The sequence below is a fragment of the Blastococcus sp. TF02A-30 genome (genome assembly GCF_003319185.1).
Classification (GTDB): Bacteria; Actinomycetota; Actinomycetes; order Mycobacteriales; family Geodermatophilaceae; genus Blastococcus.
Window position 1 is genome coordinate 109505 of record NZ_QOHJ01000003.1, and the last position, 55799, is coordinate 165303.

The window sequence follows — 55799 nt, forward strand, 5'->3', positions numbered from 1 at the left end:
GCGACCTTCGCCATCGACGACGTCGAGACCGACCCGCGGACCGCCGACATCACCGTCCAGCTCGACCCGGCCGACTTCCCCGACGACCCCGCGTGGGTGCAGATCACCGCGTGGCAGGGGCAGGGCCTCGTCGTCGAGCCGCTGGAGCGGATCGGCGAGGGCGAGTACCGGACCACCGAGCCGGTGCCGCTGCACGGGGACTGGAAGACGCTGCTGCGCGTCCACGACGGGCGGGTGCTCACCGCGTTCCCCATCTACCTGCCCGAGGACGCGGCGATCCCCGCCGACGAAATCGTGGCCGAGGACGGGATGACCCGCGAGGCGATCCCCGAGATCGACATCCTGCAGCGGGAGCTCAAGGACTCCGGTGGCGGCCTGTGGGCGCTGGCCAACCTGGTGGTGCTGTTCTGCACGCTGGCGCTGATCGCCGCGATGTCGTGGGGCGTCGGGCGGTACTCCCGCCGGGCGTCGGCCGCCGAGCCCTACCCGGACACCCCCGCCGACGCGCCCGACGGCGCCCCCGCGCCCACCGGGTCCGGCTCGTCGCGCTGACCCGCCCCACCCGAACCGGAGAACCCTGCCGTGACCGCTCGTCCTGCCCGGCTGCCCCGCGCCCTCGGGGCGCTCACCCTGGCGCTGGCCCTCCCCCTCGCCGCGTGCGCGGGGACCGACGCCGACGCCGGCTCCGCTGCTCCCCCGTCGCCGTCCAGCTCCGCTCCCGCGGAGGACTCCTCGGCGGCCGCGCCGTCGTCGCAGGCTCCGGCGGGGCAGCTTCTCGAGGTGCAGGTCGCCGGGGGCCAGGTCACCGGCGACACCGGCCGGGTGCCGGTGGCCGCCGGCGAGCACGTGGTCCTCACGGTGACCAGCGACGTCCCCGACGAGCTGCACCTGCACGGCTACGACCTGACCGCCGACCTGCAGCCGGGGACGCCCGCCACCGTCGAGTTCGACGCCACCATCCCCGGCGTCTTCGAGGTGGAGCTGCACGAGGCCGGGACGGTGCTGCTCTCGCTGCAGGTCGGGTGAGCCTCCTCGCGCACGGGGTCGGCTCGCGCACGGACCTGCCGATCCCGATCGGGTTCGCGCTCTACGGCGCCGGCGCCGCGATCCTGATCAGCTTCGCCGTCCTGCTGCTGTTCTGGCGCACCCCGCGGCTGGGCGGCTCCGGCTCGGGCCGCCCGCTGCCGGAGGGGCTGCAGCGGGTGCTCGACGGCGCCCCGCTGCGCCGCGGGCTGCAGGCGCTGGCGCTGCTGGTGACGGTGTTCGTCGTGGTCGCGGCGCTGGCCGGACCGGACGAGACCGCGCGCAACCTCGCCCCGTGGGTGCTCTACGTGACCTTCTGGGTGGGGCTGGTCCCGGCCAGCCTGCTGCTCGGTCCGGTCTGGCGGGTGGCGAACCCGCTGCGGCTGCTGCACCGGGTGCTGCGGCCGCTCGTGCCCCGCGCTCCCGGCGCGCACCTGCTCCCCGCGCTGGGGCTGTGGCCCGCCGCCGCGTCGCTGCTGGTCTTCGTCTGGCTCGAGCTGGTCTACCCCGGCCGCGCCGAGCCGGTGACGGTCGCGGTCTTCCTCGTCGGCCACGCGGTCGTGCACGTGGGCCTGTCGCTGTGGTTCGGCGAGCGCTGGTTCGCCTCCGGCGAGGCCTTCGAGGCCTACTCCACGCTGATCGCCCGGCTCTCGCCGTGGGCACGGCGGGACGACGGCCGGCTCGTGCTGCGCAGCCCGCTGGCCAACGCCATGGCCACACCGGCGCAGCCCGGGCTGACCGCCCTGGTGGTGGTGCTGCTCGGGTCGACGGCGTTCGACGGGCTGTCGCGGACGGCGTGGTGGCAGACCGGGCCCGGCTCGGCGAACGACTCGCTGTCGGGCACGCTCGGCCTGCTCGCCTGCATCGCGCTGGTGGCCGGCCTGTACGTGCTGGGCACCCGGCTCTCCGGCCGGCTGGCCGGGCAGGACCCGGCGGTGCAGCCGGGGCGGTACGCGGCCACGGTCATCCCCATCGCGCTGGGCTACACCGTCGCGCACTACTTCAGCCTGCTGGTGCTGGACGGGCAGAACACCTGGATCCTGATCAGCAACCCGTTCGGCGCGGCCGGCGTGGACCTGTTCGGCACCTACGGCAACCGGGTCGACCTCACCGCGGTCAGCTCCGACGTGATCGCGCTGGTGCAGGTCGGGGCGATCATCCTCGGGCACGTGGTCGGCGTGACGCTGGCGCACGAGCGGGCGCTGCTCTCCGCCCGGCGGGCACGGGCCTCCGACCAGCTGCCGCTGGTGCTCACCATGGTGGTGTTCACCCTCGGCGGGCTCGGCCTCCTCTTCGGGTTCTGAGCCCCCCACCTGCGCGGATCCGCCCCCCGACGGGTGATCCGGCTCCAGTTCCGGCCGCCTCCTGCCGATGGAGTCAGTGCCCGCACCGGCGCAACCGGGGACCGCTTCCCCGACGAGCGGAAGGACCGCTCCCGTGATCGCAGTGACCTGCCGCAATGGCGAGCACTTCAAGGTCGACCCCGCGACGATCGAGCGCATCGACCAGGACCCGGACACGATCCTGCACCTGGTCGACGGCCGGCACTTCGTGGTCGACGTCGGGTTCGACGAGTTCCTGCGGCTGATCCGCGACCACCGCGCCGCGTTCGTGATGTCCTCCAGGCAGCTGACCCGGACGGCGCCGCGGGTCTCGCCGGCGCACCCGTCGCTGTTCGGCCGCGACCTCGTGCCGGTGCCGCGGCCGGTCACGGACTGACCTCGGCGGCCGTCCGGGTCACCGCTCCGGCTGCAGCTCCCCGCGTTCGGCCTCGAGCACGGCGAGCAGTTCGTCCAGCACCTGGTCGGGTGCACCGGCCCCGGAGACGGCCGCCCCGGGCTCGTCCGGCTGCAGGGGTTCCAGCGTCGCCAGCTGGCTGTCCAGCAGCGACGCCGGCATGTAGTGCCCGGCGCGGCGCCGGAGACGCTCGCGCAGGAGATCGGGGTCCACGGTCACGTGCGCGAACCAGACCGACGGGTTCCCCTCCCGCAGCAGGTCGCGGTAGGAGCGCTTGAGCGCCGAGCAGGTGACGACGACGGAGCGCCCGGCCTGCTCGTGCTCCCCGATCCAGCCGGCGAGCTTCCGCAGCCACGGCCAGCGGTCCTCGTCGTCGAGCGGGTGACCGGCGGCCATCTTCTCGACGTTCGCCTTCGGGTGGAACTCGTCGCCCTCGGCGAACTCCCAGCCCAGCCGCTCGACGAGCCCGGACGCGACGGTGGACTTCCCGGATCCCGAGACGCCCATGACGACGATGGTGGTGGTCGGTGGCGCTGCTGCCTCCATGGGCCGACCGTAGGGCCGTCCGGGCCGGCCCACACCCCGAGCGCCCTGGTCAGCGGGCGTCGAGCGCCTCCAGCAGGGTCGGCCAGGCGGAGCTGCGCGGGTCGATCACGGCGAAGTGGCCGCCGTCGACCGGCCGCACCCGCACCTGCGGGTGGCGCCGCGCGTAGGACTCGGCGAGGGCGAGCGGCACGATCTCGTCCGCCGTGCCGTGCACCACGGTCACCGGTACCCGGGGCTCGGGCAGCCGCACGGGGTCGAGGTCGGGCCGGCCGGCGGCCGGCCCCCCGAGGAACGCCCGGACGGCGCCGTCGCCCAGCCCCAGCTCCTCCCCCAGCGCCAGGTCCACGACCGGGGCGAGCGGGACGACGCCGACGACCTGCGGCAGCGGGTCGACGGCGGCGTGCGCGACGAGGTGCCCGCCGGCGGAGTGCCCGACCAGGACCAGCCGGCCGTTCGACCGGCCGGCCAGCTCCTCGGCCACCGAGACGGTGCGGATCGCCGAGGCGACGTCGTCCACCGTGGCGTCCGGGTCGCCGGGCACGCGGCGGTACTCGATCGCGGCGCTCGACCAGCCTTGCCGCGCCAGGGCGTCGGCCAGCGGGCGCAGGTGCAGCCGGTCGTACTCCGGTCGCCAGAAGCCGCCGTGCACGAGGACGACGAGCGGCCGGTCGGCCGAACCGAAGCGGACGTCGACGACGTGCTCGGGCAGGTCCCCGTAGCTCAGGACCAGGTCGGGCCCGGGTGCGGGCAGGTCGAGCACGGAACGGTCCTCGGCGTGGGGCGCTGCTGGCACCGCGTCACCCCACCACACCGCGGGCGATCGCAGCGAGCCGGCGGTTCACCGGCGTGCTCCGGAAGCAGGTGCGGAGGGCGTCGTCCCGGACCCGCCCGGCCGCGGCCGCCAGGTGTCGGGCGGCCTGCTCGGCGACGTCGTCGGCGCGGGGATCCTGGAGGGCGCGGAGGACGCGGTGCGCGTCCACGAGGACGCGGCCGGGTTCCACGACGCCGGGCGCGACACCGTCCGCCAGCCCGAGCAGCACCTCCTCGACCGCTGACCGCGCGGCGGCGTCGTCCCCGGCGTCCAGGTGGGCGCACGCCGCCGCGGCCAGCGCCTCCAGCCGCTCGACCTGCACTCCCAGCCCGGCGTACCGGTCCGCGGCCGCCTGCAGGACGCCGGCCGCGGCCGGGTCGCCGGCCACGTGCAGCGCGAGACCGGCGACCAGGTCCGCCCGAGCGGCGGCGTGCGGCACGTCGACGCCCGCCGCGGCCGCCTGCGCCTCGGCCGCGCGGTCCCGGGCGCGCTGGACCCGCCCCTCGGCCAGGTCGGTGACCGCCAGCGACGCGAGCAGGTGGGCGGTCAGGTAGGGCAGCTCGTGCTCCCCGCTCACCCGGAGCCCGCGCTCCAGGTGCTCGCGCGCGGCGGGCAGGTCCCCCGCGAGCCGCAGCGCCTCGCCGGTGCTCTGCAACGCGGCGACCACGCCCTCGGCGTCGTCGATCTCCTCGGTCAGCGCCAGCGCCCGCCGGGCACCGTCGAGGGCGTCGTCGAGCCGGCCCTGCTCCTGGGCGATCCGCGCGAGGTTGGTCAGCATGATCCCCTCGCGGTAGCGGTGCCCGGTGGCCACGAACACCGCGAGCGCCTCCTCCGAGGGGCGGCGCGCCTCCTCCAGCCGGCCGAGCTCGAGCAGCAGCGCACCCACCTGCCCGCTGACCATCGCCTCGCCCTCGCGGTCGTCGACGAGCCGGTGCTCGGCCCGCGCCTCCTCGAGCCGCGCCAGCGCCTCCTCGCTGGCGCCCCGGTTGGTGGCCACGACGCCGAGCAGGCGCAGCGTCTCCCCGGCCCTGCGGTGGTCCTCGACCCGCCGGGCCGCAGCCAGGGCCCGCTCGAGCAGGTCCGCGGCACCGGCGTGCTCATTGAGGAAGGCCAGGCCGCGTCCGCCCTGCATGAGCGCCTCGGCCTCCAGGTCGGTCCGGCCGGCCAGCCGGGCGAGCTCCGCGGCCTCGCGCGCGACCGGCGCGACCTCCGCGTAGTCCCCCCGGTAGAAGTGCCAGCGCCCCTCGGCGAGCAGGACGAGGGCGCGGTGCGCCGCGTCGAGGTCGTCCGCCGCCAGCAGCTCGTCGAGCCGCGCGCGCTGCTCCTCGCGCCGTCCCAGCCGGTCGAGCACCGACTCCTCGGCCAGCAGCACCTCGCACCACAGCGACCGGTCGGCGGCGGGGACCAGCGAGCGCGCCCGGCCGAGCAGGGCCAGGGCGTCGTCGCTGGCGAAGGTGCCGGCCGCGTGCCGGCCGGCGCGTAGGTACCAGCGCGCCGCCGCGGCCGCCTGCCCCGCCCGCTCGTGGTGCCGGGCGACCACGGCCGCGTGCTCGTCGGGCCGCCCGGTCCGCTCGACGACGTCCTCCAGCCACGCCGCGGCCAGGGCGTGCAGGGTGCGCCGGGTCGACCGGAGGACGTTCTCGTAGGCGACGTCGCGCAGCAGCGCGTGCCGGAAGGAGAACTCCCGGCTCTCGGCGAACGCCGACCGCGGCCGCTCCACCACCACGTCGCGCGCCGCCAGGCCGCCCAGGGCCGCCGCCCGCGCCGGCGGCGCCACCGAGGCGGCCAGCCGGTCGACGGCCTGGTCCCAGAACACCCGGCCGACGACGGCGCCGCAGCCGAGGACGGTGCGCTCGGCGGGGGCCAGCGCGTCCAGCCGCGCCTGGAGGAGCCCGCGCAGGGTCGTCGGGACGCGCACCCGGTCGACCGCGTCCCCGGCCACGGTCCACCGCTCCCCGGCGGTGTCGACCACGCCCTCCTCGAGCAGCCAGCCGACCAGCTCCTCGACGTAGAAGGGGTTGCCCTCCGCCGTCTCGACGACCAGGTCCACCAGCACCGCCGGGAGGGCGTCCACCCGCTGGAGCAGCTCGTGCACGAGCAGGCCCACCGCCGCGTCGGGCAGGGGCGCCAGCGGCAGCCGGGAGTGCCCCGGCTCCTGACCCCAGGTCGGCCGCTGCTCCAGCAGGCGAGGCCGGGTGGTCGCGACCACGAGCAGCGGCCCGAGGTCCGGGACCCGCGCCAGGCCGGCGACGGCGTCCAGGCTCGCGGCGTCGGCCCAGTGCAGGTCCTCCAGCAGGACGACGACCGGCGCCCGGCGGCCCATGTCGCGCAGCAGCTCCTGCACCAGCGCCGTCCCGCGGCGGCTCAACGCCTCGGGCTCGGTCGGCGGGCCGGTGCCGCCCAGCGCGAACCCCAGCCAGGTCGCGACCGTGCCGGGCTCGTCGGCGTCCCCCCGCTCCGCCCGGAGCCGCTGCCAGCCCTCCTCCCAGCGGGCCCGCACCCGCTCCGGTGGATCGGTGGCGCGGATGCCGAACCGCTCGGCGAACGCCGTGCGCACCAGCCCGTAGGGGACGTCGCGGGTGGCAGGTGAGGCGCGGCCGCGCAGGACCCACACCTCGGTGGGCAGCCGGGCCAGCCAGTCCTCGACGTCGTGCACCAGCCGCGTCTTGCCCACGCCGGCGTCCCCGACGACCGTGACGACGTGCGGCGCGCCCCCGGCGACGACGCGGTCGAACGTCTCCTGCACCTGGCGCAGCTCGGCCTCCCGGCCGACGGTGCGGGTGACCACGCCGGCCACCCCGCGCGTCTCGGGCCAGAAGTCCTGGTCCGCGCCCTCCACGACGTAGCCGTCGACCGTGCCCTCGATGCCCTTCAGGCGCAGGCCGGTCAGCTTCCGCAGCCCGTAGCGGCCCCGGACCTGCCGGCCGGTCTCCGCCGAGAGGAGCACGGACCCGGGGGCGGCCGCGGCCTGCAGCCGGGCGGCGCGGCCGGCGGTGTCGCCCACAACGAGGAACTGGCCGTCGTCTCGCTCCGCCCGGCCGGTCACCACCACCTCGCCGGTGTCGACACCCACCCGCAGGGCCAGGCCCGCGGCAGCCGGAACCTCCGCGCACACGCTGCCGAGGGCCGCCTGCATCGCCAGGGCGGCGCGCACCGCGCGGACCGGGTCGTCCTCCTGCGCGCGGTAGAGACCGAACACCGCCACGACGGCGTCGCCGATGAACTTCTCCACCACCCCGCCCTCGGCCTCGACGGCGGTGCGCAGGGCGGCGAAGTAGCGGCTCATGACCTGCTGCAGGTCCTCGGGGTCCAGCCGCGCGGCCAGCCCGGTCGAGTCGACGAGGTCGGCGAAGACCACGGTGACGAGCTTGCGCTGGTCGCCCACCGAGGCGGCCAGGAGCCGGTCGCGCTTCTCGACCAGCGGCAGCAGCGCGGTGTCGACGACGGCGTCCCCGAGCAGCGCGCGCTGGCCCTCCAGCGCGGCGATCGCCTGCTCGAGGCGGTCGAGCTCGTCGGGGTCGGGTGGCACGTCCTCACCCCCGGGGTGCGGCGTCCGGCGGGCGAACCGTACCGCCGGGCCGGCCCCGGGAACGAGAAAGGACGCCCCTCCGCTGGAGGGACGCCCTGTCTCGTACGGGTGGAGCTGAGGGGACTCGAACCCCTGACCCCCACACTGCCAGTGTGGTGCGCTACCAGCTGCGCCACAGCCCCGTACCGACCCGGTCTGGTGCGTCCGAGCCGGGAGCAACTGTACAGGGCCGCGCACAGCACCCGGTGCAGGGGGTCGGCGTCGCGTCAGCCCTCCCTCAGCTGGGCGATGCGGACGTTGTTGCCGAAGGGGTCCCGCAGGCCGAAGTCGATGCCGTAACCGCGGTCCTCGGGCTCCTCGGTGAGCTCGACACCCTTGGCCTTGAGCTCGGCGTGGGTCTTGTAGGCGTCGTCGCAGGCGAAGAACAGGGTCCCGCCGGCGGCGCCCTTGGTCAGCATGGCGCGGACCTCGGCGGCGGTCTCCTCGCTCATGGCCGGCTGGCCGGGGCGCTCCAGCAGGACCTTCTGGTCGGTGCCGGGCACGCGGACGGTCAGCCACCGCATGAAGCCGAGGTCGGCGTCGGTGTCGACCTCCAGCCCCAGCTTGCCGACGTAGAAGTCGAGGGCCTGGTCCTGGTCGAGGACGTAGATACCGGAGATGTTCAGTCGGGTGATCATGGGCAGAACCGTAGGAGCGCTCAACCCCGGCGTGCTTCTCCGAAACTGCTCGGTCGCAGCCACGCCATCGCGAAGCAGGTGGGCACCGGCGGCAGCGGCCCGCGCCGCCGGTACACCGACGGTGGCTCCCCGACGATGTCGCGGAACACCCGGCTGAACGTGCCGAGCGACGAGAACCCGACGTCCATGCAGATGTCGGTGACGCTGCGATCCGTCGTCCGCAGCAGGAACATCGCGCGCTCCACCCGGCGGCGCTGCAGGTAGCGGTTGGGCGTCTCGCCGAACGCGGCACGGAAGGTCCGGATGAAGTGGGCCTCGGACACGTGCGCTATCCGCGCCAGCGTGGGGACGTCGAGCGGCTCGGCGTAGTCGCGGTCCATCGCGTCGCGGGCGCGCAGCAGCCGCCGGTTGCTCTCCTCGACCGCGCGGCTCACGGTCGGGATCGAATCAGATCGAGACGCCGCGCTCCCGCAGCCAGGGCAGCGGGTCGACCCGCTTGCCGTCGATGCCGCCCTTGTGCACCTCGAAGTGCAGGTGCGGGCCGGTGGACTGGCCGCGGTTGCCGAGCAGCGCGATGGTCTCGCCGGCCTCCACGTACTGCCCCGGCTCCACCAGGATCTTGTCCATGTGGCCGTAGACGGTGACGTCGCCGTTGTCGTGGAGGACGTAGACGGCGAGGCCGAAGCCGGATGCCGCGCCCGCGCGCAGCACGACGCCGTCCATCGCCGCGTACTCGGGCGTGCGCATCGGCGCGGCCAGGTCGATGCCGTAGTGGAAGGTGCCCCAGCGGGCGGCGAAGGTGCTGGTCAGCCGGGCCCCGTCGACCGGGAGCACCGCCTTGGGACGGGCGGCCTCGATGGCGGCGGCCTCGGCCGCGGCGCGCTCGGCACGGGAGGCGGCCACCTCCTGCAGCCGCGCCTGCGCCTCGGCCACGCTGATCGAGGCCTGCGGGAGCATCTCCACGTTCTCCTCGGCGGCCAGCATCTGCTGCTGCGCCGAGAGCACCGGGGTGGCTCCGGTGGCACCGGCCGTGCCGGTGAAGCCGAGCCCGGCGGCGGCGATGCCGCCGGTGAGCAGCGCGGCGAGCAGGACGCCCGGACGACGGGTGGCGTGCGGCCGCGGCGCCCGCCGGGCCCGGCGGGACGGGCGGACGGCGGCGTGCCGACCGGTGCTGGGCCCCGTCGCGACCAGGAGGTCGGTGGGGGTGTCGGCGCCCGTCCGTGCGTCCATGCAGCTGTGCCCGTCCCGCGATGCGTGAAGGAATGGTCCGGCCGGATTCGGCTCCCGCCCATCGAAACATCGCGTGACCGGTTCGTGACCCGACGCCCGGCGCGTCATCCACGACACGCCGCGTGAGGCGTCTCACCCGCCCCACCAGTCACAGCCGGAACTGACATCGGTGTGATTCGCCGGTGCGGGACACGTGCCGACCGTCACGCCCGACCGGGTGAACCGGACCGGTTTGGAACCCCGGGTTGCGGGCATCTCACTTCCTCCGGCGTGCAACAGCCCGCGCCGACCGATTGCCCGTCTCCGGTTGCATCCCGGACACATCGGCGCCGGAACCATTGCGCGGCCGTGGGCCGCACCCGTGTACTGCTGTTCGGAACCGGTCCGGAACTCTCCCGGCCTCTGGGCGGTGGTGCACGAGCGACGAAGGAGGGATGCGTTGACCCAGGCCGAGATCCTCCCGCTCCCCGCGGCTCCGTTCCCCGCTGCCGCTCTCCCGGAGATCCGGCCCCTCACGCAGGCGACGCTCCGCTCCCACGGCGAGCAGCTCACCGTGCCCACGTACGACCGCGACGCCCTCATCCCGGCGGTCGTGCACTTCAGCGTCGGCGGCTTCCACCGCGCGCACCAGCTCCTCTACTTCGACGAGGTCGCCGAGCGGCGCATCAGCGCCGGCTGGGGCGTCGTCGGCGTCGGCCTGCACAGCCGCACCATGAAGGACGCACTGGCCCCGCAGGACCACCTCTACACCGTGGTCGAGCGCAGCCCCGACGGCGAGCGCGCCCGCGTCGTCGGCGTGATGGTCGACTACCACTTCGCGCCCGACGCCCCGGGCCGCGTCCTCGACCTGCTGACCCACCCCGACACCCGCATGGTCTCGCTGACCATCACCGGCAGCGGCTACCGGATCGCCCCGGCCACCGGCACCTTCGACGGCGACGACGAGGACATCGCCTGGGACCTCGCGCACCCCGACCGGCCGCGCACCGTCTTCGGGTTCATCGTGGAGGCGCTCGACCGGCGCCGTCGCGCCGGGCTGCCGCCGTTCACCGTCGTGTCCTGCGACAACATGCACCGCAACGGCGACGCCGCCCGCACCGCCGTGGTCGGCTTCGCCCGCCTCCGCAACGAGGTGCTGGCTCGCTGGATCACCGACCGGGTGAGCTTCCCCAGCAGCATGGTCGACCGGATCACGCCGCACACCACGCCGGGCGAGCGCGAGGCCGTCGCCCGGCGCTACGGCGTCGACGACCGCTGGCCGGTCATCACCGAGCCGTTCTCCCAGTGGGTCATCGAGGACGACTTCTGCAACGGCCGGCCGCCGCTGGACCAGGTCGGCGTCCGCTTCGTCGCCGACGTCGGCCGCTACGAGCTGATGAAGACCCGGCTGCTCAACGCCAGCCACTGCGCCCTGGGCTACCTCGGCTCGCTGGCCGGGCTGCCCAGCCTCGACCTGGTCATGGCCGACCCCGTCTTCGCCGGCTACGCCACCCGGCTCATGGACGCCGAGGTGACCCCGCTGCTCCCGCCGCCGCCCGGCATCGACCTCGGCGACTACAAGCGGACCCTGCTGCGGCGCTTCGCCAACCCGGCGATCGCCGACGGGCTGCCGCGGCTGTGCCGGCGCGGATCGACGAAGATCCCGCACCACCTGCTGCCCTCGCTGCGCGAGGCGCTCGACCAGGACCGCCCGCACCGGCTGCTCACCCTGGCCGTGGCCGGCTGGCTCCGCTACCTGCGCGGCACCGACGAGGCCGGCCGGCCCGTGCCGGTCGACGACCCGCACGCCGAGCTGCTGCAGGGGCTGGCTCGCCAGGGCGGCACCGACCCGCGGCCGGTGCTCGGCGTCGGCTCGATCTTCGGCGACCTCGGCGAGCGGCCGGGCTTCGTCGCCGGGCTCCGCGACGCGCTCGAGCGGCTCGACCGCGATGGCGTCCGCGCCACCGTCACCGCGGCGACCGGGGCCTCGCTCCGGTGACCGCCGTCCCCACCCCCCGACCGAAGGGAGCACCCCTGGTGCCGACCGTTCCGCCGACGCTCGTGGCGCAGGTGCAGCACCTGCTCTGCGACGCCGACGGCAACCTCTTCCCCTCCGAGGAGCCGGCGTTCGACGCCTCCGCGGAGGTCACGAACGCCTTCCTGGCATCGCTCGGCATCGACCGCCGGTACACGGCCTCCGAGCTGCGGCTGGCCGCCACCGGCATGAACTTCCGCTCGACCGCGCGGGCGCTGGCGGCCCAGGAGGGCGTCACCGACGTCGACCTCGAGCCCTGGGTGGCCGAGGAGCGCCGGGCGGTGACCGAGCACCTCGGGCGCACGCTCCAGCCGCACGAGCCGACGCTGGCCGCGCTGCGCCGGTTCGCCGCCGTGCTGCCGCTGTCCGCCGTGAGCTCGAGCGCGCTGGCCCGGCTGGCCGCCTGCTTCACCGCCACCGGCCTGGACGAGCTGATCCCCCCGGCGCGCCGGTTCAGCGCCGAGGACTCGCTGCCGGTGCCCACGAGCAAGCCGGACCCGGCGGTCTACGCGCACGCCTGCGCGGCGCTGGGCATCGCCCCCGAGCAGGGCCTGGCCGTGGAGGACGCCGTCGCCGGCGTGCAGTCCGCCGTCGCCGCCGGGTGCCCCGTCGTCGGCAACCTGCTGTTCGTCCTCCCCGAGGAGCGCGAGGCCCGGGCGGCCGCGCTGCTCGACGCGGGCGCGGTCACCGTCGTCGGCTCCTGGGGCGAGCTGGCCGACCTCGTCCTCCCGGCGCTCGGCGAGCTGCAGCCGGCGGGCGGTGCGCGGTGAACATCGTCTACTCGGCCTTCCGGGGCCACTTCTCCGACAGCCCCCGGGCCATCTACGAGGCGCTGCTCGAGCGCGGCACCGACGCCACGCACACCTGGGTGGCTGCGCCGCACCTGCGGAGCACCTTCCCCGCCGACGTCACCACCGTGGAGTTCGGCGCGCCGGAGTGCATCGCCGCGCTGGAGGGCGCCGACCTCGTCGTCTCCAACGACCACATCCCGCTGGACTGGGAGAAGCGGCCGGGGACGACGTACCTGCAGACCTGGCACGGCACGATGCTCAAGCGCATCCACAACGACGTGCTGTGGGCGCCCGAGGGCCGGCTGGCCTACCTCGAGCACGACATCGCCCGCTGGGACCTGCTGCTCTCCCCCAACTCGGTCACCACCGAGCGGCTGCGCAAGGCCTTCGGCTACGGCGGCCCGATCCACGAGACCGGCCTGCCGCGCAACGACCTGCTCAGCAGCCCGCGCCGCGAGGAGATCCGGGCGCAGGTGCGGGCGGACCTCGGCATCGAGCCCGGCCAGACGGCGGTGCTCTACACCCCGACGTGGCGCGACGACCTGGTCTTCAACAAGACCGGCCCGCAGGACTTCGAGTTCGCCATCGACCTCGAGGAGTTCGCGGCCCGGCTCGGCGGGGACCACGTGCTGCTGCTCCGGTTGCACAACATGGTCATGGACCGGCTGGAGGTCGTCGACGGCTCGCCGGTGCGCGACGTCTGCGGCTACCCCGACATCCGCGACCTGTACCTGGCGGCCGACCTCATGGTCACCGACTACTCGTCGACGATGTTCGACTTCGCCATCACCGGCAAGCCGATGATCTTCTACACGTACGACCTGGAGTACTTCCAGAACGAGCTGCGCGGCTTCTACTTCGACCTGGCCGAGGTCGCCCCGGGCCCGCTGGTGCGCACCAGCGAGGAGCTCATCCGGGCGATCGCCGACGTCGACGCCGGGGCCGCCGAGCACGCCGAGCGCTACGCCCGGTTCCGGGAGACGTTCACCCACCTCGAGGACGGCGCTGCGACCCAGCGCGTCCTCGACCTGATCCTGCCGGCCGCGACCGCGGCCGGTCAGCCCACCAGCACGACCCCCGAGGGAGATGATGACCGTGCGGAGCGGTGACCGACTGATCAACCCCGTCCGGCGAGGAACCACCTCCCTGTCCTCCCGCGCCGCGGCCCTGCGCTCGGCGCAACCGCAGGTGCAGGTCGTCATCCTGGCCGCCGGCATGGGCACGCGGCTGGGCCGGCGCGACCCCAAGTGCCTCACCCCGCTGCGCGACGGGCGGACCATCCTGCAGCGGCAGGTGGACAACCTGCGGCTGGTGCTCGGCGAGGACGTCAGCATCACCGCGGTCGTCGGCTACCGCAGCAAGCGGATCATGAAGGCCGCCTCGGACCTGCTGTTCGCCTACAACCCGGACTTCGCCGAGACCAACACCTCGAAGAGCCTGCTGCGCGGCCTGCGCTCCACCCGCGAGGGCGGGGTGCTCTGGCTCAACGGCGACGTCGTCTTCGACCCGGCCGTCATCGAGCTGGCGCTGCCCTCGCTCGCGGCCGACGAGAGCTTCGTCTGCGTGGACACGAGCACCGTGGCCGACGAGGAGGTCAAGTACACCCTCGACGGCGACGGCTACGTGCGGGAGCTGTCCAAGACCGTCGTCGGCGGGCTCGGGGAGGCCGTGGGCATCAACTACGTCTCCGCCGACGACAAGGCCACGCTCATCGAGCACCTGGCCGGCTGCGACGCCCAGGACTACTTCGAGCGCGGCATCGAGACCGCGATCGAGACCGAGGGGCTGCGGGTCCGCCCGCTCGACATCTCGGAGTTCAACGCGGTCGAGGTCGACTTCGAGACCGACCTGGCCCGGGCGAACTCGCTGTTCCCGGCGCCGCTGAACACCGTCGCGGACCTGACCGCCGAGGTCGGCTGACCCCCGCCGCGGCCGGCCGGGGAGCTCCCGGCCGGCCGCGGATCAGGCCCCGGCGACCTTGCGCAGGTCGCTGGCGATGTCGCTCGCGGTGTTGCCCGTGTCGAAGGCGACGTCGGCCTCGTCGTCCGCTCCGTACAGCAGCAGCAACGTCGAGTGCAGCCGCCCGTCGTCCTCCGCCTGCGGGACCCCGGCCGCCAGCTGCGCCTGCACGACCTCGTCCTCGGTCCCGGTGAGCCCGACGAACCCGACCGGCAGGTCGGCGTCGAACCGGCCCAGGTACTCCCCCAGCACCTCCGGGGTGTCGGTGCCCGGATCGGTCGTCACGAAGACGAGCTGCACCTGCTCGGCGATCGCCGGGTCGACGGTGCGCAGCGCGACGGCGACGTCGGCCATCGTCGTCGGGCAGACGTCGGGGCACTCGGTGTAGCCGAAGAACAGCAGCGTCGGCCGCCCGGCGGTGGCCGCCCGGAAGTCGTACGGCGCGCCCGTGGTGTCGGTGAGGGTGAACGACGGCCGCCGGTAGGGCTCGGCGAGGTCGAGGCCGGCGTAGTCGTCCTGCGGCCCCTCCACGTCGGCGACGCCGCCGGAGTGGTCGTGCCCCCCGTCGGCGTCGGCGCCGGAGGAGCCGCCGCAGCCGGAGAGCACCAGCCCCGCCGCGAGGGCGAGTGCGGGCAGGGCCGGGCGCAGGCGGGTGCGGTGGACTCGGCTCACGGAGCCACGGTACGACGGCGCGCGCTCCAGCCCAGGCCGAGACCGGCCAGGCCGGCGACCAGGCCGGCGATCGCCACGACCAGCGCCGCGGTGGCGGTGCGCGACCCGCCGTCGTCCTCGGCGGCGGCCGGCTCGGCCTGCGCCGCTGGCGCGTCGGCCGCGGGCGCGTCGGCTGCGGCCGCGGTCAGCGACAGCACCGGCGCCGGGCGCTCTGGCTCGGCCTGCCCGTCGACGGTCGGCTCGATCCAGGCCGACTCGCTACCGTCGCTGTAGGTCTGGACGGCGGGGAAGGTCAGCTGCTCGACGTCCTCCGGGAAGGCGCCCCCGGACAGCGCGAACTCCTGGAACTCCCCCGGCGCGATGCCACCGCCCTCGTCGGCCCGGAACTCGACGACCGACACGTACTCGGTGATCTCGCTGCCGTGCGCCTCCAGCGGCTCGTCCAGCTGCGCGGTGGTGAGGGTGACCGTCCACCCCGGCACCGGCTGCGCCCGCAGCGACGCCAGCGCCGACTCCTCGGGCACCTGGATCCGCAGCGCGACCGTGCTGGCCGTGTCGCTCTCGTTGGGCACCCGGAACGTCAGCTTCCCGTAGCCGCCGGGCGCCGCGTCGGTGCTCGACACGGTGACGTGCGCCGAGGCGATCGCCGGGGTGGCGACGACCGCCAGCACGGCCGAGGTCAGGACGACGGCGACCCGGGAGCGGGCGCGGGACGGGGACATGGATCTCCTCTTCGGGGGTGGACGCGCGCGGTCAGCGCACGGGGAACGTGGTGGACGCCGTGGTGGCGGTGAAGTCGTCGAGCCGGACGGTGACGGTGAGGGTCCAGGTGCCGGCACCGGGCACGGTCATCGGCTCGGCCGTGTAGTGGCCCGGGCCGGCGGGCGCGAGCCGCACGTCGAGCGGGCCGATCTCCTGCTGCTCCTCCGTGAGCGCGACGCGGATCTGCTCGGGCTGGGTGGCCCGCCCGTCCTCGTCGAACAGGTAGACGTGCAGCGTGTTGTCGCCGGCCCGGGCGGGGTCGACCGAGATCTGCACGGTCCCCGCCTCCCCGCCGCTGCCCTGCAGCGCGAGGACGGCGTCGACCGGCTCCGCCTGGGTGGCGCGCGCCGGTGGGGTACCGACCAGGACGGCGGAGACGACGACGATCGCCGCGCCGAGCACCGCCTCGACGACGACGGAGCGGCGCAGCGACGGCAGGTGCTCCGCGGCGTTCTCCGCCTGCACCCGGTCGCGGGTGGCCACCGGCTCCTCCACCCGCTCCTCCACCGGCCCGCCGCCGCCGGCCGCGGCGAAGGCGTGCGCGGTCACCCGACTGCGGTTGCCCGCGCGCGGCCGGCGCACGCCGAGCCGCTGCTGCACCCACACCCGCGAGATCCCGGCGGCGCCCAGCACCACGAGGAAGAAGGTCAGCTTGGCCATGAGCAGCCGGCCGTAGACGGTGTCCACCAGCCCGGTCGGCGAGCCGACCTCGCGCACCGACTGGACGATCCCGCTCACCACCAGCGCGGAGACCGCGGCGAAGCCGACGCGGGAGAAGCGCGGCAGCACCTCGGCGAGCCGCTCCGGCGGGGCGTCCCAGCGCAGGACGGTGGTGAGCAGGCCCGCCAGGCCGCCCAGCCAGACCGCCATGGCCGCGACGTGCACGGTGGTGACCGCGACGGCGAGGACCGGCCACGAACCGGCGACCGGGTGGCCGGTGGCGGCGGTGGCCACGACCAGCCCCAGCGCGAACACGCCGGCGGCGGCGAGCTCCGGGGTCTCCGGCGGACCGCCGCGCCGCCAGACCGGCCGCAGCGCCGCGGCCAGCGCCAGCGCGAGGACCGCCCGGGCCAGCAGCGCCCACCCGGCCGACGACGACGCCGTGGCCCGCAGCAGGTCCGGGTCGAGCAGCGTGCCGAACCCGGTACCGGCGGCGTAGGGCCCCTGGAGCAGGAACGACAGCACCGCGGCCGCGGCCACGGCGACGGCGCCCCACGAGGCCATCCGGCGCAGCCGCGGCGAGGACCAGCCGCTGCGCAGGCACAGCACCACCAGCGCCGGCACCCCCACGGCGAGGGCGATGCCGCCGAACCCGACCGCGCGGGAGAGCTGCTGGGCGCCGTCGACCAGCCGGTCGCTGCCCCCGTCGAGCGCCTCGGCGGAGGCGGCCACCAGCTCGGCGTCGCCGACCGCGAAGGAGAAGGCCCCCTGGATCGGGTGCGAGTCGGCCGAGACGACGCGGTAGGTGACCAGGTAGCCGCCCTCGGGCAGGTCCGCCTCGAGCGGCACGGTGAGCACGTGCCCGTCCACGGCGGCCTCGCCGGTGTCGACCCGGCCGCCGTCGGCGTCCAGCACCCGCGCGTAGCCGGCGCCCAGCGAGACCCCCTCGCTGAACTCGAGCGCGACCTCCTCGGGTGCGCTGTCGAGCCGGGCGCCCTCCCCCGGCTCGGTGGAGACGAGCGTCGCGTGCGCCGCCGCCGGCCCGGCCGTCACGACGCCGGCGCCCAGCCAGGCGGCCAGCAGGAGGAGCAGCAGCAGCACCGCGGGCCGGCGCCGGGTGGACGCGCTCACGCGGCGACCCGCCGTCGCACCGCGGCCGGCCGGAACCGGCGCCGGTGCGCCCGCCACCACACCCCGCCGACCAGCACGACGCCGAGGACGAGCAGCCCGTGGGCCACCGCGCGGTCGGCGTGCACGTGCCCGGCCCCCAGGTCGGCGAGGGTCACGGGCACCAGCAGCGCCGTGAAGGAGACGAGGAAGGGCAGCGCGCCGGCCGCCAGCCGGGGCGCGGCCGCGACGGCGAGGAAGGCGGCCGCGACGCCGATGTTCCAGGCGCCGGTCTCGTGCGCCATGTGCACCGGCGCGCTCATCGACCCGGGGCCGGTGACGAGGACCGGCCAGGCCAGCCCGGCCTGCGCGGCGCCGACGGCGAGCAGGGCCAGCCGCAGCGCCGTCGTCACCAGCCTCCGGCGGGCGGCGGCCGCGACACCGGGCAGCTCGCGGGGCAGCGCGGCCAGCACCGCCCCGGTGAGGTCGGGCACGGGGCCGGCCGGCGCCAGCCGCACCCGCCGGGTGGCGACCGCGGCCTGCTCCGCCCAGCGGGCGCACGCGGCGCAGCTGCCGAGGTGCTCGTCGAGCGCGCGGTCGGGCATCCCGAGGGGCTCGCCGTCGAGACGCGCGGACACCGCCTCGCGGAAGGAGTGGCACGGCATGCCCTCTAGGTCGTCGGCGAGGGCCCGGGAGTTCCCGAGGCGTGCGTCACACGACCCGGGGCGCCTCGACCGGCCTCGGCCCGGAACAGGGAGGATGGTGTCCGTGGACGATCTCGCGGACCTGGCCGCCGACGCGGCGGGCGGCGATCCGCTGGCGGCGGCGGCGCTGGTGCGCGCGACCCAGTCCGACGTCTGGAGGCTGTGCGCCGCCCTCGGTGATCCCGGCACGGCCGAGGACCTGGTCCAGGAGACCTACCTGCGCGCCTTCGCCGCGCTGCACCGGTTCGAGGGCCGCTCCTCGCTGCGCACCTGGCTGCTGGCGGTCGCCCGCCGGGTGTGCGCCGACGCGGTCCGCAGCCGTCGCCGGCGGCGGCTCACGCTCGTCCGCGAGGACGCCGACCTCGAGGCGCTGGCGACGGTCGGGAACGACCCCGTCGCCGAGGGGACGGCGGTGGCCGACCTGCTCGCCCGGCTGGCACCGGACCGCCGGGAGGCCTTCGCCCTGACCCAGCTGCTCGGCCTCTCCTACGCCGAGGCCGCCGAGGTGGCCGGCTGCCCGGTCGGCACCATCCGCTCGCGCGTCGCGCGGGCCCGGGCCGACCTCGTGGCCTCCCTCGGCGGGGTGAACGAGCCCGCCGCGGAGGGCGACGCCGCTCACAGGTGACGCCCCGGTGAACCAGGGGTGACCGGCAGGGGATCTAAGCTGCCCGACGGTCGTGCGTCCGCCCCGGAGCGGCGACGGCCGCACCGACCCCCGAGACGGAGCCCCCGCGTGCCCTTCAGCCTGTCGCCCAAGGACTCGAGCTTCTACCCCATGTTCACCGCCTCCGCGGAGAACCTGGTGGCCGCGACCGAGGTCCTGGGCGAGTTCGTCCACGACCACGCGCGGCGGGCGGAGCTGGCCGTCCAGCTCCGCGACCTGGAGCACGCCGGCGACCAGTCGACGCACGCGATCTTCCGCGCGCTCAACACCAGCTTCGTCACGCCGTTCGACCGGGACGACATCTACAACCTGGCGAGCTACCTCGACGACGTGATGGACGCGATCGAGGCGGCCGCCGACCTCGTCGTCCTCACCGGTCTCGGCACGCTGCCGGCGGAGATGAGCCAGCAGGTCTCGCTGCTCCAGCGCTGCGCGCAGACCACCGCCGAGGCGATGCCGCGGCTGCGCACGATGAAGGACCTCTCCGACTACTGGATCGAGGTCAACCGCCTGGAGAACGAGGCGGACAAGCTCTACCGCCGGCTGCTCTCCCGGCTCTACAGCGGCGAGTTCGACGCCCTGGAGATCCTCAAGCTGAAGGAGGTCGCCGACCAGCTGGAGGAGGCGGCCGACCACTTCGAGCACGTCGCCAACGTGGTCGAGACGATCGCCGTCAAGGAGTCCTGACTCCGCATGGAAGCGGCCTTCCTGGCGCTGCTGGTCATCATCCTGGTGGCGCTGGCGTTCGACTACACCAACGGCTTCCACGACGCGGCCAACGCCATCGCCGTCGCCGTCTCCACCAAGGCGCTCACCCCCCGGGTCGCGCTGGCCCTGGCCGCGATCATGAACCTGATCGGCGCCCTCCTCTCGACGGAGGTGGCCAAGACCGTGGGGGCGGGGATCATCGACCCGCCCGAGGGCACCGAGGGGCTGGAGATCGTCTTCGCGGCCCTCGTCGGGGCCATCGCCTGGAACCTGATCACCTGGTGGTTCGGGCTGCCGTCGTCGTCCTCGCACGCGCTGATCGGCGGCCTGGTCGGCGCCGCGCTGGCCGCCGCGCACTCCGTGCAGTGGATGGGGATCCTCGACAAGGTCGTCATCCCCATGGTGGTCTCGCCGCTGGTCGGCTTCGGCCTGGGCTACCTGTTCATGCTGGCGCTGCTCTGGACCTTCCGGCGGGCCAACGCGCACCGGGCCAACCGCAACTTCCGGTACGCGCAGATCGTCAGCTCGGCGACGATGGCGCTGGGCCACGGCATGCAGGACGCGCAGAAGACCATGGGCATCATCACGCTGGCCCTGTTCACCGCCGGCGAGATCGACACCTTCGAGGTGCCCTTCTGGGTGGTGCTGGCCGCGGCGGGCGCGATCAGCGCCGGCACCTACGCCGGCGGCTTCCGCATCATGCGGACCCTGGGCCGGGGGATCATCCAGCTCACGCCGGTCGGCGGCTTCGCCGCCCAGACCGTGGCCTCCAGCGTCATGGTGACGACGGCGACGGTGTTCGCCGTCCCGGTGTCCACGACGCACATCACCACGACCTCGATCATGGGCGTCGGCTCCACGCGGCGGCTGTCCGCCGTCCGCTGGGGCGTCGCGGGCAACATCGTCGTCGCGTGGATCGTGACCCTGCCGGCCGCGGCCGGCGTGGCGGCGATCGCGTACTTCCTCACCGACCTCGTCGTCGGCTAGGAACGACCCCGTGACCGGCGCCGGGGACCCTGCGCCGTCCAGCCTCGCCCTGGGCACCCCCGGTGGGCGCTGGCTGCTCACCGCTGCGGTGCTGGCGTCGGGCATGGCGTTCCTCGACGGCACCGCCGTCCAGGTCGCGCTGCCCGCGCTCGGCCGCGACCTGGACGCCTCGCTGCAGGACCTCCAGTGGGTCGTCAACGGCTACACGCTGCCGCTGGCCGCGCTGATCCTGCTGGGCGGCTCCCTGGGCGACCGGTACGGACGGCGCCGGGTCTTCCTCCTGGGGGTGATCTGGTTCGCCGCGGCGTCGCTGCTGTGCGGGCTGGCCCAGACGCCCGGCCAGCTGATCGCGGCCCGCGCGCTGCAGGGCGTGGGCGGGGCCCTGCTCACCCCCGGCAGCCTGGCGCTGATCCAGGCCTCGTTCCGCCCGACGGACCGCGCCACGGCGATCGGGGTGTGGTCCTCCCTCTCGGGCGTCGCGGGACTGGTCGGCCCGTTCGTCGGGGGCGCGCTCATCGACCTGGTCAGCTGGCGGCTGGTCTTCCTGCTCAACGTCCCGGTCGCGGTGGTCGTCGTCGCGGTGGCCGGCCGGCACGTGCCCGAGAGCCGCGATCCCCGGGCGCACGGCCGCTTCGACGTCCGCGGCGCCGTGCTGGGCGCGGTCGCCCTCGGTGCGCTCACCTACGCGCTCATCACCGCCGGCGAGGGGGGCGGGGCCGCCGTCGTGGCCGCCACCGCCGTCGCGGGGGTCACGGCGGTCTGGTTCGTCGTGCACGAGCGCCGGGTGCCGGACCCGATGCTGCCGCCGTCGCTGTTCGGCGAGCGGCAGTTCACCGGCGCCAACCTCTCGACCTTCGCCGTGTACGGGGCGCTGGGGGGCAGCTCCCTGTTCCTCGTCCTCCAGCTGCAGGGGTCGCTCGGGTACGGCGCCACCGAGGCGGGCGCGGCGACGCTGCCCACCATCCTGCTGATCACGCTGCTCTCCCCGCGGGCCGGCGCGCTCTCCCAGCGCATCGGACCGCGGATCCCCATGACGGCCGGTCCGCTCACGGTGGCGGTGGGCACGGTGCTGCTGGCCGGCGTGGACGGGAGCGCCCCCTACTGGGTCGAGATCCTGCCCGGCACGGTGCTGCAGGGGCTCGGCATGGCGCTCACCGTCGCGCCGCTCACGGCCACGGTGCTCGGCGCCGCCCCCGACACCCAGGCCGGCATCGCCAGCGGCGTCAACAACGCCGTCGCCCGGGCGGCGCAGCTGCTCGCCGTCGCCGCCCTGCCGGTGGCGGTGGGCCTCTCCGGCGACGACTACGCCCGGCCGGACGTGCTCACCGACGGCTTCCGCCTGGCCATGCTGGCGTGCGCCGCGCTGTTCGCCCTCGGCGGCGCGATCGCCTGGGCGACCATCCGCCGCGACGCCCTGCCGGGCGTCCCACGGAGTGGACCGGCGCATTGACGCATAAGTGCATCGATCTGGTAGACATGTCGGCGTGACGCGCCCGACGACCCCGCTCCTCGTGAGCCGGCTGCACGTCGATCTGCTGCGCGTCTGCACCGCGGTCTGTCGACTCCGCTGACCCCCCGCGCCGCCCTGCCGCGGGCGCGCGCTCGTCTCTCCTCCCCTTTCTCCGCGGGCCCCTCGCGCGCGCCCGCGTCCTCCCTGAGACCCGGAGTCAGATCTCGTGAAGACCATCGTCCTGCTCGCGCTCGTCGGCCTGGGCGCGCAGCTCGTGGACGGCAGCCTCGGCATGGCCTACGGCGCCACCTCGACGACGCTGCTGCTGGCCATCGGCACCAACCCGGCCGCGGCCTCGGCCACCGTCCACCTCGCCGAGATCGGCACGACCCTCGCGTCGGGCCTCTCGCACTGGAAGTTCGGCAACGTCGACTGGCGCGTCGTGCTCAAGGTCGGCGTTCCCGGCGCGATCGGCGCGTTCCTCGGCGCCACCGTGCTGTCCAACCTCTCCACCGAGGTCGCCGCCCCGGTGATGTCGCTGATCCTGCTCGCGCTGGGCGTCTACCTGCTGGTGCGCTTTACCCTGCGCGGCATCGACCGGCGGCACCTCGGCAAGCCGGTGCGCAAGCGCTTCCTCGGGCCGCTGGGACTGGTCGCCGGCTTCGTCGACGCCACCGGCGGAGGTGGCTGGGGCCCGGTCGGCACCCCCGCGCTGCTGGCCAGCGGGCGGATGGAGCCGCGCAAGGTGATCGGCTCGATCGACACCTCCGAGTTCCTCGTGGCGATCGCCGCCAGCCTCGGCTTCCTGTTCTCCCTGGGCGACGAGGGCATCGACGCCGGCTGGGTGCTCGCCCTGCTGGTCGGCGGCCTGGTCGCGGCCCCGATCGCCGCCTGGCTGGTGCGGCACGTGCCGCCGCGGCTGCTCGGGTCGCTGGTCGGCGGCATGATCGTGCTGACGAACACCCGCACGCTGCTCAAGAGCGACTGGATCGACGCCGCCGACGGCACGCGTTACGCCGTCTACGCGGTCATCTACGCCGTGTGGGCGCTGGCCGTGGCCCACTCCTTCCGCCAGTACCGCAAGGACAAGGCGCTGGAGTCCGCGGAGGCGATCGCGGCCGCCGCCGAGGAGCGGAACGTGGTGGCCGAGAGCCCGGCCGCGGAGGCGATCCCGGCCGGTCGGCCCAGCGCCCCGCGCGACTAGACGGCAACCCCGTCCCCCGCGAGCTTTCGGTACCGAGAGCTCACCGCTCGGCGAGGAGCCGGGTCTCCAGCTCCGGCGGGAGGCCCGGCTCCGGGCGGTGCGGCAGCGGAGCGGGCGTGCGCCCGGTCGTCCGGAGCCACTCCCAGGTGTCGGTGACCGAGTCGCGCAGCGGGCGGACGGGCAGCCCCAGCTGCCGGGCCCGCGACGTGTCGACGTCCCACGCCGTCCCCGCCACCTCCCGCGGCAGCCAGAGCGGCAGGTGCACCCACGGCTCGACGCCGGCCGCCAGCAGCTCCTCCTCCGCGACGGGCACCCACTCCGCGTCGCCGTCGGTCACCTCGCGGCACAGGTCGAGCAGGCCGCCGAGGGTGGTCATCCCGGTCGGGCCGGTGGCGTTGACGGCGCCGTCGCGTCCCTGCTCCGCCATCTGGACGAGCCAGTCGGCCAGGTCGCGCGCGTCGACGACCGCGATCGGCTGCGCGAGGGCATCGGGGACGACGACGCGCCCGCCCCGCGCGATCCGCTCCAGCCACCAGCCCAGCCGGTGGATCGGGTCGTGCGGGCCGATGATCAGCCCGGCGCGGGCGGTGAGGAACCGGCCGGGCAGCGCCGCGCCCAGCACCCGCTCGGCGTGCGCCTTGTTCGGCCCGTACTCGTCGTCGTCGCTGTCCCAGGTGGGCTCGTCGTCCTCGTGCCCGATCGGACCGGGCGGCCAGTTCCGGTAGGCGTTGAGGCTGCTGACGAACGCGTAGCCGGCGACCCCGCCCAGCGCGGCGGCGGCGTGCTCGGCGGCCCGGCGCGTCTGGCACGACGTGTCGACGACGAGCTCGGGCGCCCAGTTCCCCAGCGCCCGCGGCAGGGCGTCGGGGTCGTCCCGGTCGCCGTGCAGCGCGCGGGCGCCCTCCGGTGGCTCCCCCGAGACGCCCCGGGTGAAGGTGGCGACGTCGTGGCCGCGGGCGAGCGCCGCCGTCGCCACGTGCCGGCCGAGGAAGTGGGTGCCGCCGAGGACGAGGAGCCGCATGCCCTCACCTCAGCGGAGCCGCTCCCCCGCCGTCCAGCCGGTTCGCGAGCGGCGGAATCAGACCGCCCGGGGCATCGCCGGCACCTGCGGCAGCGGCGTGGAGCGGGCGGCGGCCAGCACCATCTGCGGCGAGCGCGGCAGCCCGCGCCGGGTGCACAGCCGCAGCGCCCGGGCGCCGGTGAGCACGTCGGTCTCCGGCGGCACGACGAGCAGGTCGGCGCGACGGGCGCCCCCGGCCCACGTCAGGCAGACCACCTGCGGGTCCATGCTGCGGAACCCGCCGGTGCGCACCACCCGGTCGGCGACGACGAGCTTGCGCGGGGCCGGCTGCCAGAAGTCGAGGGCGTAGGTGAACCGCTCCACCCGGACGCCGCGGCGCTCCAGCTCGGCGATCAGCTCCGGCAGCTCGACGGCGAGGTCGCGGCTGCGCGGGAACCACGCCCCGTCGAACGGGGAGCTCCCGTCCCCCGCGTCGTCCCTCAGGCTCACCCGGACGTCGATCCCGCCCCGGAAACCGTTCCCCACCGGAGCCGTACGGGTGATCGTCGCCATGCGCGCTCGGCCGCCTCTCGTGCACTCGTCCCCCGGGCCACGGCACATGGCCCCGAGGAGAACGTAGGCGTCACGACACACGCGTCACGCTGACCACACGACCGGCGCGGCGCACCGCTCCGGCCGGTCATCACGATTCGTGACCTCCCGACCACGACAAAGCCCCCACCTCGCAGGACGCGAGATGGGGGCGGAGTCGGCCCGGCTGCAGGGACCCGCGGCGCGCGGAGCGTGTCGCGGGGGGCAGCCGGGTCCTTCTACTTGGGCTTGCGGTTCTTGGCCTTGCCGCGCTCGGTCTGGTCCAGGACCACCTTGCGGATGCGGACGCTGGCCGGGGTGACCTCGACGCACTCGTCCTCGGCGCAGAACTCCAGCGCCTGCTCCAGGTTGAGGATCCGCGGCGGGATGAGCCGCTCCAGCTCCTCGGAGGTGGACTTGCGCATGTTGGTGAGCTTCTTCTCCTTGGTGATGTTCACGTCCATGTCGTCCGGACGGGAGTTCTCACCGACGATCATGCCCTCGTAGACCTCGGTGCCCGGCTCGACCATGAGCTGGCCGCGCTCCTGCAGCGAGAACATCGAGTAGGTCGTCGCCACGCCCTGGCGGTCGGCGACCAGGGAGCCGGTCGGCCGGGCACGCATGTCGCCCAGCCACGGCTCGTAGCCCTCGAGGTTGTGGTTCAGCACGCCGGTGCCGCGGGTCTCGGTGAGGAACTCCGTGCGGAACCCGATCAGGCCGCGGGACGGGACGATGTACTCCATCCGCGCCCAGCCGGTGTCGTGGTGCACCAGGTTCTCCAGCCGACCGCGGCGGACGGCCAGCGCCTGGGTCAGCGTGCCGACGTACTCGCCGGGGGTGTCGATGGTGACCCGCTCGACCGGCTCGTGCAGCTTGCCGTCGATGGTCTTGGTGACGACGGTCGGCCGGCCCACGGTGAGCTCGAACTCCTCGCGGCGCAGCTGCTCCACCAGGATGGCCAGCGCCAGCTCGCCGCGGCCCTGCATCTCCCAGGTGTCGGGGCGGTCGGTGGGCAGCATGCGCACCGACACGTTGCCGACCAGCTCCTGGTCGAGGCGGTTCTTGATCAGGCGGGCGGTGAGCTTCTTGCCCGACTTGCCGGAGATCGGCGAGGTGTTGATCCCGATGGTGATCGAGATCGAGGGCTCGTCGACGGTGAGCGGCGGCAGCGGCCGCGGGTCGGCCGGGTCGGCGAGGGTGTCGCCGATCATGATGTCCTCGATGCCGGCGATGGCGACCAGGTCGCCGGGGCCGGCGCTGTCGGCCGGGGTGCGGGTGAGGCCCTCGGTGACCAGCAGCTCGGTGATCTTGACGTTCTTGATGGTGCCGTCGACCTTGCACCAGGCGACCTGCTGGCCGCGCTTCATCTCACCGGAGTGGATGCGGAGCAGGGCGAGGCGGCCCAGGAACGGCGACGCGTCGAGGTTGGTGACCTGCGCGCGCAGCGGCTCCTCGGCGTCGTAGCTCGGCGCGGGGATGGTCTCCAGCAGCGTCTTCACCAGCGGGCCGAGGTCCGGGCTGTCGGGGACGGTGCCGTTCTCCGGGCGGTTGAGCGAGGCCTGCCCGGTGCGCCCGTTGCAGTAGACGATCGGGAACTCGAGGGCGTCGGCGTCCATGCCGGCGTCCTCCATGAGCTCCATGAACAGCTCGTAGCACTCGTCGACGACCTCGGCGATGCGCGCGTCACCGCGGTCGGTCTTGTTGACGGCGAGGATGACCGGCATCCCCTTGCCGAGCGCCTTGCGGAGCACGAAGCGCGTCTGCGGGAGCGGACCCTCGGAGGCGTCCACGAGCAGGACGACGCCGTCGACCATCGACAGGCCGCGCTCGACCTCGCCACCGAAGTCGGCGTGGCCGGGGGTGTCGACGATGTTGACGACGACGGGGTTGCCGCTCTCGTCGGCCAGGCGGATGGCGGTGTTCTTGGCCAGGATGGTGATGCCGCGCTCACGCTCGAGGTCCATCGAGTCCATGACGCGGTCCTGCGTGGTGTCGGCGTCGGTGCCCTCACCCTTGGCGCGGCCGAGGGCGCCGGCCTGGCGGAGGAGGGCGTCGACCAGGGTCGTCTTGCCGTGGTCGACGTGAGCGATGATCGCCACGTTGCGCAGGTCGTCGCGAGTGGGCATGCGGAAGGGCACCTCAGGGTGTTCGGGGATCCGCGGCGTCGGCTCGCGGCATCTCGTTCAACGGCCGCCGGCCCGGCGACCTTCCCAATCTACGCGCTCACGGCGCGTCGACGGTCTCCGCAGGCCGGTCGGCCACCCCGAACGTCACCCCAGCGGCCGCCAGAGTGACCAGACTCACCGCCAGCCAGGCCGGCAGACCGACGCCGATGGCCAGCACGTGGGCCAGGACGAAGGCCGCGACGTACAGGGCGGCCAGCGCCACGGCCGTCGCCCACCCCCGGCGGCGCAGCCACAGCACGCCCGCGGCGACCCCTGCTCCGGCGAAGAGCACGCCGCCCAGCGCCCGGATGCCGGTGCCCTGCGCGACGCCGAACCCGGCGGCGAGGCCGACGGCGACGAGCGCGGCCGAGGGGAACCGGGTGCGGGCGCGGGTCAGCGTGGAGCTCGACATGGCCCCAGTCTCCTACCCGGCCGCCGCGACGGCCGCCGCCAGCCCCTCGGCGGTCAGCTGCCCGGGGTCCAGCGCGACACCGTCGACCAGCACCGTCGGGGTACCGGTGATGCCGGCCCGGCTGGCCGCGTCGGTCACGGTCGCGGTCCAGTCCTCGAACTCGCGGTCGCGGATGCCCTCCGCCACGTCGTCCCCGGTGGCACCGGCCCGCGCCGCCAGCTCGACCAGCCGGTCGTCGTCCAGGCCGGCGGTCCCCTCGGCCGGCTGCTCGGCGAAGAGCAGCTCGTGGAAGCGGGTGAACGCCTCGGGACCGGCCCGGTCGAGCACCACGGCCGCCGCGTTGAGCGCGCGCGTGGAGTACCCGGTGCTCGACGCCCGGTCCAGGAAGGCCATGGGGCGGTACCGGACGACGACCTCGCCGTCGTCGACGAGCTGCTGGATCGTGCCGCCCGCCTCCGCCTCGAACGAGGCGCACACCGGGCACTGGAAGTCCTCGTAGACGTCCAGGGTCACCGGGGCGTCCGCCGCGCCGACCTCGACGGCGGTGCCGCCGTCGACGGTGCCCGCCGGGGTGGCGGCGTCGTCGGGGGTGGCGGTGCGCTGCGACTGCACGACGATCGCGACGACGACGGCGACCACCACCAGCACAGCCGCCACCGCGCCACCGAGGACGGTCCGCCGCCGGCGCTCGGCGCGGGCACGGGCGGCGGCTTCCGCCGCGCGGCGAGCGGCCAGCCGGTCGCGCTTCGTCCTGCGGGTGTCAGCGGGCATCGACGTACTCCTCGTGGTCGTCGGAGCGGACGGGGACGCCGAGGGCGAGCCGCGAGGCCGGCCACCGCGCGAGGGCGAGCGCGACGAGCAGCAGCCCGACGTCGCGGGCGATCTCGGCCGGGTAGGCCGTCTTCCCCGCGCCGACCTCGCCGCCGTCGCCGAAGCAGCCGCAGTCGATCCGGAGGCCGCGCGCCCAGGCGGAGCCGACGCCGACCAGGAACAGCACCAGCAGGACGGCGGAGGCGAGCGCGGCGGTGCGGACGAACACGCCGGCGAGCAGCGCCAGCCCGACCGCGACCTCCACGACCGGCAGGCCGAAGGCGACCGGCGGGACCAGCGCCTCGGGCAGCAGCCGGTAGGCCCGGACCGCCCGCTCGACCGCCGCGGGGTCGGGGAACTTGAGCAGACCGGCGACGAGGAAGACCCCGCCCACCAGCAGCCGAGCCCCCGTCGCCAGCCACGGGCCGGCCGTCTGCCACCGCATGTCCCGTTGGTCGTCGCCGGCGCCGGAGCGGTTCCCCGACGTGGCGCAGATCACGCACGAGGGCCCCGGACGGCGAACCGTCCGGGGCCCTCGGAACGTGCTGGAACGGCCGCCCTTCAGCGTCCCGCAGCGAGCTCGCGAGCCGTGGGGGGAAGGGCGGTCCTCCCTCAGGCGGTGCGGAGCACGGCCTCGATCTCGAGCTCCACGGAGACCTTGTCGCCGACGACGACGCCGCCGCCGTCCATCGGCATGTCGATGTCGACGCCGTACTCCTTGCGGGAGATCTCGGTCTTGGCGCTGAAGCCGGCGCGCGTGCCGCCGTAGGCGTCGGGGCCGAAGCCGTTGAGCTCGAGCTCCAGGGTGACCGGCTTGGTGATGCCCTTGATGGTCAGGTCGCCGGCGACGGTCCAGTCGGCGCCGTCGGTGCTGACGGCGGTGGACCGGAAGGTCATCTCGGTGTGGTTGCCCACGTCGAAGAAGTCGGCGGAGCGGATGTGCGCGTCACGCTGCTCCTGACGGGTGTCGATCGAGTCCATGTTGATGCGCGCCTCGACGGTGGAGGCGGCGGGGTCCTCGGCGGTGACGATGACGCCGTCGAAGTCGCGGAAGTAGCCGCGGACCTTGCTGACCATCATGTGGCGCACGGAGAAGCCGACGGTCGAGTGGGCGGCGTCGATGTCCCAGGTGCCGACGACGTAGCCCGGAATCTGGACGCTGGTGCTGCTGGTCATGTTCGATCTCCAAGTTGGTTGAGCGTTGGACCTTCTGCTCGACCGTAGCATAGTTGAAGGCTTGACTATTCCGCTAGTACGCTCGGGGCATGGACACGCAGCTGACCCGGGAGGAGCCCGGCTCCTCCCCCGCGCCCGAGCCCCGCTGGCTCGACGTGCAGGAGCAGAAGGCCTGGCGCGCCTGGCTCTACAGCGCGCAGCTGCTCCAGGACCGCCTCGACCGCGAACTCACGCACGCCACCGGCATCTCGCACGCCTACTACGAGATCCTCGTGGCGCTCTCCGAGACCCCCGGGCGCATGATGCGCATGAGCGAGCTGGCCGACCGGTGCCTGTCGTCCCGCAGCCGGTTGTCGCACGCGGTCTCCCGGCTCGAGGAGCGCGGCTGGATCCGCCGCCAGGTCTGCCCGGAGGACGGCCGCGGGCAGCTCGCCGTCCTGACCGACGAGGGCTTCGCCGCCCTCGAGGCGGCCGCGCCCGTGCACGTGGAGGGCGTCCGCACCCACCTGTTCGACCAGCTCACGCCCGCCCAGGTGGAGAACATGCGCGACTTCGGCGAGACGCTGCTCGAGCACCTGGACCCGCAGCGCAGCCGCCCGTCCTCCTGACGCCGGGTCAGCCGGTCCAGGCCTCCGCGACCCGCTGCGCCACCGCGGCCGCCTGCGCCCGGCCGGCCCGGGCCGACGGCGCCCGCGCGGCGGGATCCAGCACGTTGCGGCCGATCGCGGTGCGGCTGGCGTCGTCGGGGCTGACGACGGCGACCCGCGCCACCAGGCCGGAGACCTGCGCGTCGACGCTGGCCAGCGGACCCACCCCGCGCACGATCGGGGCCAGCACCACCAGCCGGTCGTACCCCTGCGCGAGGTCGGCGTTGGCGGCCGAGCGCATGCCACCGTCGACGTACCGCTCGCCGTCGATGGTCACCGGCGGGTAGACGCCCGGGACGGCGCAGCTGGCCGCCACCGCCTGCAGCAGCGGCACGCCGGAGTCGCGGTCGAAGGTGCGGAACTCCCCGGTGCCCGCGTGCACGGCGGTGACCGTCAGCGGGCGCTCGGGCCACTCCCGGCTGACCAGGCGCGACCCGATCACGTCGAGGCGCTCCTGCTCCGTCGGCGTGAGCCCGGCCTTCTCCGCCGCCAGGGCCAGCGAGCCGATCCGCCGGCGGAACTCGACGTCCCGCCCGCGGCTGGCCAGCAGCGCCCACGCGTAGCGGGCCAGCGTTGCGCGGCCCATCCGGGCGACCTTCTCCTGCGCCGGCGGCTCGAGCTGCCGCCCGTACAGCTGGCCGAGGTCCGCGCCGCTGGTCAGCTGGGCCCCGACCACCGAACCGGCGGAGGTGCCGACGACGAGGTCGGCGCCGGAGAGGTCGACGCCGGCGTCGGCCAGGCCGGCGAGCAGCCCGATCTCCCAGGCGATGCCCGTGATCCCGCCACCACCGAGGACGAGGGCGGTCCGCTGGTCGCTCATGCCGCCATCTTCACAGACCCTCGACAGCGCGTGTGACGTGGGCCACGCTGTGTGCCCGGACCCCGTCGAGAGGACGCGCATGACCGCCACCCAGCCCGCACCGGCACCCACGACCGCCAGCTGGCCGCCCGGCCTGCCGCGGTCGCTGGACTACCCGCGCGTGCCGGTCGGGTCGATCCTGCGGGCGGCGGTGCGCCGCTGGGGCGATCGGACGGCGTTCATCGACCACGACGTCGAGCTGACCTACACCGAGCTCGGCGAGCGCGCCCACGCCGTCGCCGGGTGGCTGGCCGACCAGGGCATCGGGCGGGGCGACGTCGTCGCCGTGCACATCCCCAACTGCCGGCAGTACCCACCGCTCTACTACGGGATCATGCTGGCCGGGGCGACCTTCTCCCCCACCAACCCGCTGCTGCCCGCCGCCGACCTCGCCGCCCAGCTCACCGACGCCGGGGCGACCGCCCTGATCACCTGGGACGAGGTGCTCCCCTTCGTGCGCGGAGCCCTGGAGCAGACACCGGTGCGCACCGTGATCGTCACCGGCGAGGCGCACACGCTCGACTTCGGCGCCCGCCTCGAGCTGGAGGACGGCGACGTCGACCTCGCCGACCTGCTCGCCGGCGACACCACCGACCGGCACCTGGACGCCGACCTCGACGTCGACTCCGACCTCGCGCACCTGGCCTACACCGGCGGCACCACCGGGGTGAGCAAGGGCGTGGAGCTGCTGCACCGCAACGTCGTCACCAACGTGCTGCAGTCGGCCTGCTGGACCAGCGTCTCGCTGCCCGAGCTCGACGAGGCCGGCGACGTGACGCTGCGCCAGGTGCTGGGCGAGGAGGAGATCAGCACCCGGCTCGGCGAGGCGCGGATCATCAACCTGACGCCGTGGTTCCACGCGATGGGCGTGATCGGCTACCTCAGCGGCATGGTCATGGCCGGCACCACCACGGTCATCCACATGCGCTTCGACCCGGTCAAGTACGTCGAGGACATGGCGCGCCACCAGGTGACCGCCATCGGCGGTGCACCGCCGGTCTTCGTCGCCCTGCTGCAGGTGCCCGGGTTCGCCGACCACGACTGGTCGGGGGTCCGGGGCGTGTCCAGCGGCGCCGCCCCGCTGCCGGTGACGCTCATCGAGAAGATGCAGGGGCTGCTCCCCAACGCGCTCATCGGCGAGGGCTACGGCCTGACCGAGGTGACGATGCAGGCGACGGGCAACCCGTCGTTCCGGTCGGGCACCCGCAAGCCCGGCACCGTGGGCGTGCCGGTCTTCGACACGGAGATCTCGATCCGGCCCCTCGGCGGCGGCGACCCGCTGCCCACCGGGGAGCGCGGCGAGGTGTGCATCCGCGGGCCGCAGGTCATGCGCGGCTACGCGCACCGGCCCGAGGCCACCGCCGAGGCCATCGACGCCGAGGGCTGGTTCCACACCGGCGACGTCGGCATCCTCGACGAGGACGGCTACCTGTCGATCGTCGACCGCACCAAGGACATGCTGCTCTACAAGGGCTACAACGTGTTCCCGCGCGAGCTCGAGGAGATCCTGTTCTCGGTGCCCGGGGTGGCCGGTGCCGCCGTCGTCGGGCGGCCCGACGAGGACGCCGGGGAGCTGCCGGTCGCCTACGTCGTCCGCAAGGGCGACGACGACGGCGCCGCGCTCACCGTCGAGTCGGTGCTGGCCGCGGTGAACGACAAGGTGACGCCCTACAAGCGGCTGCGCGACGTCGTCTTCATCGACGCCATCCCGGTGTCGGCCGCCGGCAAGGTGCTCAAGCGGGAGCTGGCCGCCAAGGAGCGGGAGAAGGTCGCCGCCGGCTGACCGCCCCGCGCGGCGTCCACCCCGAACGGGTGCGGCGCCGCGCGGTGCGCCACCGGCGTCGCTATCGTGCCCCGAGTGACGCAGCCAGAGGGAGCCGGCACCGAGCACACCGGCGTCCGGATCGCCCACGTCGAGCCCTCGCCGTTCCGGCAGGTGGGTCAGCGGCTCCTCTTCGCGCTGTTCGTCTTCGTGCTCACCGTCGTCCTGGTCTACCTCGACCGCGAGGGCTACCGGGACGTCGACGACAACGTCGACCTGCTCGATGCCGCGTACTACGCGACCGTCACGCTGTCCACGACCGGCTACGGCGACATCACGCCGGTCACCGACCAGGCCCGGCTGGTCAACCTCGCCGTCATCACGCCGCTGCGCGTGCTGTTCCTGATCGTCCTCATCGGAACGACCCTCGAGGCGCTCACCACGCGCTCCCGCGAGGAGTTCCGCATCCGTCGCTGGAGGTCCCGCGTGCGCCAGCACGTCATCGTGTGCGGCTACGGCACCAAGGGGCGCAGCGCCATCCGCTCCCTGATCGCCAACGGCACCACCCCCGAGAAGATCGTCGTCGTCGACCCCGAGCCCCGGGCGATCGACGAGGCCAACTCGCTCGGGCTGACCGGGATCGTCGGCGACGCCGGACGCACCGAGGTGCTCCGCCGGGCGTCGGTCGAGCGGGCGCGGGCGGTCATCGTGGCGGCCAACCGCGACGACGCCGCCGTGCTCATCACGCTGACCGTGCGCCAGCTCAACCCGAGCGTGCCGATCACCACGTCGGTGCGCGAGGAGGAGAACGCCAACCTGCTGCGCCAGTCCGGCGCCGACACGGTCATCACCACCTCTGCCACGTCCGGGCGGCTGCTCGGCCTGTCCACGGACGCGCCGCGGGTGGTCGCCGTCGTCGAGGACCTGGTCACCGGCGGGCAGGGGCTGGACCTGCACCAGCGCACCGTCACCTCCGGCGAGGTCGGCCTCGGTCCCCGCCAGCTGCGCGACATCGTGCTGTCGGTGACGCGGGGCGGGCGGACGCTGCGCTTCGACGACCCGCTGATCGGCACCCTGCAGCCGGAGGACGTGCTCGTGGTCGTCAAGGCGCACGACCCGGTCAAGCCGAACCGCCCGCCGACGCAGCCCTCGCAGATCTAGGGCCGGCCACCGGGCTCAGCGGTCCCGGCGTACCCAGGTCGTCGTCGGCTCGCCGCGGCCGCGCAGCTCCACGGCGGCGCCGCGCACCCAGTGCGCGAGCTCCGCGGTCCCCGCGGTGCGCAGCGTCGGCTCGCTGGCGACCGCCCGGCCGGGGTGGTCCTTGGCCAGCTCGGTGAGCCGCGCGGCCTCGTTCACCGGATCACCGATCACGGTGTACTCCAGCCGGCTGGCCGCGCCGACCTGGCCCGCCCACACCCGGCCGCACGCCACACCCACGCCGACGTCGACCTCGCCGGCCTCGGCGACGGCGTCGCAGATCGACCGGGCGGCCCGCAGCGCGGCAGCGGCCGGGGCGGGGTGGTCGGTCGGGGCGCCGAAGACGCACAGCGCGGCGTCGCCCTCGAACTTGTTGACCAGGCCGCCCTCCGCCTCCACCGTGTCGACCACCACCGCGAAGAACCGGTTGAGCAGGCCGACCATCTCCTCCGGGCCGGTGCGCCGGACCAGGGAGGTGGAGCCGGCGATGTCGACGAACAGCGCGGCGACGGTGCGCTCCTCGCCGCCCAGGCTGACGCCGGTGCGCAGCGCCTCCTGGGCCACCGTGGTCCCCACGTGCCGGCCGAACAGGTCGCGCAGCCGCTCCCGCTCGGCCAGCCCGGCGGCCATCGTGTTGACGCCCTCCTGGAGCAGCCCGATCTCGCCGGCGTCGTCGACCAGGACGTCGACGTCGTAGTCACCCTCGCCCACCTGCTGCACCGCGCGGCGCAGGTCGCGCAGCGGCTGGCCGACCGCGCGCGCGGTGAGCAGCGTGGCCAGCCCGCCGACCAGCAGCGCGACGACCACCAGGAAGACGACGGCCGCGCGGCCCGGCCCGTCGGGGTTGCTCGGGTCGAGGAAGAGCAGCACCACGCCGCCCAGCGGGACGCCGCTGGTCAGCCCCCAGGTGAGCAGCAGGCGGGGTCTCACACCCAGGGCCAGCGCGCCGTCGGGCGGGTGCGCCGTGAGCGCCCGGGCGGTCACGGCGCGCGCCGCCCGGGCGGTGAGCAGGTACGTGACGCCGGCGGTGACCACCCCGCCGAGCGTGGTGGCGACGGCGATGCGCAGCCCGACCAGCGGTTCGGGGAACGCCGCCGCGCCGACCGCCCCGACCAGCACGGCGCCGACGAACCAGACGCAGGCGGCGATCAGCGCCACGTCCACCGGCAGCCGCAGCGCGTGCGCGGCCTCGGCGCGGGTCGGCTCCCGCCCGGTCATCAGCCACCGGTTGGTCGCCCGCTGGCGGCGCAGCCCGCCGACGACGGCGAGGGGCAGGGCGACCGCGAGGTAGGCCGCGGCGGTCCACAGGACCTCCGCCCGGCCACCCCCGCCGTTGCCGTCGTCCACGCCGATGAGCAGCAGCACGACGGTGCCCACGCCGACGAGGTTGGCCAGCACGACCAGCAGCACGATGAACGGGACGGCGACCCGGCCGCTGGGGGCCCACTCGGCCCACACCCCGTCGCGGACGACCGTGCGCGGCCGCGCGGGCGGCTGGTCGTCGGTCACGGTCGGCGCAACGAGGCCCGGCAGCGCCCGGTTCCGGACCGTCCCCCGATCGTGATCACGACGTCATTCTGCGGGCCGGGATGTCGGTACCGCGCCCTACTGTGACGGCGACCACCCGACGGAAGTGGAGGCAGCCGTGACCGCACTGGAGAACCGCCCGCGCACCGCACTGCTGGTGATCGACGTCCAGAACGGCGTCGTCGGCAACGCGTTCGAGCGCGACCGCGTCGTCGCCAACATCCGCAGCCTGGTGGCGAAGGCCCGGGCCGAGCAGGTCCCGGTGCTGTGGGTGCAGCACTCCGACGAGGAGCTGACGCAGGGGTCCCCGGAGTGGGAGTACGTGCCCGAGCTCCAGCGGGACGAGTCCGAGCCGTTGGTGCACAAGACCTACGGCGACTCGTTCGAGGCCACCGACCTCGAGGAGCGGCTGGCCGAGCGCGGCGTGGGCCGGCTGGTGGTCACCGGCGCGCAGACCGACGCCTGCATCCGGTCGACGCTGCACGGCGCGCTGGTCCGGGGCTACGACGCGACGCTCGTCGCCGACGCGCACACCACCGAGGAGCTGCGCGAGTGGGGCGTGCCGATCGGGCCGGAGGATGCGATCGCGTACACGAACTCCTACTGGCGGTTCGCCTCCGCGCCGGGGCGGACCGGCACCGTGGTCCCGACCGCGGAGGTCGACTTCTCGGTCGTCTGACCGGCGACCGGTCGCTCTGGGGATGCGCGGGCGCGAAACCCCTGGTCAGATCGGTGGGACGGATCGATCACCCCGCCGACGAAGGGACCTGCACCATGACCGACCCCGCCGAGTGGCGTCTCCAGCGCCTGGAGGCCCGCATCGACCGGCTCGAGCGGGCCGTGGTGCAGGGCGTCGCCTGGCTGAGCGCCGCGCTCCTCGTGGTGGGGGTGCTGCTCCCCTACATGGGGCCGGAGGAGTGGGAGGAGGCCGACGAGCGCGACCCCGACCAGGCGTTCTACGGCAACCTGCTCGTCGTCCCGTTCAAGATCTTCGGCTTCCGGAACAGCGAGGGCGAGGCCGAGGGGGGTGGCTACTTCTTCGGCACCTGCTACCTCGGGCTGCTCGTGGTGATCGGCGTGGCGCTGTGGGTGCTGTACCGGCTCGGCAGCGGCCAGATCACCGAGCGCACGGGCCGCTTCGCCCGCATCGTCGCCGGGTTCCTGGTCGTCGGGGTGCTCGGCGCGCTCCCGTTCCCGCTCCTGTGCCTCCCGGAGGACAACGAGGGCACGATGGGCCCCGCGATCCTCGTCGTGGCCGCCGGCGCGGTGGTCTTCCTGCTCCTGGTGACCCGGCTGAGCGACCGGTGGGACCCCGAGCGGGGCGCCGCGCGCCCCCGTTCCTCGCTGCGCAGCACCGCCCCCTGACCGGGCCGCTGGGACCGGAACTGTCGTAGCCGCTGGTTACGGTCGGCCCATGCGCGTGGGACTCAGCATCCCGGTCATGGACGAGCCGGCCGCGCTGGTCGACCTGGGGGTCGCGGCGGAGGCCAACGGGTGGGACGGCGTGTTCCTCTGGCACCACGTCGTCGGCACCCCCGACTTCCCGGTGCCGATCGCCGACGCGTGGGTGGTGCTCGGGGCGCTCGCGGTGCGGACCACGCGGGTCCGGTTGGGGACGACGGTCACCGCGCTCCCCCGACACCAGCCGCACGAGGTCGCCCGCCAGGCCGTCACCGTCGACCGGCTGTCCGGTGGCCGGATGGTGCTCGGGGTCGGGCTGGGCGAGCCGCCATCGGAGTACACGGCGCTCGGCCGCAGCGCCGACCGGCGCACCCTCGCCGGGATGCTCGACGAGGGGCTGGAGGTGGTGCGGGGCCTGTGGTCGGGGGAGCCGTTCAGCCACACCGGCGAGCACTACACGGTCGAGGGCGTGCAGTTCCTGCCTCCGCCGCTGCAGCAGCCACGGATCCCGGTGTGGGCGTCGGCGATGACCCGCAACGAGCGCACCCTGGGCCGGGCGGCCCGGTGCGACGGCGTGCTGCTGGGCGCGATGACGGCCGAGGGCGGCATGGACGTGTTGCCCGCCGCGGCGGTGGCCGAGGTGGCCGCCCGCCCTGACGCACCCGCCGACGTCGTCGTGGCCGCACCGCCCGGCACCGACCCGGCGATGTACGCCGACGCCGGCGCCACGTGGGTGCTCGTCACGGGGTGGCTGGACGAGCTGCGCGAGGTCGCGTCGGCGCCGCCGGCTCACATGTCGCGGTAGCGGACGGCGGCGGCCAGCGCCGTCCGCAGCTGCTCCTCCGTGACCGGGCGGCCGGGGACCGCGAAGACGCCGTAGGCCTCGGTGTCGCGCTGGTAGCGCCACCCCTCGGCCAGCGGGCCGACGTCGTGGGCGTCGAAGCCCACCTCGTCGAGGAAACCGGTCGCCGTGCGCTTGGCCTCGTCGTCGTCCCCCGCGATCGCCAGCACCGACCGGTCCGGGTCCCCGGCCGGTCGAGCCATGGTGACGATCGCGGCCGCGGGGATGTTGTTGAACGCCTTCACCACCCGCGACTCCGGCAGGTGCGCCTGGAGCAGCTCGCTGACCGTCGTCGACTCGTCGTCGAGCTCGGCGATCTGCCCGTCGCGCTGCGGGTAGTAGTTGTTCGTGTCGATGACGACCTTGCCGCGCAGCGGCTCGACCGGCACGTCGCGGTAGGCCTTGAGCGGAACGGTGACGACGACGAGGTCACCGGCCTCCGCCGCCTCGGCCGGGGTCGCGGCCCGCGCCTTCGGGCCGAGCTCGGCGACCAGGCCGGCCAGCGTCTCCGGTCCGCGGCTGTTGCTGAGCACCACGTCGTAGCCGGCGTCCACCGCCCGCCGCGCGAGCGCGCTGCCGATGTGACCGCTGCCGATGAGCCCGAGTGTCGTCATGACCCCGGCAAGTCCCCGTCCGCGCGGGCCATTCCCGGTGCCGTCGTCAGAGGTCCCGGGGCTGGTTCTCGGTGCGGTCCTCGACCGCGCCGTGCCGCACCAGGCTGGCGACGGCCAGGGCCAGGCCGCCCCAGATGACCAGCATCGCCACCACCATCATCACGATCGCTGCCGTGCTCATCGGGGACCTCCCTCGCCACGCGTCGCCGGGTTCGCGTGCAGTGGTGCCGTGGGATCGGAGCCCGGTGGCGGCCCGTCGAGGTGGGTCCCGGCCCGCCACGGCAGCCGGGCGAGGAGGAAGCCGAGCAGCGGCAGGACCACGACCAGCAGCCAGCCGAACACCAGCAGCAGCCAGCCCGGGTAGCCCTCGTAGGGCTCGTCGAGGTCGTCGCGCAGCGAGAAGAACAGCACGAGCGCCAGGCCCACGGGGGCGACCAGGCTCACCAGGACCCGCCAGCCGGCCCCGACCCGGGGGCGGCCGTGCACGTTCAGGTGCGCGCCGAGGCCGCCCAGCGCCCGGAGCGCCCACGCGACGATCAGCATGCTGACCAGCGCCACGACGAGGATGCCGTACTGGTTGACGAAGTGGTCGACGACGTCGAGCACGTAGATGCCGCTGGTCGTGCTGAACAGCACCAGGCTCAGCAGCGCGGCGGGGATGCCGACCGCGAACGTCGCGGCCAGGCGGCCGGTGTCCAGCTTGTCGCGGACCGCGGAGATCACGACCTCGATGACGCTGACCAGCGAGGTGATGCCGGCGATGACGAGCGAGCCGAAGAACAGCACGCCGATCAGGGCGCCGGCCGGGGCCTCGCTGATGATCGTCGGGAAGGCGATGAACGCCAGCCCGATCCCGTCGCTGGCGACCTCGCCGACCCCGACCCCGTTGGCCTGGGCCATGAACCCCAGCGCGGCGAAGACCCCGATGCCGGCGAGCAGCTCGAAGCCGGAGTTGGAGAAGCCGACGACGAGACCGGAGCCGATCATGTCCTCGCGCCGGCCGACGTACGAGGCGTAGGTGATCATGATGCCGAAGCCGATCGACAGCGAGAAGAAGATCTGCCCGAACGCGGCGGCCCAGACCGACGCCTCGCCCAGCGCCGACCAGTCGGGCGTGAACAGCGCGTCGAGCCCCTCGGCGGCCCCGTCCAGCAGCAGCGCCTGCACCACGAGCGCGGCGAAGGCGAGCACCAGCACCGGGATGAACACCAGCGAGGTCGCGCCGATCCCCTTCTGCACGCCGAGGGCCATGATCACGAGGACGGCCAGCCACACGACGGCGAGCGGCAGGAGCACCCCGGGCACGACGTCGGCGGTGACCCGGACGTCCCCGGCCTGGAGGAACTCGCCGAAGAAGAAGCCCTCGGGGTCGGCCCCCCACGCCTCGTCGAGCGAGAAGAACGTGTAGCGCAGCGCCCAGGCGATGACGGCCGCGTAGTAGATCGCGATGACGAAGCAGATGCCGACCTGCCACCAGCCCAGGCCCTCGGCTCCGCGACGCAGCCGGGCGAAGGAGAGCGGCGCCGACCCGCGGTGGCGGTGGCCGATCGCGTAGTCGAGCAGGAGGAACGGGATGCCCGCGGTCAGCAGCGCGACGAGGTAGGGCAGCACGAAGGCGCCGCCGCCGTTCTCGTAGGCGACGTAGGGGAAGCGCCAGATGTTGCCCAGTCCCACGGCCGAGCCGATGGCCGCCAGGATGAAGACGCGCCGGGAGCTGAACGCGCCTCGGCGACGCTCCTGCTCGACCTGCCCCGTGGCTTGCCCGGTCATGGGACCTCCTCCGTCGTCCGACGAACCCGTGCAGTGAGGATGGCAGGAGTCGGCCGCACCGGCTGGTGGAGATCGCTGGGTCCTGGCTCGCACGGTGGACCGGCTCCGCGCCGGGGTGCCCGGACACACGTCGGGCCCGGTCATCCGACCGGGCCCGACGTGTGTGGTGCTGCAGGGGTGGAGGTGGCGGGAATCGAACCCGCGTCCTTCGACGCATGACCAGGGCTTCTCCGAGCGCAGTCCGCTCTGCCTCTACTCGACCCCACCGAACTCACGAACAAGTCGGTGTGACGGGCCCAGTCGCTGTTTGATGTCCCCCACGCACCCGCGACCGGTGCGAGGAGTCAGTCACCTAGCTGATGCCAGGATCCGGGCCGGTGACGAACCCGGGCTGACAGAGTCGCCTCGCTACTTAGGCAGCGAGGGCGAACTCGCGCTGACTGGAGTCGGCGCTTGTGTGGTTTGCAACGCGTGGTTAACGAGCTCATCGTTGCCTTCCTCGGCTCGCTTCCCCTGGACACCCGACCGAAGTCGAGACCATTCACCCCCTGTGTAGTTGTGCAGTCAGGGTAACGGCCCGCGCCAGCGGGATGTTCCACCCCGCGCCCGGGCGTCACCCGGACGACACCTGGCGGTAGCGAAAAGTTGTCGGGGTTCAAACTTGTACTCAGTTCAGGTTTTGCCCTACGGTGATCACGTGACCGGGTTCTTCCAGACAGCGAGCGGCCAGCGCTGCGCGCTGTCGGCGGTCATGGGGCTCCGCGAGCGCAAGAAGCTCGACGCCTGGCGCACCATCCGCTCCACCGCGCTCCGCCTGATCAGCGAGCGCGGCTTCGACGCCGTCAGCGTCGAGGACATCGCCGCCGCCGCCGGTGTCTCCCGCACCACGTTCTTCACCTACTTCCCCAACAAGGAAGCCGTCGTCCACGACCTGGACCCCGCGGAGCTGCAGCAGTGGCGCGAGCTCCTCGAGGACCCGCGGGACGGCATGCCGCTCTGGGATGCGCTCACCGAGGTCCTGCTCGGGCTGGCGCGGCTGCTCGAGCAGCGGCTCCCCCTCCAGAAGCGGTTGTTCGCGCAGTCCCCCGAGCTCTGCCAGTCGTCGCGGGGACCCTGCGCCAGCTACCAGCCGGACCTCGAGGAGTGGCTCTCGCGCCGGACGACGGACGGCGACGACCTCAGGACCGCCCTCACCTTCAGCACCGCCATGGCCGCGTGCACCACAGCGATCGCGGCCTGGGACCCGGACGACTCCTACGAGCACTTCCGGGAGATCCTCCGCGACTGCCTGCGCTGGGCCGGCGCAGGACTCGCGCGTCCCGTGAGCTGATCCGCTCGCGCACCTCCCGGCACTGACCCCGCCGGTTCCCGCACCGCGTCCAGCGACCGCGCACCGACGCCGGCCGCCGTGCCCCCGCACGCCCTCATCCCCCAACCACTGCGCTCCGCGCAGGAAGGACGGCGTAGCCATGCCCGTCGACAGCCTGCCCACCCGGTCCGGCAGCACCGCGCCGGAACCCCCGCCCTCCGCCCCCGATCCTCGCCGCTGGCTGGCCCTGGCGGTCATCGCCGTCGCCCAGCTGATGGTCGTGCTCGACGTGTCCATCGTGAACATCGCCCTCCCCCACGCCGGCGCCGACCTGGGGATCACCACCGCGAACATCCAGTGGGTGGTCACCGCCTACACGCTGGCCTTCGGTGGACTGCTCCTCCTGGGCGGGCGGATCGCCGACTTCGTCGGCCGCAAGCGCACCTTCATCGTCGGGCTGCTCGGCTTCGCCGGCGCCTCCGCGCTCGGCGGCCTGGCCCCGAACCAGGAGCTGCTGTTCGCCGCCCGCGCCCTCCAGGGCGGGTTCGCCGCCCTGCTCGCCCCGGCCGCCCTCTCGCTGCTCACCGTGACGTTCACCGAGCCCCGGGAGCGCGCCCGCGCCTTCGGCGTCTTCGGCGCCATCTCCGGCGGCGGCGCGGCCATCGGCCTGATCCTCGGCGGGGTGCTCACCGAGTACGCCTCCTGGCGGTGGACCCTCGGGGTGAACGTGCCGATCGCGGTCGTCGCCGCGGTGTTCGCCGTCGGGCTGATCACCGAGAGCCGGGCCACGGGCGACCGTCGCTACGACATCCCGGGCGTCCTCCTGTCGACCGCCGGCCTGGTGAGCCTGGTCTACGGCTTCAGCAAGGCCGCGGAGGCCGGGGTCGGCTGGAGCGATCCGGTCACGCTGGCCTTCCTGGTCGCCGCCGCCGTCCTCCTGGTCGGCTTCGTGCTCTACGAGCGCCGCGCCAGCTCCCCGCTGCTGCCGCTGCGCGTGGTCCTCGACCGCAACCGCGGGGGGGTCCTACCTGACCTTCCTGCTGGTCGGGGCCGGGCTGTTCGCGATGTTCCTGTTCCTCACGTTCTACTTCCAGGAGACCCTGGGGTACACGCCGCTGGAGTCCGGGTTCGCGTTCCTGCCGTTCAGCGGCGGCATCATCCTGGGCGCCGGCATCGTCTCCCAGCTGCTGCCCCGGATCGGCCCCCGTCCGCTCCTGGTCACCGGCCTCGCGCTCGGCACGGTGGGCATGCTGTGGCTGACCCGGATCGGGGAGTCCAGCGCCTTCGTCACCGACGTGCTCCCGGCCGAGATCGCGCTCAGCTTCGGCATGGCGATGGTCTTCGTCCCGGCCTCGAGCACCGCGCTGGTCGGGGTCTCCTCGCACGACGCGGGGATCGCCTCGGCGATGCTCAACACCGCCCAGCAGGTCGGCGGCTCCCTCGGCCTGGCGCTGCTGAACACGTTCTACGCGTCGGCCGTCACCGACCGCCTCGCCGAGGACCCCGCCGCCGGGCCGGGCGCCGCCCTGATCCACGGGTACCACGTGGCCTTCGTGTGGGCCGCCGGGTTCCTGGCCCTCGCCCTGCTCGTCGGGGCGGCGCTCATCTCCGCCCGGAAGGACGACCTCCCGGTCGAGGCCGCGATGGCGGTCTGACTCCGCGGAGGGGCGGCACCACCGGCGTCGCCCCTCCGCCCGTCAGATCCAGTCGCGGCGTTTGAAGACGGCGTAGAGCGTGACGCTGACCCCCACCATGAGCACCAGCGCGAGCGGGTAACCCCAGGCCCAGTGCAGCTCCGGCATGTGGTCGAAGTTCATCCCGTAGACGGTGCCCACCAGGGTCGGCGCGAACAGGATCGCGGCCCACGCGGAGATCTTCTTGACCTCCTCGCCCTGGGCGATCGAGGCCTCGGTGAGCTCGCGGATCTCCTCGTTCTGCCGCTGCGCGACCAGGGTCGCGTTGACGGTGAGGATGTCGCGCAGCTGCAGCCGGAACGCCTCCACGCGCTCGGTGACCTGGACGACGTGGTCGGCGACGTCGCGCAGGTAGCTGCGCAGCTCCTCGTCGACGCCGTACTTGTCGAACCCCGACGTGATGGCGGCGATGATGCCGGTCAGCGGCTGCGCGGCGCGCTGGAACTCCAGCACCTCCTGCGAGAGCTCGTAGATGCGCCGGGAGACGCCCGGGTCGCCGCGGAAGACCTCGGTCTCGATCTCGTCGATGTCCTTGTCCAGGCCCTCGACGACCGGCCGGTACCCGTCGACGACGGCGTCGAGGGTCGCGTAGAGCACCGCCTCGCTGCCCTTGGCCAGCAGCGCCGGCTCGCTCTCCAGCCGGCGGCGCACCCGGGACAGGTCCGGCGACTCGCTGTGCCGCACCGTGATGGCGAAGTCCGCGCCGAGGAACAGGTGCAGCTCGCCGAACTCGACCTCCTCGGCCGCGTCCAGGTACCGCGCGGCCTTGAGCACGACGAACAGCGTGTTGCCGTACCGCTCGAACTTCGGCCGCTGGTGGGCCTTGATGGCGTCCTCGACGGCCAGCTCGGGCAGGTCGAAGAGCTCGGCCAGCTCGCCGAGCGCCGCCGCCTCGGGCCGGTAGAGCCCCAGCCAGGCGAGCCGCTCCTCCCCCAGGTCCAGCTCGGCGCGGCTCTCGGCCGCCGAGTCGGGCGTGGCCACGCGCCGGCCGGCCGAGTACACGGCGTTGTCGACGATGCGGGCGCTCGGCCGCGGTTCGGCGACGACCGGGGGCACCGGCGGGGCCACCGTCAGCGCCGGGCGGGTGGCCGGGCGGGGACGGCGGGCGAGGGTGGACAGCGCGCTCAGCGGCGCGCGACGGCGGTCGGTCACGACGGACTCCCGGGAGGTGCGTGCGAACGGGGCACCGGGGTGGGTCCCTCCCGCGCAGCGCCGTCCGGGCGCACGACGGTGACCGGTTAGGCGACGGGAAGGACCTCGGGATGCGGACTGGGAGGTTCGCTGCGCATGGCTGCTCCTCCCTGTCCGCGCCCGCGTCCGTCGCGCGGGCCGTCGTCCATGGTCCCACGCGCGTGCCCGGGTGGGGCAGACACCGGGCTCCGAAGGGGTGAACTCCGGCGTCAGCCTCCGTGTCACCGGTCGGCTTCCGCCCCCGGTCCGCTCCTCGCTCGCAGAGCTCGCTGCGATGCTCCCGGCGGCGTCAGCCGCCGACGCTGCCGAGCACCAGGTCGACCAGCAGGGGCAGGAGCAGCACGATGAGGAGGGCGCCCAGGACGTCGAACGAGGCGCCCGACCGGATCATCTTGGTGATCGGCACAACGCCCGAGCCGTAGGCGATCGCGTTCTGCGGCGTGGACACCGGGAGCATGAAGCCGAACGAGGCGGCGAAGGTGGCCGCCAGCGCCGGCACGAACGGGTTGATCCCCGCAGCCACGGCCACCGGGATGATGATCGGGACCACGACGGCGGCCGACGCGGTGTTCGACGTCGTCTCGCTGATGACGATGGCCAGGATGACGGCGAAGACCGTGATCCCGAACGTGCTGGTGAGCCCGAGGGAGTCCGCGGACGCCTGGCCGATCCGTTCGGCCAACCCGGTGCTGGCCAGCAGCGACCCGAAGATGATGCCGGTGCCGAACAGCAAGATCGTGCCCCAGTCGATCTTCGCGGCGTCGCTCCAGTTCAGCGTGAACTCCCGCGACTTCCAGTCGGTGGGCAGCAGGAACAGCAGCGAGGCGCCGAGTACGGCGACGATGCCCTCGTCGAGCCGGTCGCTGATCGTGCCGTAGAGGTCGGAGTCCGTGCCGGCGGTCAGCGCGATGACGCCGGGGAAGATCCACAGCACCACGGTGATGCCGAACGCGATGAGGGTGTTGCGCTCGGCCCCGGAGAAGGGACCGAGGTCGGCCCGCTCCTGCTGCACGTACTCGTGCACGCCCTCGATCCGCTTGATCTCCGGCTTGTTCAGCAGCAGCAGGATGACGGTCAGCGCCACGAACATCAGGGCGCAGATCGGCAGCGCCATGAGCATCCAGTCGAGGAAGCCGATGCGCTCGCCGGTCGCCTCCTCGATCAGCCCCCGGCCGATCAGGTTGGGCGGGCTGCCGACCGGGGTGAGCAGGCCCCCCACGCCGGCGCCGTAGGCCAGCATCAGCATCAGCGCGACGCCGACGCGGAGCCGGAGCGGGTCGAAGTCCGGCTTCACCAGCTCCTTGGCCTGGAGCAGCTTGGCGATGACCGACAGGATGCCGATCGCCGTCGGCAGCAGCATGGCCACGGTGGCGGTGTTGGAGACGAAGGCCGACAGCACGGCGGTGATGAACCCGAACGCGATGACCACCCGCGCGGTGGATGCACCGACCCACTTCAGCGACAGGATGAACATCGCGAAGCGGCGGGCCACACCGTGCTTGAGCATGGCCGCGGCGAGGATGAACGCGCCGATGAAGGTGAAGACCGTCGTCGAGCCGAAGGGCGCCAGGGCGTCGTCCGCCGGCACCACCCCGAGGACGACGATCGCGGCGACACCGATGAGGCCGCCCACCGGGATCGGCACCGGCTCGGTGATCCACAGGACGATGACGCCGAGCAGCACCGCGGCCAGCAGGTGCTGGTCCCGCGGCAGGTCGATCGGCACGAACGCGAAGACGATCGTGACCACCGGCGCCAGGAACAACCCGACGGTGCGGCGGGCCTTCTCGAAGCGTTCCTCGGCCGGGCTGAGTTCCTGCTCCCCCAGGCTCCGGTAGGTGGCGCTGCCGCGGAAGGCGGCGTCGACGTCGGTCCGTGGTCCCTGTGCCCGCTCCGTCGCGGTCATGGCGCCTCCCCGTGCTGGAAGTGCCTCCGAACGTAGGGCAGGCGGCCCGCGTCAGCGACCGAAGATGCCCTGCCCGAAGGCGCCGTTCTCGGCGAGCCGGCGCGAGAGCCCCTTGCCGAGCTCCACCACCCGGGCGGTCTTCTCCGCGCCGAGCGTCAGCCACGGGTCGGCGGCCAGCGCGTCGGTCTGCACCTCGATGCGCGCCCGCAGCTCCTCCCCTTCAGCGGTCAGCCCGGCGTCGTCGAGCAGGCCGCGCTCGGCCAGCGCGCCGCAGGCGGCGGCCCACTGCTCGTCGCTCCACCCGCGGGTGGCCTTGGCGGCGGCATCGGTGAACCCCCGGCCGGTGGCGCAGTGGGTGATCAGCGCCTCGAGCCCGGTGAGCCCGGCGTGCAGCAGGACGGCGACGTGCCCGTCGCCGCGGTGCTCGCGCAGCAGCGACGCCCCGTGCCACAGGGCAAGCAGCGGCTCCTCGGGCCAGGGCAGGTCGGCGTGCCCGGCGAACAGCGGCCGGCCCTCGGTGGACAGCCCGTCGGCGGCCTCCCGCAGCAGCCCGGCCAGCTCGGGGACGGCCTCGGACGACGCGGCGTCACCGAGCAGCCGGGTGAGCGAGGCGCGGGCGGCGTCCAGCCGGGCCGCGAGCACCTGCTCCGGCGAGGCCAGCGTCCACGCCCGCGGGATCATGTGCGCGACCAGCGACGGCGAGAAGTTGTAGAAGGTCGCGGTGACCACCCCGGCGCCGACCGCACCCATCGGCGCCGACCGCGCGGCGAAGTAGGACATCCGCCCCGGCTTCAGCCCGAGCGCGCTGAGGTGCTCGTCCTGCTCCGGCGCGAAGTACAGCTGCGAGTGCAGCGGGTCGATCGCGCGGTGCGCGCGGCCGACGAGGGCGGGGTCGAAGTGATCGGCGCTGACCATGCGCCGCACCCTAGCCAGTGGCCGCGGGCGGGAGCGGCACCGACCAGGAGACGCGGGTGCGGGCGGTGCCGAAGCCGAGGCCCTCGTAGAGGCGCAGCGCTCCGGTGACGTTGTCGCTGTCCACCTCGAGGGCGGCGCTGGCGCACTCGTGCCCGACCGCCTCCCGCAGCGCGGTGGCGATCATGGCCGAGGCCAGCCCCCGGCCGCGGGCCGCGGGTAGCACGCCGATCTGGCCGAAGTGCACCTCGCGGTACCCGCGGGCCTCGGTGTCGGCCTCGAACACCGAGGCGAGCACGTAGCCGACCACGGCGCCGTCCTCGAGGGCGAGCACGGAGAGGTCGGGCCGGAAGGCGCGGGTGCCGGTGAACAGCCGCCGCCAGGTGTCCGGATCCCGCTCGCTCGAGCCGTGGTGCTCGGTGAACGCGGCGTTGTGCGCCCGTCGCACCTCGTCGTCACGCGCGGCGTCGAAGGGCACCAGGCGCACGCCGTCGACCGGGCGGGGCTCGGGCAGCGCGTGCAGCGAGCGCTCCATCGACCGGTACCAGCGCTCGGCGGTCAGCCCGGCGCGGGCGGCCAGCCGCTCCAGCGCCGGCATGGTGCCGTGCACCTCGACGACCAGGCGGGTCGGCACCTCCGGGTACCGCTCGGCGCGCAGCTGCGCGCCGCGCGCCAGCTGCCAGTCCAGCAGCGCCCGACCCAGGCCGCGGCCGCGCAGATCGGGCCGCACCCGGCCCTCGAGGTAGATGCGCTGCTCGTCGCGGTAGGTCGGGGAGGCCAGCACCGTCGCGTAGCCGGCCAGGGCACCGTCGTCGTCGGTGACGGCCACCCCGTCGCGGCGGAAGTCGATGCCCCAGCCGCTCCACCACTCGCTGATGTCGTCGGCGTCGGGGAACTCGCCGGTGTCGTCCACCTGCTCGGCGGCGACCAGCAGGTCGGCCACGGCGGGGACGTCGTCGGCGGCGAGGGGCCGGGCGGTGAAGCCCTCGGGGAGGGACGGGAGGGCGGGCACGGGCGGAAAGGCTAGGGACGCCGGCCCGCCGGGGTCCACCCCGTTTCAGCGCACCCAGAGGCAGAACGGGTGCCCGGCCGGGTCGAGGCACACGCGAACGTCGTCCTGCGGCTGGAACTCCGCCACCCGCGCCCCCGCGGCCACTGCCTCCTCGACCGCGGCCGCCAGGTCGTCGACCTCGATGTCGAGGTGCAGCTGCATGCGCGGATCGCCGTCGGAGGCCGGCCACACCGGCGGTACATGGTCGGCCTCGTACTGGAACGAGAGCCCCGCGCCGCCGTCGGCCGGCCGCAGCGTCACCCACTCCGGCTCGTCGTCGGCCAGCGGCCAGCCGAGCAGCCGCTGGTAGAACAGCGCCAGGCCCTTCGGGTCCGGCGTGTCCAGCACGGTGCCGGTGAGCAGGAAGCGGGTCACCGCCCCTCCTTCGGCCCGTGCGGGACGAACAGGCAGAACACGTGGCCGTCGGGGTCGGCGAAGATCCGCACCATCTCGTCCGGGTCGTCGTAGCCGCCGATCCGCTCGGCCCCCGCCTCGACCGCGAGCGCGCACGCCGCGTCCAGGTCGTCGACCTCGAGGTCGAGGTGCAGCTGCATCTGCTGGGTGCCCGGCTGCGGCGGCCACACCGGCCGGACGTGGTCGGCCTCCAGCTGGAACGACAGCCCCGGGCCGTCGCCCGGACGCAGCGTGGCCCACTCGGGGGTGTCGTCGCGGATCGGCCAGTCGAGCAGCCGCTGGTAGAAGCGGGCCAGCGCCCGGGGGTCGGGGGTGCCGAGCACGGTCGCCGTCAGCCGGATGCTCATGCCGCCACCCTGCCCTGCGCGACCGCGGGCCGCACGGCACCGACCGCCGGCGCACCGACCGCGAGCGCCACCAGGACGACCAGCATCGCCCGCAGGATGCCGGTGGCGTCGGCGAGGAAGCCGATGAGCGGTGGCCCGGCCAGGAACGCGGTGTAGCCGATGGAGCTGACCACCGACACCCGGGCCGCCGCCCGGGCCGGCTCGTCGGCGGCGGCGCTCATGCCGACCGGGAAACCCAGCGCCGCGCCGGCGCCCCAGAGCACAGCACCGGCCAGCGCCACCGGCGCGCTCGGCGACAGCACGAACAGCACCACGCCGGCCAGCGCCGCGACCGCGCCCGCCCGCAGGACGGGGACGCGGCCGTAGCGGTCGAGCAGCGTCGTCCCGACGATGCGGACGGCGGTCATGGCCGCCACGAAGATCGCGAACCCGGTGGCGGCCAGCACCTCCCCCGCGCCGTACCCGTCGGTGAGGCCGACGGCCAGCCAGTCGTAGGCGGTGCCCTCCGTGAAGGCGAAGGTGAGCACCAGCAGGCCGAGCAGCAGCGTGCGAGGCTCCCGCCAGGCCCGGCTCGCCCCCGACCGGCTCCCCGCCGTCTGATCGGGCGCCTCCTCGACCGGGAGGAAGGACCGGGTGGCGACGGCGAGCGCGGCGAGCACGAGCACCGCGGTCACGACCAGCTGGGCGGCCAGTGAGACCTCGAGCGCCGCCGCCGCGGCCCCACCGAGCCCGCCGGCCACCGTGCCGAGGCTGAACCCGGCGTGGAAGCGAGGCATCACCGCCCGCCCCAGCCGGTGCTCGACGTCGGCGCCCTCGACGTTCATCGACACGTCCCAGAAGGCGATGCCGGCGCCCAGCAGGAACAGGCCCAGGGCGGCGAGCGGCGCGCCGCCCGCGGTCAGGCCGGCGGCGAGGACCAGCATGCCGGTGACGCTGACCGAGCCGCCGCAGAACGCGCTGCGTGCGGGGCCGAGCCGGTGCACCACCGCGCCCGACGCGGGCAGGGCGAGAACCGACCCCAGCGAGGCGCACAGCAGGAGCAGCCCGAGCCGCGAGCTGCTCGAGCCGAGCTGGTCGCGGGCCGCCGGGACCCGCGAGATCCACGAGGCGATCGCCAGGCCGTTGATGGTGAACGCCGCCCCGACGGCCACCTTGGCCCGCTCGACCGCTCGCGGCGCCACCGTCGCGGTCATCAGCCCTCCAGGTCGAACAGGCGGGCGCCGTTCTCCCACAGCACGGCGCGCAGCCACTCCTCCCCCAGGTCCAGCCGGTGCAGCGCCTGCAGCTGGTGCGCGTACGGGTACGGGATCGAGGGGAAGTCGCTGCCGAGGAGCACCTTGGCACGCAGCGCCGACAACCGCGGCCGGTCGGCGGGATCGAAGGGCATCAGCCGCTCGGTGAAGTCGGTGGCGAACATCGTGGTGTCCAGGTGCACCCGCTCGTACCGCTCGGCGAGGTCGAGGAACTCCCGGTACTCGGGCATGCCCAGGTGGGCGATGACCAGCCGCAACCGCGGGAAGCGCTCCAGCAGCCCGGTCATCGGCGCGGGGCCGGTGTGCTCGCCGGCCAGCGGCCCGGAGCCGCAGTGGATGACCACCGGTGTGCCGGTCTCCTCCAGCCGCGCCCACACCGGGTCGAGCAGCGGGTGCCGCGGGTCGAACGCGCCGACCTGCACGTGCACCTTGAAGATGCGCGTGCCGCGGTCGAGCGCCTCGGCGACGTAGCCCGGCGCCTCGGGCTCGGGGAAGAACGTCGCCGACCGCAGCACCTGCGGGTGGTGGGCGGCGAAGTCGTGCGACCAGTCGTTCAGCCAGGCGGCCATGCCCGGCTTGTGCGGGTACGGCAGCGTGGGGAAGGCCCGCACGCCCAGCCGATCGAGGACGGCGAGCCGCTCCTCCACGGGCAGCCGGTAGGCGACCGGCCACTCGGTCCCGTAGTGGGTGCCGGCGGCCTCGAAGTAGCGCCACACCTTCGCCTGCACCGGCTCGGGCAGCACGTGCACGTGGACGTCGACCAGCCCTGGCAGCCCCAGCTCCCGCCAGTACCGCGGGACGTCGGCGTCGTCGACCGGTGCTGCCACGCTGCCCACGACCCGACCGTATCGACCGAGCTCAGAACGCGACGACTCGGCCGCCGATGAGTTCCGCCGACCCCGCCGGTCATGCGCGACGAGTGGCGGCGAGAGGCCGCCCGGACGACGAGGAGCGGCATGCCCCGGTACCTGATCTCGTTCGACGAGGGGTCGATGACCTTCCCGGCCGAGGACCTGCCTGACGTCGCGCGGGCCTCGATGACGGTGGTCGAGGAGGCCAGGGGCGCGGGCGTGTGGGTGTTCGGCGGCGGGGTGCAGGACCGCGAACCGGACGTCGTCGGCACCGACGGTTCGGTCACCCGCGGCCTGTTCCCCGAGGGCAAGGCGCACGTGGGCGGGTTCGCGGTCGTCGACGTCCCCTCCCGCGAGGAGGCGCTGCGGTGGGCGGCGAGGATCGCCGTCGCCTGCCGCTGCGCGCAGGAGGTGTGGGAACTCATGCCGGAACCGGAGTTCTGACCGGGACGACCCACCCGCTGGTCAGAGCGTGACGACGACCTTGCCGCGCACGTGACCGCCGGCCACCAGCTCCTGGGCCTCCGCCGTCCGCTCCAGCGGGAACGCCTTGGCGACGGCGACGCGCAGCTGCCCGGCGTCGGCCATGCGGGCCAGCTCCTCGAGGTCGTGCCGCTCCGGGCGGACGAACACGTAGCGCCCGCCCATCTCGTTCACCGACGGGTCGACGACGCTGGCGACGCGGGAGAGGTCGCGCACCTGCTTCGGGGCGTCGGCCAGCGAGTCGCCGCCGTTGAGGTCGAGCACGGCGTCGACCGGCTCGGACAACTGCTCGCTGATCGGGCCGGCCGAGTAGTCGAGCACCTCGGCGGCGCCGGCCTCGGTGAGGAAGCCGTGGTTGCGCGGGCTGGCGGTGCCGATGACGTGCGCGCCGAGCGCGACGGCGATCTGGACGGCGAAGAAGCCGACGCCGCCGGCCGCGCGGTGCACGAGCACGCGGTCGCCCTCGCCGACGGCCAGCGCCTCGGTGAGCGCCTGGTAGGCGGTGAGCCCGGCCAGCGGCACGGCCCCGGCCTCGGTGAACGACAGTGACTCCGGCTTGTGCGCCAGGCAGCGCTGCGGCGCGGGCACCAGCTCGGCCGCCGTCCCCCACTGGACGTCGTCGCGGCGCAGGTAGCCGAAGACCTCGTCGCCGGGCGCGAAGTCGACGACGGCGGGGCCGACGGCCTCGACCACACCGGCGAGGTCCCAGCCCGGGACGATCGGGAAGTGGTGCGGGAAGAACCCGGCGAGGCCGCCCTCGCGGATGCCGATGTCGACCGGGTTCACGCCCGCGGCACGGGTGCGGACCAGCACGGTGTCCGGGCCGACCGGCGGCTCGGGGAGGTCGTCGCGCAGCTGCAGGACCTCGACCCCGCCGAAGCGGTCGTAGGCGATACCCCTCACCGGCGTCCCTTCACGTAGCGGCCGAACGCCTTCTGGATCTCGCGGCGGGAGTCCCGCTCGGCGAGGTCGTGCCGCTTGTCGTAGGACTTCTTGCCCTTGGCCAGTGCGAGGGTGGCCTTGACCTTGCCGTCCTTGAAGTACATGTCGAGCGGGACGAGCGTGAGCCCGCCCTCCTTGATCTTGCTGACCAGCTTGTCGATCTCGCCCCGGTGCATGAGCACCTTCCGCTTGCGGCGCGGCGTGTGGTTGGTCCAGGTGCCCTGCACGTACTCGGGGATGTGGACGTGCTGGAGCCACACCTCGCCGTCGTCGATCGAGGCGAAGCCGTCGACGAGCGAGGCCCGGCCGGCACGCAGGCTCTTCACCTCGGTGCCGGTGAGCACCAGGCCCACCTCGTACTGGTCGAGGATCGAGTAGTCGTGCCGCGCCTTCTTGTTCTGGGCGATGAGCTTGCGCCCCTGTTCCCGCGGCATGACCCCAGGCTACTGGCCCCCCGCAACGACGATCATGGAGCTGTGACCACCGGGTCGGGCCCGGGCGTGGTCACGGCTCCATGATCGTCGGCAGGGCGAACTGGCTACAGCCGCACGTACAGCCGCAGGGTCACGTAGGAGGCCACCGCGGCCAGGCCCACGCCCGCGGCGGTGATGATCGCGCCGGTGGTGGCGATCTGGCCCCAGTCGACGCCGGTGATGATCCCGGCCTTGATCGGCCCGGCCAACGTCTTGTCGACGAACAGGATCTTGGTCAGCACCAGACCCCCGACGGCGAGCAGACCACCGATGAGCCCGGCCACCGCGGCCTCGAGGATGAACGGCAGCTGCGTGTACCAGCGCGAGGCGCCGACCAGCCGCATGATGTTGGTCTCGTTGCGGCGGTTGAAGGCGGCCAGCTGGATGGTGTTGGAGATCAGCAGCAGCGCGGCGAGCGCCTGGACGACGGCCACGGCGAGGGTCGCGTTGCGGGCCCCGTTGAGCAGGCTGAACAGCCGGTCGAGGAACTCCCCCTCGTCGCGCACCTGGTCGACGCCGTTCTCCCCGCTGGGGAACGCCTCGGCGATGACCGGGTAGCGCTCGGGGTTGACCAGCTCGACGCGGAAGCTCTCGGGCAGCGCGTCCGGCGGCGTGTTCTCGACCAGCTCGGGCTGCTGGCTGAACTGCTGCTGGAAGCGCTCGTAGGCCTCTTCCTTGGTCTCGTAGATGTAGTTCTTCACCTCGGTCGACGAGTCGAGCTCGGCGCGGATCGCGTCGCGCTGCTCGTCGGTGACGTCGTCGGTGAGGAAGATGGAGACCTGGACCTTGTCGTAGTAGATCTCCTTCATCTTCGGGATCATCCCGCCGGGTCCGCCGATGAGCAGACCGACGCCCATGAGCCCGAGCGAGATGGCCGTGGTGAGGATCATCGCGACCGTCATGGTGAGGTTGCGACGCAGCCCGGTGGCCACCTCGGAGAGCACGAAGTTGACGCGCATGGATTCCCTGTCGTGGAGTTCGGAGAGGCCCGGTCAGCGGGGCGCGGTCAGCGGCCCACGCCGTAGACGCCGCGCGACTGGTCGCGGGTGAGGACTCCCCCGTTGAGCTCGATGACGCGACGGCGCATGGAGTCGACGATGTGGTAGTCGTGCGTCGCCATGATCACCGTCGTGCCGGTGCGGTTGATCCGCTCGAGCAGCAGCATGATGCCCTCGCTGGTCTCGGGGTCGAGGTTGCCGGTGGGCTCGTCGGCCAGCAGCACCAGCGGACGGTTGACGAACGCGCGGGCGATCGCCACCCGCTGCTGCTCGCCACCGGAGAGCTCGCTGGGCAGCCGGTTGGCCTTGCCCTCCAGCCCGACCATCTCCAGCACCTCGGGCACCACCCGCCGGATCGTGCGGTGCGGCTTGTTGATGACCTCCAGGGCGAACGCCACGTTCTGCGCGACCGTGCGGTTGCGCAGCAGGCGGAAGTCCTGGAAGACGCAGCCCATCGTGCGGCGGAGCTTGGGCACCTTCCACTTGCTCAGCGTGTTGAGCGTCTGGCCGTTGACCTTGATGGTCCCGGAGGTGGGGTCGTCCTCCTTCAGCAGCAGCCGCAGGAAGGTCGACTTGCCCGAACCGGAGGACCCGATCAGGAAGACGAACTCGCCCTTGTCGATCTCCGTCGACACGTCGTCCAGGGCCGGCCGGCCGCTGGCCGGGTAGAGCTTGGTGACGTGTTGCATTTCGATCACGAGGCGCCACGGTACTAGTCCCGAGGCCCTCCACCGGGCGTTCGCCACGGAACTACCGGGAGTCGTTCTCGCCCTGTGTCACGACGTCGGGGCGAACCACGCGGACGACGGTCACGGACGGTTGCGTCCGGCTCCGATCCGGCCGCGATTCGTGAGGTCCCCTACACCCGCCCCGGCGCTCAGGGGGCGGGCACCGTCTCCTGCTGGCGGCGCCAGCGGATGCCCGCCTCGATGAAGGCGTCGATGTCGCCGTCGAGGACCGCCGTCGTGTTGCCGGTCTCGTAGTCGGTGCGCAGGTCCTTGACCATCTGGTACGGGTGCAGCACGTAGGAGCGCATCTGGTTGCCCCAGCTGCTGCCCTCGCCCTTGAGCGCGTCCATCTCGGCCTTCTGCTCCTGCTGGCGCACGACCAGCAGCCGGGCCTGGAGCACGCGCAGGGCAGCCGCGCGGTTCTGGATCTGCGACTTCTCGTTCTGGCAGGACACCACGATCCCGGTGGGGATGTGCGTCATCCGGACGGCGGAGTCGGTCGTGTTGACGCTCTGGCCGCCCGGGCCCGACGACCGGAAGACGTCGACCCGGATCTCGTTCTCCGGGATGTCGACGTGGTCGGTCTGCTCGACGACCGGCAGCACCTCGACACCGGCGAACGAGGTCTGGCGGCGGCCCTGGTTGTCGAACGGCGAGATGCGCACCAGCCGGTGGGTGCCCTGCTCGACCGAGAGCGTGCCGTAGGCGTAGGGCACCTTGACCGAGAAGGTGGCCGACTTGATGCCCGCCTCCTCGGCGTAGCTGATGTCGAGCACCTCGGTCGGGTACTTGTGGCGCTCGGCCCACCGCAGGTACATGCGCATGAGCATCTCGGCGAAGTCGGCGGCGTCGACGCCACCCGCCTCCGAGCGGATGGTCACCAGCGCCTCGCGGGAGTCGTACTCCCCCGACAGCAGCGTGCGGACCTCCAGCTCGTCGATCGACGCGCGCAGGCTCTCCAGCTCCCGCTCGGCCTCGGCGGTGGTCGCCTCGTCGCCCTCCTCGGCGGCCATCTCGTGCAGCAGGCCGACGTCCTCGAGCCGGCCGCGCAGCTCCTCGACCCGGCGCAGGTCGCCCTGCAGGTAGGAGAGCCTGGAGGTCAGCGCCTGGGCGGCCTCGACGTCGTCCCACAGGTCGGGGGCGGCGGCCTGCTGCTCCAGGTCGGCGACCTCCCGGCGCAGCTGGTCGACGTCGAGAACGGCCTCGATCGACGTGAGGGTCGAGTTGAGCTCGTCCAGGA

Annotated in this window: 57 protein-coding genes, 1 tRNA gene, 1 other RNA gene and 1 pseudogene (2 of these 60 running past the window's edge); 23 read left to right on the top strand and 37 right to left on the bottom strand. The window is 74.0% G+C overall.

Annotation, left to right across the window (positions count from 1 at the left end; translation table 11 throughout):
- The 4 genes from DQ241_RS07610 to DQ241_RS07625 all read left to right on the top strand — a co-directional run.
- On the top strand, positions 1-552 hold the final stretch of the coding sequence (locus DQ241_RS07610) for a hypothetical protein (RefSeq protein ID WP_113829594.1). It extends 1290 nt beyond the left edge of the window; only the last 552 of its 1842 coding nucleotides appear in the window; the start codon falls outside the window, past its left edge; its stop codon occupies positions 550-552.
- Positions 553-582: 30 nt separating this feature from the next.
- Positions 583-1026, top strand: a complete 444-nt coding sequence (locus DQ241_RS07615) for a hypothetical protein (protein WP_113829595.1) — start codon at positions 583-585, stop codon at positions 1024-1026.
- Positions 1023-2327 carry a hypothetical protein gene (locus DQ241_RS07620; RefSeq protein ID WP_113829596.1) on the top strand — a complete coding sequence of 435 codons (1305 nt, stop codon included), beginning with the start codon at positions 1023-1025 and terminating at the stop codon, positions 2325-2327. The genes DQ241_RS07615 and DQ241_RS07620 overlap by 4 nt, the downstream gene beginning before the upstream one ends.
- Positions 2328-2460: 133 nt before the next feature.
- On the top strand, positions 2461-2742 hold the full coding sequence (locus tag DQ241_RS07625) for a flagellar FlbD family protein (protein ID WP_158545898.1): 282 nt from the start codon (positions 2461-2463) through the stop codon (positions 2740-2742).
- A gap of 18 nt (positions 2743-2760) precedes the next feature.
- Here DQ241_RS07625 and DQ241_RS07630 read toward each other — a convergent pair whose 3' ends face one another.
- From DQ241_RS07630 to DQ241_RS07660, 7 genes are all read right to left on the bottom strand, one after another.
- The gene (locus DQ241_RS07630; RefSeq protein WP_113829598.1) at positions 2761-3306 is read right to left on the bottom strand and encodes a gluconokinase; all 546 of its coding nucleotides are present in this window, start codon (positions 3304-3306) and stop codon (positions 2761-2763) included.
- 49 nt (positions 3307-3355) lie between these two features.
- A complete protein-coding gene (locus DQ241_RS07635; protein ID WP_113829935.1) occupies positions 3356-4099 on the bottom strand; it encodes an alpha/beta hydrolase in 744 nt (247 codons plus the stop codon).
- 4 nt (positions 4100-4103) lie between these two features.
- Positions 4104-7646 (bottom strand): AAA family ATPase, encoded by a 3543-nt coding sequence (locus tag DQ241_RS07640; RefSeq protein WP_113829599.1) that lies wholly within the window; start codon positions 7644-7646, stop codon positions 4104-4106.
- Positions 7647-7755: 109 nt separating this feature from the next.
- Positions 7756-7828 (bottom strand) — tRNA-Ala (locus tag DQ241_RS07645).
- Positions 7829-7912: 84 nt separating this feature from the next.
- A complete protein-coding gene (locus tag DQ241_RS07650; protein WP_113829600.1) occupies positions 7913-8323 on the bottom strand; it encodes a VOC family protein in 411 nt (136 codons plus the stop codon).
- Positions 8324-8343: 20 nt separating this feature from the next.
- The gene (locus DQ241_RS07655; RefSeq protein WP_233492293.1) at positions 8344-8757 is read right to left on the bottom strand and encodes a helix-turn-helix domain-containing protein; all 414 of its coding nucleotides are present in this window, start codon (positions 8755-8757) and stop codon (positions 8344-8346) included.
- A 13-nt stretch (positions 8758-8770) separates the two neighbouring features.
- A complete protein-coding gene (locus DQ241_RS07660) occupies positions 8771-9553 on the bottom strand; it encodes a M23 family metallopeptidase (protein WP_113829602.1) in 783 nt (260 codons plus the stop codon).
- Between the two features lie 439 nt (positions 9554-9992).
- Here DQ241_RS07660 and DQ241_RS07665 point away from each other — a divergent pair, with 439 nt between their 5' ends.
- Genes DQ241_RS07665 through DQ241_RS07680 form a run of 4 tightly spaced genes read left to right on the top strand, consistent with a single transcriptional unit; the run spans position 9993 to position 14278 of the window.
- Positions 9993-11531, top strand: a complete 1539-nt coding sequence (locus DQ241_RS07665; protein WP_233492294.1) for a mannitol dehydrogenase family protein — start codon at positions 9993-9995, stop codon at positions 11529-11531.
- A 38-nt stretch (positions 11532-11569) separates the two neighbouring features.
- Positions 11570-12337, top strand: coding sequence for an HAD family phosphatase (locus tag DQ241_RS07670; RefSeq protein ID WP_233492295.1), 768 nt, complete (start codon positions 11570-11572; stop codon positions 12335-12337).
- Complete coding sequence (locus tag DQ241_RS07675) at positions 12334-13467, top strand: CDP-glycerol glycerophosphotransferase family protein (RefSeq protein WP_113829605.1); 1134 nt, start codon at positions 12334-12336, stop codon at positions 13465-13467. Before DQ241_RS07670 ends, DQ241_RS07675 begins: the two co-directional genes overlap by 4 nt.
- Positions 13454-14278 (top strand): NTP transferase domain-containing protein, encoded by an 825-nt coding sequence (locus tag DQ241_RS07680; RefSeq protein WP_233492296.1) that lies wholly within the window; start codon positions 13454-13456, stop codon positions 14276-14278. Before DQ241_RS07675 ends, DQ241_RS07680 begins: the two co-directional genes overlap by 14 nt.
- Positions 14279-14320: 42 nt before the next feature.
- Here DQ241_RS07680 and DQ241_RS07685 read toward each other — a convergent pair whose 3' ends face one another.
- From DQ241_RS07685 to DQ241_RS07700, 4 genes are read right to left on the bottom strand one after another with little or no spacing between them, the layout of a single operon-like run.
- On the bottom strand, positions 14321-14989 hold the full coding sequence (locus tag DQ241_RS07685; protein WP_233492297.1) for an SCO family protein: 669 nt from the start codon (positions 14987-14989) through the stop codon (positions 14321-14323).
- The gene (locus DQ241_RS07690; RefSeq protein WP_113829607.1) at positions 14986-15711 is read right to left on the bottom strand and encodes a YcnI family protein; all 726 of its coding nucleotides are present in this window, start codon (positions 15709-15711) and stop codon (positions 14986-14988) included. Before DQ241_RS07690 ends, DQ241_RS07685 begins: the two co-directional genes overlap by 4 nt.
- Before the next feature lie 31 nt (positions 15712-15742).
- Positions 15743-17542, bottom strand: coding sequence for a copper resistance protein CopC (locus tag DQ241_RS07695; RefSeq protein WP_233492298.1), 1800 nt, complete (start codon positions 17540-17542; stop codon positions 15743-15745).
- A complete protein-coding gene (locus DQ241_RS07700; protein WP_113829608.1) occupies positions 17539-18183 on the bottom strand; it encodes a zf-HC2 domain-containing protein in 645 nt (214 codons plus the stop codon). Before DQ241_RS07700 ends, DQ241_RS07695 begins: the two co-directional genes overlap by 4 nt.
- 94 nt (positions 18184-18277) lie before the next feature.
- On the opposite strand from DQ241_RS07700, the gene DQ241_RS07705 reads away from it, so the two are divergent.
- The 5 genes from DQ241_RS07705 (at position 18278) to DQ241_RS07725 (ending at position 23235) form a co-directional block, all read left to right on the top strand.
- Positions 18278-18847, top strand: coding sequence for a sigma-70 family RNA polymerase sigma factor (locus DQ241_RS07705; RefSeq protein ID WP_370444372.1), 570 nt, complete (start codon positions 18278-18280; stop codon positions 18845-18847).
- Between the two features lie 108 nt (positions 18848-18955).
- Entirely contained in the window at positions 18956-19573 is a 618-nt protein-coding gene (locus tag DQ241_RS07710) for a DUF47 domain-containing protein (RefSeq protein ID WP_113829610.1), read from the top strand.
- Between the two features lie 6 nt (positions 19574-19579).
- Positions 19580-20581 carry an inorganic phosphate transporter gene (locus DQ241_RS07715; protein WP_113829611.1) on the top strand — a complete coding sequence of 334 codons (1002 nt, stop codon included), beginning with the start codon at positions 19580-19582 and terminating at the stop codon, positions 20579-20581.
- Between the two features lie 10 nt (positions 20582-20591).
- Entirely contained in the window at positions 20592-22031 is a 1440-nt protein-coding gene (locus DQ241_RS07720) for an MFS transporter (RefSeq protein ID WP_233492299.1), read from the top strand.
- Between the two features lie 226 nt (positions 22032-22257).
- Positions 22258-23235, top strand: coding sequence for a sulfite exporter TauE/SafE family protein (locus DQ241_RS07725; RefSeq protein ID WP_113829612.1), 978 nt, complete (start codon positions 22258-22260; stop codon positions 23233-23235).
- Between the two features lie 40 nt (positions 23236-23275).
- Here DQ241_RS07725 and DQ241_RS07730 read toward each other — a convergent pair whose 3' ends face one another.
- From DQ241_RS07730 to DQ241_RS07760, 7 genes are all read right to left on the bottom strand, one after another.
- Complete coding sequence (locus tag DQ241_RS07730; protein ID WP_113829613.1) at positions 23276-24256, bottom strand: NAD-dependent epimerase/dehydratase family protein; 981 nt, start codon at positions 24254-24256, stop codon at positions 23276-23278.
- A 57-nt stretch (positions 24257-24313) separates the two neighbouring features.
- On the bottom strand, positions 24314-24745 hold the full coding sequence (locus tag DQ241_RS07735) for a DUF5994 family protein (protein ID WP_233492300.1): 432 nt from the start codon (positions 24743-24745) through the stop codon (positions 24314-24316).
- Between the two features lie 320 nt (positions 24746-25065).
- On the bottom strand, positions 25066-26952 hold the full coding sequence (typA, locus tag DQ241_RS07740; protein WP_113829615.1) for a translational GTPase TypA: 1887 nt from the start codon (positions 26950-26952) through the stop codon (positions 25066-25068).
- A 97-nt stretch (positions 26953-27049) separates the two neighbouring features.
- Positions 27050-27403, bottom strand: a complete 354-nt coding sequence (locus tag DQ241_RS07745) for a hypothetical protein (RefSeq protein ID WP_113829616.1) — start codon at positions 27401-27403, stop codon at positions 27050-27052.
- A 12-nt stretch (positions 27404-27415) separates the two neighbouring features.
- A complete protein-coding gene (locus tag DQ241_RS07750; RefSeq protein WP_113829617.1) occupies positions 27416-28174 on the bottom strand; it encodes a thioredoxin domain-containing protein in 759 nt (252 codons plus the stop codon).
- A complete protein-coding gene (locus tag DQ241_RS07755; protein ID WP_113829939.1) occupies positions 28164-28658 on the bottom strand; it encodes a MauE/DoxX family redox-associated membrane protein in 495 nt (164 codons plus the stop codon). The genes DQ241_RS07750 and DQ241_RS07755 overlap by 11 nt, the downstream gene beginning before the upstream one ends.
- Before the next feature lie 167 nt (positions 28659-28825).
- Positions 28826-29389, bottom strand: coding sequence for a YceI family protein (locus DQ241_RS07760; RefSeq protein WP_113829618.1), 564 nt, complete (start codon positions 29387-29389; stop codon positions 28826-28828).
- A gap of 89 nt (positions 29390-29478) precedes the next feature.
- Here DQ241_RS07760 and DQ241_RS07765 point away from each other — a divergent pair, with 89 nt between their 5' ends.
- Complete coding sequence (locus DQ241_RS07765) at positions 29479-29997, top strand: MarR family winged helix-turn-helix transcriptional regulator (RefSeq protein WP_113829619.1); 519 nt, start codon at positions 29479-29481, stop codon at positions 29995-29997.
- A gap of 7 nt (positions 29998-30004) precedes the next feature.
- On the opposite strand, the gene DQ241_RS07770 is transcribed toward DQ241_RS07765, so the two are convergent.
- A complete protein-coding gene (locus tag DQ241_RS07770) occupies positions 30005-30856 on the bottom strand; it encodes a patatin-like phospholipase family protein (RefSeq protein WP_113829620.1) in 852 nt (283 codons plus the stop codon).
- Between the two features lie 79 nt (positions 30857-30935).
- On the opposite strand from DQ241_RS07770, the gene DQ241_RS07775 reads away from it, so the two are divergent.
- Together DQ241_RS07775 and DQ241_RS07780 are read left to right on the top strand one after the other, a co-directional pair.
- A complete protein-coding gene (locus DQ241_RS07775) occupies positions 30936-32678 on the top strand; it encodes a class I adenylate-forming enzyme family protein (protein WP_113829621.1) in 1743 nt (580 codons plus the stop codon).
- A gap of 75 nt (positions 32679-32753) precedes the next feature.
- Entirely contained in the window at positions 32754-33818 is a 1065-nt protein-coding gene (locus DQ241_RS07780) for a TrkA family potassium uptake protein (protein WP_113829622.1), read from the top strand.
- A gap of 15 nt (positions 33819-33833) precedes the next feature.
- On the opposite strand, the gene DQ241_RS07785 is transcribed toward DQ241_RS07780, so the two are convergent.
- A complete protein-coding gene (locus DQ241_RS07785; RefSeq protein ID WP_199584189.1) occupies positions 33834-35363 on the bottom strand; it encodes an adenylate/guanylate cyclase domain-containing protein in 1530 nt (509 codons plus the stop codon).
- A 136-nt stretch (positions 35364-35499) separates the two neighbouring features.
- Between DQ241_RS07785 and DQ241_RS07790 the strand changes: the two genes are divergently transcribed.
- From DQ241_RS07790 to DQ241_RS07800, 3 genes are all read left to right on the top strand, one after another.
- Positions 35500-36060 (top strand): isochorismatase family protein, encoded by a 561-nt coding sequence (locus DQ241_RS07790; protein ID WP_113829623.1) that lies wholly within the window; start codon positions 35500-35502, stop codon positions 36058-36060.
- Positions 36061-36155: 95 nt separating this feature from the next.
- The gene (locus tag DQ241_RS07795; protein ID WP_113829624.1) at positions 36156-36746 is read left to right on the top strand and encodes a hypothetical protein; all 591 of its coding nucleotides are present in this window, start codon (positions 36156-36158) and stop codon (positions 36744-36746) included.
- A gap of 49 nt (positions 36747-36795) precedes the next feature.
- Positions 36796-37587, top strand: a complete 792-nt coding sequence (locus DQ241_RS07800) for an LLM class flavin-dependent oxidoreductase (protein WP_113829625.1) — start codon at positions 36796-36798, stop codon at positions 37585-37587.
- On the opposite strand, the gene DQ241_RS07805 is transcribed toward DQ241_RS07800, so the two are convergent.
- The 4 genes from DQ241_RS07805 to ssrA form a co-directional block, all read right to left on the bottom strand.
- Positions 37572-38237 (bottom strand): NADPH-dependent F420 reductase, encoded by a 666-nt coding sequence (locus DQ241_RS07805; protein WP_113829626.1) that lies wholly within the window; start codon positions 38235-38237, stop codon positions 37572-37574. The genes DQ241_RS07800 and DQ241_RS07805 overlap by 16 nt on opposite strands.
- 46 nt (positions 38238-38283) lie before the next feature.
- The gene (locus DQ241_RS07810) at positions 38284-38418 is read right to left on the bottom strand and encodes a methionine/alanine import family NSS transporter small subunit (RefSeq protein WP_113829627.1); all 135 of its coding nucleotides are present in this window, start codon (positions 38416-38418) and stop codon (positions 38284-38286) included.
- Positions 38415-40007, bottom strand: a complete 1593-nt coding sequence (locus DQ241_RS07815; RefSeq protein WP_113829628.1) for a sodium-dependent transporter — start codon at positions 40005-40007, stop codon at positions 38415-38417. The genes DQ241_RS07810 and DQ241_RS07815 overlap by 4 nt, the downstream gene beginning before the upstream one ends.
- Before the next feature lie 175 nt (positions 40008-40182).
- Positions 40183-40556, bottom strand: a transfer-messenger RNA (tmRNA) gene (ssrA, locus tag DQ241_RS07820).
- Positions 40557-40704: 148 nt separating this feature from the next.
- Here ssrA and DQ241_RS07825 point away from each other — a divergent pair.
- The 3 genes and pseudogenes from DQ241_RS07825 to DQ241_RS21280 all read left to right on the top strand — a co-directional run bounded on the left by DQ241_RS07825 (position 40705) and on the right by DQ241_RS21280 (position 42971).
- Positions 40705-41337: a TetR family transcriptional regulator gene (locus tag DQ241_RS07825; RefSeq protein ID WP_233492301.1), complete on the top strand. Its 633-nt coding sequence runs from the start codon at positions 40705-40707 to the stop codon at positions 41335-41337.
- 253 nt (positions 41338-41590) lie between these two features.
- Positions 41591-42172 (top strand): annotated as a pseudogene (locus tag DQ241_RS21275) (MFS transporter); the annotation flags it as partial.
- 199 nt (positions 42173-42371) lie between these two features.
- On the top strand, positions 42372-42971 hold the full coding sequence (locus tag DQ241_RS21280) for an MFS transporter (protein ID WP_370444374.1): 600 nt from the start codon (positions 42372-42374) through the stop codon (positions 42969-42971).
- Between the two features lie 42 nt (positions 42972-43013).
- Here the strand turns inward: DQ241_RS21280 and DQ241_RS07835 are convergent, their stop codons facing one another.
- From DQ241_RS07835 to DQ241_RS07870, 8 genes are all read right to left on the bottom strand, one after another.
- Positions 43014-44162, bottom strand: coding sequence for a magnesium and cobalt transport protein CorA (locus DQ241_RS07835; RefSeq protein ID WP_113829629.1), 1149 nt, complete (start codon positions 44160-44162; stop codon positions 43014-43016).
- A gap of 328 nt (positions 44163-44490) precedes the next feature.
- Entirely contained in the window at positions 44491-46107 is a 1617-nt protein-coding gene (locus DQ241_RS07840) for a DASS family sodium-coupled anion symporter (RefSeq protein ID WP_113829630.1), read from the bottom strand.
- 51 nt (positions 46108-46158) lie between these two features.
- Positions 46159-47022, bottom strand: a complete 864-nt coding sequence (locus tag DQ241_RS07845; protein ID WP_113829942.1) for a hypothetical protein — start codon at positions 47020-47022, stop codon at positions 46159-46161.
- 10 nt (positions 47023-47032) lie between these two features.
- Positions 47033-48031, bottom strand: a complete 999-nt coding sequence (locus tag DQ241_RS07850; protein ID WP_113829631.1) for a GNAT family N-acetyltransferase — start codon at positions 48029-48031, stop codon at positions 47033-47035.
- A 45-nt stretch (positions 48032-48076) separates the two neighbouring features.
- On the bottom strand, positions 48077-48445 hold the full coding sequence (locus DQ241_RS07855) for a VOC family protein (protein ID WP_233492302.1): 369 nt from the start codon (positions 48443-48445) through the stop codon (positions 48077-48079).
- Positions 48442-48831, bottom strand: coding sequence for a VOC family protein (locus tag DQ241_RS07860; RefSeq protein WP_199584197.1), 390 nt, complete (start codon positions 48829-48831; stop codon positions 48442-48444). The genes DQ241_RS07855 and DQ241_RS07860 overlap by 4 nt, the downstream gene beginning before the upstream one ends.
- The gene (locus DQ241_RS07865) at positions 48828-50024 is read right to left on the bottom strand and encodes an MFS transporter (protein WP_113829632.1); all 1197 of its coding nucleotides are present in this window, start codon (positions 50022-50024) and stop codon (positions 48828-48830) included. Before DQ241_RS07865 ends, DQ241_RS07860 begins: the two co-directional genes overlap by 4 nt.
- Positions 50024-50920, bottom strand: a complete 897-nt coding sequence (locus DQ241_RS07870) for an amidohydrolase family protein (protein WP_199584199.1) — start codon at positions 50918-50920, stop codon at positions 50024-50026. The genes DQ241_RS07865 and DQ241_RS07870 overlap by 1 nt, the downstream gene beginning before the upstream one ends.
- A 120-nt stretch (positions 50921-51040) precedes the next feature.
- On the opposite strand from DQ241_RS07870, the gene DQ241_RS07875 reads away from it, so the two are divergent.
- Positions 51041-51379, top strand: a complete 339-nt coding sequence (locus tag DQ241_RS07875; protein WP_113829633.1) for a YciI family protein — start codon at positions 51041-51043, stop codon at positions 51377-51379.
- 21 nt (positions 51380-51400) lie between these two features.
- Here the strand turns inward: DQ241_RS07875 and DQ241_RS07880 are convergent, their stop codons facing one another.
- The 5 genes from DQ241_RS07880 to prfB all read right to left on the bottom strand — a co-directional run.
- Positions 51401-52321, bottom strand: a complete 921-nt coding sequence (locus tag DQ241_RS07880) for an NADP-dependent oxidoreductase (protein ID WP_113829634.1) — start codon at positions 52319-52321, stop codon at positions 51401-51403.
- On the bottom strand, positions 52318-52794 hold the full coding sequence (smpB, locus tag DQ241_RS07885) for an SsrA-binding protein SmpB (RefSeq protein ID WP_113829635.1): 477 nt from the start codon (positions 52792-52794) through the stop codon (positions 52318-52320). The genes DQ241_RS07880 and smpB overlap by 4 nt, the downstream gene beginning before the upstream one ends.
- A 104-nt stretch (positions 52795-52898) precedes the next feature.
- Positions 52899-53792, bottom strand: a complete 894-nt coding sequence (gene ftsX / locus DQ241_RS07890; RefSeq protein ID WP_113829636.1) for a permease-like cell division protein FtsX — start codon at positions 53790-53792, stop codon at positions 52899-52901.
- 47 nt (positions 53793-53839) lie between these two features.
- On the bottom strand, positions 53840-54529 hold the full coding sequence (gene ftsE, locus DQ241_RS07895; protein ID WP_113829637.1) for a cell division ATP-binding protein FtsE: 690 nt from the start codon (positions 54527-54529) through the stop codon (positions 53840-53842).
- A 179-nt stretch (positions 54530-54708) separates the two neighbouring features.
- Positions 54709-55799, bottom strand: partial view of a peptide chain release factor 2 gene (gene prfB, locus DQ241_RS07900; RefSeq protein ID WP_113829638.1) — the 3' portion only. It continues 22 nt past the right edge of the window; only the last 1091 of its 1113 coding nucleotides appear in the window; its start codon lies beyond the right edge, outside the window; its stop codon occupies positions 54709-54711.

Excerpts from the sequence above, each read along its gene's own strand:
- DQ241_RS07630 (WP_113829598.1), bottom strand. The coding sequence starts at position 3,306 with ATGGAGGCAGCAGCGCCACCGACCACCACCATCGTCGTCATGGGCGTC.
- DQ241_RS07650 (WP_113829600.1), bottom strand. The coding sequence starts at position 8,323 with ATGATCACCCGACTGAACATCTCCGGTATCTACGTCCTCGACCAGGAC.
- DQ241_RS07660 (WP_113829602.1), bottom strand. The coding sequence starts at position 9,553 with ATGGACGCACGGACGGGCGCCGACACCCCCACCGACCTCCTGGTCGCG.
- DQ241_RS07690 (WP_113829607.1), bottom strand. The coding sequence starts at position 15,711 with ATGTCCCCGTCCCGCGCCCGCTCCCGGGTCGCCGTCGTCCTGACCTCG.
- DQ241_RS07700 (WP_113829608.1), bottom strand. The coding sequence starts at position 18,183 with ATGCCGTGCCACTCCTTCCGCGAGGCGGTGTCCGCGCGTCTCGACGGC.
- DQ241_RS07705 (WP_370444372.1), top strand. The coding sequence starts at position 18,278 with ATGGTGTCCGTGGACGATCTCGCGGACCTGGCCGCCGACGCGGCGGGC.
- DQ241_RS07715 (WP_113829611.1), top strand. The coding sequence starts at position 19,580 with ATGGAAGCGGCCTTCCTGGCGCTGCTGGTCATCATCCTGGTGGCGCTG.
- DQ241_RS07730 (WP_113829613.1), bottom strand. The coding sequence starts at position 24,256 with ATGCGGCTCCTCGTCCTCGGCGGCACCCACTTCCTCGGCCGGCACGTG.
- typA (WP_113829615.1), bottom strand. The coding sequence starts at position 26,952 with ATGCCCACTCGCGACGACCTGCGCAACGTGGCGATCATCGCTCACGTC.
- DQ241_RS07745 (WP_113829616.1), bottom strand. The coding sequence starts at position 27,403 with ATGTCGAGCTCCACGCTGACCCGCGCCCGCACCCGGTTCCCCTCGGCC.
- DQ241_RS07750 (WP_113829617.1), bottom strand. The coding sequence starts at position 28,174 with ATGCCCGCTGACACCCGCAGGACGAAGCGCGACCGGCTGGCCGCTCGC.
- DQ241_RS07755 (WP_113829939.1), bottom strand. The coding sequence starts at position 28,658 with ATGCGGTGGCAGACGGCCGGCCCGTGGCTGGCGACGGGGGCTCGGCTG.
- DQ241_RS07760 (WP_113829618.1), bottom strand. The coding sequence starts at position 29,389 with ATGACCAGCAGCACCAGCGTCCAGATTCCGGGCTACGTCGTCGGCACC.
- DQ241_RS07765 (WP_113829619.1), top strand. The coding sequence starts at position 29,479 with ATGGACACGCAGCTGACCCGGGAGGAGCCCGGCTCCTCCCCCGCGCCC.
- DQ241_RS07770 (WP_113829620.1), bottom strand. The coding sequence starts at position 30,856 with ATGAGCGACCAGCGGACCGCCCTCGTCCTCGGTGGTGGCGGGATCACG.
- DQ241_RS07775 (WP_113829621.1), top strand. The coding sequence starts at position 30,936 with ATGACCGCCACCCAGCCCGCACCGGCACCCACGACCGCCAGCTGGCCG.
- DQ241_RS07795 (WP_113829624.1), top strand. The coding sequence starts at position 36,156 with ATGACCGACCCCGCCGAGTGGCGTCTCCAGCGCCTGGAGGCCCGCATC.
- DQ241_RS07800 (WP_113829625.1), top strand. The coding sequence starts at position 36,796 with ATGCGCGTGGGACTCAGCATCCCGGTCATGGACGAGCCGGCCGCGCTG.
- DQ241_RS07805 (WP_113829626.1), bottom strand. The coding sequence starts at position 38,237 with ATGACGACACTCGGGCTCATCGGCAGCGGTCACATCGGCAGCGCGCTC.
- DQ241_RS07810 (WP_113829627.1), bottom strand. The coding sequence starts at position 38,418 with ATGAGCACGGCAGCGATCGTGATGATGGTGGTGGCGATGCTGGTCATC.
- DQ241_RS07815 (WP_113829628.1), bottom strand. The coding sequence starts at position 40,007 with ATGACCGGGCAAGCCACGGGGCAGGTCGAGCAGGAGCGTCGCCGAGGC.
- DQ241_RS07840 (WP_113829630.1), bottom strand. The coding sequence starts at position 46,107 with ATGACCGCGACGGAGCGGGCACAGGGACCACGGACCGACGTCGACGCC.
- DQ241_RS07845 (WP_113829942.1), bottom strand. The coding sequence starts at position 47,022 with ATGGTCAGCGCCGATCACTTCGACCCCGCCCTCGTCGGCCGCGCGCAC.
- DQ241_RS07860 (WP_199584197.1), bottom strand. The coding sequence starts at position 48,831 with ATGAGCATCCGGCTGACGGCGACCGTGCTCGGCACCCCCGACCCCCGG.
- DQ241_RS07865 (WP_113829632.1), bottom strand. The coding sequence starts at position 50,024 with ATGACCGCGACGGTGGCGCCGCGAGCGGTCGAGCGGGCCAAGGTGGCC.
- DQ241_RS07875 (WP_113829633.1), top strand. The coding sequence starts at position 51,041 with ATGCCCCGGTACCTGATCTCGTTCGACGAGGGGTCGATGACCTTCCCG.
- smpB (WP_113829635.1), bottom strand. The coding sequence starts at position 52,794 with ATGCCGCGGGAACAGGGGCGCAAGCTCATCGCCCAGAACAAGAAGGCG.
- ftsX (WP_113829636.1), bottom strand. The coding sequence starts at position 53,792 with ATGCGCGTCAACTTCGTGCTCTCCGAGGTGGCCACCGGGCTGCGTCGC.